The following is a 57671-nucleotide window of genomic DNA, read 5'->3' as shown; positions in this document are numbered from 1 at the left end:
CGGCTATGACCTGACGCAAGCGCTCGGCCAGGTGCTGGGCCTGATCCCTATTGGTGGCAGGTAGCAGGATTAGAAACTCATCACCACCCATACGGAAGGCATGATCGGTCAAACGGATATGTTGGCGCACCAGGGCCGCAATCTGCTTGAGCAGGGCATCGCCACAAGCATGGCCATGATTATCGTTGATCAGCTTGAAGTGGTTGATATCCAGCATGATGGCCGCTAATTCACCACCGTGGCGTTTGAGCCTCTGCTCCTCCTGCTGGCTGATCGCTTGATACGCCCGGCGGTTGTTAAGGCCGGTGAGGCTGTCAGTCTTCGAATCCAATTCGGCCCTGAGCCGCTCTTCTCGTACCTGCTTTATACGATCAGCCAACGCCAGCGACATCAGGATACCATCCAGCGTAAGGCCGAAGTCCAGAGCCTTGTAGGTGAGGTAGTGATAGGGGAGAAAAGCCATCACGGTCAGCGCCGTCACCATGGTGCCCACTAAGCCACTCATGGAGCCGAGCAAGAAGAAGCGAGCTGAACGATTGCCTGCGAGCCAGATGTAGAAACCAACGGCACACGAGTAGAAGCTGATGAGTGAAGAGAAGACGATGGAGAGCTCCACATGCACCCGATAGCCCAACCAGGGAGTGCACAGCGCCACCAGCAACAGCAGCCGCAACAACAGCGTGGTGATGCTATAGAGCTTAGGGTGATACAGCTGCAGATCCAGAAATGAACGGGTAAACATCAGTCCGCTGCAGAGAAATAGATAGATGGATCCCGACTGCATCCAATCCTGTCCCTGAGGCCAGTCGGCAAACAGCAGCGGGAAGGTATAGTTGTTATACGCGGCATTCATCAGCAAGAAGGTGCCGAGGTAAAACACATAGCAAAGTTGATAGGGCTCGCGGATCCCAAAATAGAGCAACAGGTTGTAGAGCAACATGGAGAGGATGGCACCATAGACTAGGCCAATCAGACCGGCATCGATCACCTGGGCCTGTAGAAAACTGGCTTCATCCATCAGGTTGATGGTCACCACAAAGGGATCTGGAGTCTGCACCCGCAGGTACACAATGGAACGCCCGGGCTCGAAGCTATGGCGAAAATTCAGCAGTGGATGGGCTATGGCCCGCTGAGCAAACGGTACACCATTGCCACCCACCATACTCTCTACCCGCCCCACCGGCGACACTATGGTCAGATTAGCACTATCCAACCAAGCCTGATTCAGCCAGAGGATGCGCTCTACCGCCTGATGCTGATGATTCTCCACCTCGAAACGGAACCAAAAGGCTGATTGGGTAAAGGTATGGCTGGCCGAGGGCTTGCCTAACGCCGTGAAGCGCTCAACAGGTAGGGTGATAATTTGGCGACTGGCTAACAGAGTCGAGGTGTCCTCAAACACCCCAACCCACTCCCCTATGGCTGAGTGAGGCTGCGCCAGATCGAGCACCCGCTCGACAGCGTTCAGGTTGGAGCCCCAGGTAATCAACAGCAACAGGAGAAGGTGGCGCATCCGATTTGATCCACTCTGAAAACGAATTCAGTGTAAGGGAAGGCATGTCTCACTGTCTGCACCCATACACGAAATTGTGTTCACTCATCAGTAGATAGCAAGAGGCCGGTCACATCGTCAGCACGACACCACTACGCCGTTAACCCAAAGTGGCGCTGATGGCAAAATAGATATCCAAAAGGCACCCTATCCTGGACTCCCGATTGCGTGGTTGTGTCAAAGCAACCTCATTCCCATAACGACGGGGAGCCCAGAGGCTCAGAAAGTGGTCAATTTTTATGTGAAAAAGCCCGCTTAATGAGCGGGCTTGCTTGCGCATATATCATGCTCCAGATTACTGGGCAGGTTTGCGGATAGTGGTGTAATAGATGCCCTTATCCAGAGTGGAAAAGAGGAAAGAGTTGTCGTTAGCTACCTTAGTGCGCCCCTCTATATACCCATGTCCTCCGGTCCAATCATATGTTCCAGGTACAGTGTAGCGCTTCAGCTCTTTCATGCTGTAAGCACTATACACGGCAATATAGTTTGTTTGGGCCATGGGGAAATAGACCTTGTTCTCCAGCGCCGAATAGGCCGCAGCAATCGGCAACCCCCCTGCAGACTCACCAACCGCAGGGAATACCTTGTTGGCATCGTCTATCATCGCTCCTTTGTAAGAGGGAATAGCCACCTGAGAGCCATCAGCAGAGATACCAATCTCGAAGTTAAATGAATTCAGGCTATTATCAGACTTATAACTGGTGTCTCCGGCATAATAGACCCCCCAGGCCCCACTGGAGATATTGGCTTCAGCAACAGCAATGCTCTTTTTATCTGCCGATGCGGCTAGTATCGAGTCCTGCCGGATCGAGCCCAGCTTTGTTACCGCCCCATCGCGCGCCGATAACTTGCGCAGCGGCACCCAACCTGAACCTTCATACTTACTGGACACCAGCAGATCATCATAAAGATCCCACGCTACGCTATAGGTCCCACCCTCACCATATTCCAGAGGAAAGCTGACACGTTTACTCTTCAGGGTTGCCAGATTGACCAGATCCACAAAATTGGCTTTGGCTCCACGATTGCCATTGGCAACGGCAAGGGTCCGTCCATCGGGAGAAATATCCAGCCCCAGAGAACTGCCACCCAGCTTTAATGGCGCCAGAAATTGCTTTTTCAACATGTCATAGCGACGAACAGAATCGCCACCACTGATATAAAGAATTTGACGGGCCGAGTCATAAGCCACATCTACCCGAGCCGAATCTTCGATAAATCCACTTGCAGCTTGCGCCGACATTGAACCCAGCGCGCACACTATAAGAATCAATTTGTTATTCATGGTATCCATTCCCGTGATTACTATTCAACAACCACTTGTCGATAGCGACAAATGAAGCCAAATCCTATCATGGGACTCGAACAAGTGAGTATGATTTCTCCGCACAGTGAAACAAAGAAGGCCAAGCAGTGCACGGCCTCGGGGATAGGGGGAGTGAAGGGGTTCTAGCGTCGATACCCCAAAGGACACCCATCCTGGACTCCCGCTGGCGCGTTTGTATCAAACGGAAGTCTAAGCAACCACATCCCGTAACGACGGGGGATCCCAGAGACTCAGAAAGTGGTCAATTTTTATGTGAAAAAGCCCGCTTAATGAGCGGGCTTGCCTGCGCATATATCATGCTCCAGATTACTGGGCAGGTTTGCGGATAGTGGTGTAATAGACTCCCTTATCCAGAGTGGAAAAGAGGAAAGAGTTGTCGTTAGCTACCTTAGTTCGCCCCTCTATGTACCCATTTCCTCCGGTCCAATCATATGTTCCAGGTACAGTGTAGCGCTTCAGCTCTTTCATGCTGTAAGCACTATACACGGCAATATAGTTTGTTTGGGCTATGGGGAAATAGACCTTGTTCTCCAGCGCCGAATAGGCCGCAGCAATCGGCAACCCCCCTGCAGACTCACCAACCGCAGGGAATACCTTGTTGGCATCGTCTATCATCGCTCCTTTGTAAGAGGGAATAGCCACCTGAGAGCCATCAGCAGAGATACCAATCTCGAAGTTAAATGAATTCAGGCTATTATCAGACTTATAACTGGTGTCTCCGGCATGATAGACCCCCCAGACCCCACTGGAGATATTGGCTTCGGCAACAGCAATGCTCTTTTTGTCTGCCGATGCCGCTAACATTGAGTCTTGATTGATCGAGCCCAGCTCTGTTACCGCCCCATCGCGCGCCGATATCTTGCGCAGCGGCACCCAACCTGAACCTTCATACTTACTGGACACCAGCAGATCACCATAAAGATCCCACGCTACGCTATAAGTCCCACCCTCACCATATTCCAGAAGAAAGCTGACACGTTTACTCTTCAGGGTTGCCAGATTGACCAGATCCACAAAATTGGCCTTGGCTCCACGATAGCCATTGGCAACGGCCAGGGTCCGTCCATCGGGAGAAATATCCAGCCCCAGAGAACTACCACCCAGCTTTAATGGCGCCAGAAATTGCTTTTTCAACATGTCATAGCGACGAACAGAATCGCCACCACTGATATAAAGAATTTGACGGGCCGAGTCATAAGCCACATCTGTCCGAGCCGAATCTTCGATAAATCCACTTGCAGCTTGCGCCGACATTGAACCCAGCGCGCACACTATAAGAATCAATTTGTTATTCATGGTGTCCATTCCCGTGATTACTATTCAACAACCACTTGTCGATAGCGACAAATGAAGCCAAATCCTATCATGGGACTCGAACAAGCAAGTATGATTTCTCCGCACAGCGTCGGCAATCTGAGCCCTACTCTGGACTCTTCTTACAGTGCAGCTCGGGGGCGCCATAACCCCAGACGATAGTCGCCTCGCCCTGGTGCTCCCAGTAGCTTTCGTTGCGGCCAGCATAACGAGTGCCACTGCCGCTTGGCTGCTGGGTCATCAGGGAGCTTTGATCGCCGCGCTCGGCGATAAGGGTGCCGGGGTTGGTCTTGAAGAAAGTGGTGATCACCTCGTTGTGCGGGTTGCCATCACACTGCCAGGTGACCGGGCCTATGCTCTCCACCAGGCGGTAGCGGGCCTGAAGTTCGACTATGCGCAGCTGGTAGCTCTCGGCGACACAGGCTCGCTTATCTTCGCTCTTCCAGCACTCATCCCGCCCCTTGATCCAGCCCCGCTGCTCGGCTTTGAGGGTGGGAGGCTGTTCATTCACCGCCCGCTTGCTGGCAGCGGCATAGACAGAGGCGAGCTGGCGGTCCAGGGCTGAGAGCCCGGCATCCTGACACACCAGCGCCGCTATGCTCCCCTTCTCCACCTTGTCACAGGCAAAGGCCGGGCCTTCGGCCGCCTGGGCCTGACTCGCGGCCCCCAGCAGCAGCAACCCCAAGCCGGATGAACTGATAGCCTTTGGCGTCATATCTTTCCCCTTAGTGAGACCTGAGACCCCGCATCTGTGATGCCATGTCCCCTGGCAACCAGATGACAACCGGATGAAAATAACGTCATTAAAACCTGGTTGTGCGGCTCTTGCTGCAAAGTAACAACACAAAACAACAGTGCCTTCAAGAAGAGTAATACCAGTCAATTAGTGAAGGCGAGATAGCCTTTTGAGCCAACCGTTGGCGGCAGGGATACCGACATCGAGCCCCCACGGAAGGGTTTACGGCGAGTTGGCGAGAGAGGCTCTCTCGCCCGAACCTCTTAACTGACAAGCATCAGCCCCTCAAGAGGGGCTGATGGTGAGTTAGAGTGCCGCGCAGATGCTCCACAGGTCGGCCTGGACGGCGCCGGCCGTTACCTCCCGCCCCGCACCCGGCCCCTGCAAGATCAAGGGGTTGGTGCGATACCAATCGGTCTCGATGGCGAAGATGTTGTCGCAGGGGCGCAGATTGAGGAAGCTGTGATGGGGATCCAGCTCCTCCAGACCGACGCTGGCCCGACCGTCCCGCTGCAGACGCGCCACATAGCGCAGCTGCTTGCCATGGGCTTGGGCCTCCTCGAAGGCCTCCAGTATGGGCTCATCCAGCTCGGCAAGCCGCTCCATGAAGGCTTCGCGGCTGAGCTTGCGCAAGCGGGAGGGCACCAGGCTCCGCAGGGTGATCTGCTCGGGCTCCAGGGCAAAACCCGCCTCGCGCGCCAGGATCAGCAGCTTGCGCCGCACATCCTGGCCCGAGAGATCCTCCCGAGGATCCGGTTCGGTCAGACCATGTTGCCACGCCTCCTCCACCAGCTCGGAGAAGGGGCGAGTGCCATCATATTGCTGGAACAACCAGCTCAAGGTGCCGGAGAAGATACCGCTCACCCCATGAATGCGATCCCCTGAGTGAGAGAGCATCTGCAGCGTGCTCTGAATGGGCAACCCCGCCCCGACCGTGGCGTTATAGCGCCACTGACGCTGATGATCGGCAAAGCTCTGTTTAACCCGATTGTAGAAGTCGATGGGGGCCGAGCCAGCATACTTGTTGGCGGTGATGAGGTGCGCCCCCAATTGCCCGAAGTCAGGATAGTAGTCGCTCAACTCCTCACTGGCGGTGAGGTCGATGAGGATCAGGGCATCGAAGCTATGCTGCTCCAGTTGGGCCAGCAATTCACCCCGCGTGTAGGGCTCGGGCAGGAAGTGGTCCAGCATCTGCCGCGCATCGAGGCCCGCCTCGGCCAACATGCCACCGCGAGAGTCAAACACCCCATAGAGAGTCAACTCCAGATGATGCTCTCGCTCCAGGCGACTCTTCTCCTGAGCGTAGAGATCGAGCCACTGGCTGCCAATATTGCCACGGCCAAAGAGCACAATGCCAGCACGGCGCGTGTGATGAAACAGGCTGGCGTGCAGAGCCAGCAGCAGCGGCTCCAGCGTCACCTCGCGCACGACGGCGATGAGGCTGAGCCCCTCTTTGCTGGTCTGGATAAACTCCAGGGGTTGATCGGCCAGCAGGCGATAGAAGCGGTGACACTGTTCGGCGTGGTCACACACGCCCGCCCCCACCAGGGCCAGCAAGCTGTAACCTTCACGCAGTATCAGGCCGCTGCATAACCCCTGTTGTTGCAACTGCTGCAACAGCGCCTCGGCGTTGGGGGCGGTTTCCGGGGTATAGGCCAGGCGCAACAGCTTGCGATCCGGCTGATGATGAGTCGCCAGCGCCGTCAGTTGTTGCTGGGCCAGCGCCGCCTCCAGCGTAGCGGTAGCTTCGGCGTAGGCCTGTTGCGGCGCGACTTTCAGCTCCAGCAGCACCACCTGATCTAAAGAGGTGACGATGCGAGCGCCCTTGACCTGGGACTTGCGGCGCACTATCTGGGTCGAACCTGATTCAGGGTCATAGCTGCAGCGCAACGCCAGGCGCTGCTGGCTATCGAGGAGCGGCTGCAGAGTCCGGCTGTGCAAGACAGGGGAACCGAGTCGCGCCAACTCATTGGCCTCAGCCAGGGAGAGACGCTCCAGCAGATGGGCCGACTTGACCCGGCGAGGATCGGCGCTATAGACCCCGGCCACATCACTCCAGATGGTGGTGGCATCGGCATCGGCTAAGGCACCCAGCAGGGTGGCGGAGTAGTCGGAGCCATTGCGCCCCAGCAACAGGGTATGGCCCGCCTCGTCAGCGGCGATGAAGCCGGTGACCACCACATGCTGTGGCCCCAACTCGGCCAGCAGGCTCTGCAGCCGCTCACGGGAGGGCGCTATGGCCACCCGGGCCAAGGCCGCCTCCTCGGCTTGCAGGAAACGACGGGCATCCAGCCAGGTGGCGGCACTGCCGCGAGAGTGCAGCAAAGCGGCCAGCAGCCGTGCCGACCACACCTCACCCAACGCGAGCAGGCGGTTACGCTCGAAGTGATCCACAGGCGAGGCCAGGCTCTGGCAGAGATCCTTCAGATCCGCGGCCAATGCGGCAGACAGTTCAGTCTGAGCCTCCCCTTCCAGCAGATCATCAATCAGGCTCTGCTGATAACTCTGCAGCGCGGTAATGACCACGCTCTGGGCATGATCCCCCGCCTCGGCCAGCTCCAGCAGTTGCAGCAGCCGGTTGGTGGTCTTGCCCGCCGCGGACACCACTATGAGCTCATGACCCGCCGCCTGCTGTTCAATCAGACCCGCCACCCGACGATAACAGCCGGGATCGGCCAGACTACTGCCACCAAACTTATGCACCTGACGACCGGACATTACCCCTCCTCCACTGCGCTGACGCGCCAATAAAAACCGCTACTATAAAGCCCGCGCCTTGGCAAAGGCCTGATCCAGATCGGCGATCAGGTCATCCGCATGCTCAATCCCCACCGACAAGCGCAACAGTTGATCGGTAATCCCCGCGACTCGTCGGGCTTCGGCATCCATGCCCGCATGGGTCATGCTGGCCGGATGGGCCACCAGACTCTCAACGCCCCCCAGCGACTCGGCCAGACAGAAGAGCTCCAGGGCTCCCAGGAAGCACTTCATCTGCTCCAGATCCAGTTTGGCCTCGAAGCTCAACATGGCACCAAATCCATGTTGCTGGCGTTTGGCAATTTCATGACCGGGGTGCGACGGCAGGCTCGGATGGTAGATCTTGCCCACCAGCGGCTGCTGCTGTAGGTAAGCTATGATGGCGGCGGCGTTCTCCTGATGCTGACGCAGGCGCGGCGCCAGAGTACGCAGGCCACGCAGAGTCAGGTAGGAGTCGAAAGCGCCGCCGGTATGACCCAGGCAGTTGCCCCACCAGGCTAATTGCTCGGCCAGGGCCGGATCCTTGGCAATGACGGCACCACCCACCACATCCGAGTGGCCGTTGATGTACTTGGTGGTGGAGTGCACCACCACATCGGCACCCAACTTCAGCGGTTGCTGCAACAGCGGCGAGAGGAAGGTGTTATCCACCGCCACCAGGGCCCCCACGCCATGGGCCGCGGCGCAGAGCGCGGCCACATCCACCACCCGCAACAGGGGGTTGGAGGGCGTCTCGACCCAGACCAGTTTCGGCTTCTGAGCCAGGGCGGCCGCCAACGCCGCCTCGTCGCCCTGATCCACAAACAGCAGCCGGTAGTGACCACGGGCCGCCATATGCTGGAACAGGCGATAGGTACCACCGTAACAGTCGTGGGGGGCGACCAGCAGCTCATCGCTCTTGAGCAGTGCCGTGGCGACCAGATTGATGGCGCCCATGCCGGTGCCTGTGATGACACCGGCGGCGCCCCCTTCCAGCTCAGCCAGCGCCTGACCCAGCAACTCCCGCGTCGGGTTACCGGAGCGGCTGTAATCAAATTGCCGCTTCTCGCCGAAGCCGGCAAAGGTATAGTTGGTAGAGAGATAGATGGGCGGCACCACGGCGCCATGTTGTTGATCGCTGGCTATGCCTGATTTGACTGCGTAGGTTTCGCGTTGATACTCCGCCATGTGCCTCTCCTGACTGGGGTGCTGAAATAGAGTAGAAGTTGAATGCAGCTTACACCTTACCTGCCGCCACAAAAGCCGTCAATACTTCTAGACGTCCAAATGGCTTTGCTGTTGGATTGCCATTACCTGGTATAAGGGTTAAAATCCGCCGGCATTGGCAGAATATGGGTTGAGCGATGAAGACAGAGTGGAGCGGCGACTACATCAGTCCCTACGCAGAGCACGGCAAGAAGAGTGAACAGGTGAAGAAGATCACCGTCTCCATTCCGCTCAAGGTATTGAAGATCCTCACCGACGAGCGGACCCGGCGCCAAGTGAACAACCTGCGCCATGCCACCAACAGCGAGCTGCTGTGCGAAGCCTTTCTGCACGCCTTCACCGGCCAGCCACTGCCTGGCGATGAGGATTTGCGCAAGGACAGGCCCGACGACATACCCGAGTCGAGCCGCGCCATCATGGAGCTGCTGGGCAAGCCCATAGAGAAGTATGACGAATAGCGATCCTCGCGTCCCCGCACTAAGGCAGCCCAGGCTGCCTTAGTCGTCTCTGGCTTCCCCCCCCAAAAAAAAGATAAAAAAAACGCGGCCAGGCCGCGTCGATAAAATAATCAGTTGGGAGACAAGGAGTACGTAGGCATCGACCCTTGCAGCAGTTACTCCGACTTAAGGAGATGTAACAGCTATGAAGCTACTCTACCTGACTGGCCGCTCATTGCCGTGATAGAAACCCTTTTCATGATCAGTTGCCTGCTCATTTGGGTTGATAGAGACCTTGTTGTTGCAGCCAGCGCAGGGCCAACAGCAGGGCCGCTATGCAGCGCGCCTCGTTGAAATCCGGGTTTTCCAGTAGCGCTTCGGCCTCGGCCAGGGGCCAGGTAACCAGCTCCAGGGGCTCAGGCTCGTCCCCCTCCCGCGAGTCAGGGTAGAGATCCCGGGCCAGCAACAGATCCATGCGGCTGGCAAAGAACCCCGGCGCCAGGGCCACCTGCTTCAGATGCACCAGCTCTCGAGCCCCATACCCGGCCTCCTCCATCAGCTCCCGATTGCCGGCGGTAAAACACTCTTCACCGGGGTCGATGACCCCTTTGGGAAATCCCAGCTCATAGCTGTGGGTGCCGGCCGCATACTCGCGCACCAGCAGCAGGGTCTGGTCATCCAGCAGCGGCACCACCATGGCGGCGCCCCTGTGCCCCCCCTGCATCCGCTCGTAGATCCGCTCCTCGCCATTGGCAAAGCGCAGGTGGAGTGACTCCACCTTGAAGAGGCGACTCTCGGCCACCACTTCCCGTTTGAGGATCTCCGGCTTGCTTTTTTCCTGTGTCATCGCTGTTCGGCTATAATCGCCGCCTCCGCCACATCAGATGGCCATTGTAAGCAAAGTCAGACAAGGAACACCATGCTCGCCTGGCAAGAGATAGAAACTGTGCTGTTGGATATGGATGGCACCCTGATCGATCTGCACTTCGATAACTACTTCTGGCAACAGTTGGTGCCGGAGCGCTGGGGCCAGGCCCGCGGCATCCCGCTGGATGAGGCTCGGGTGCGACTACAGCCCAAGTTTGCCGCCGTGGCCGGGACGCTGGAGTGGTACTGCCTGGAGTACTGGAGCGAGCAGTTGCAACTGGACATAGTGGCCATGAAACAGGAGATAGAGCACAAGGTGCGCTGGCGGCCAGATGTCCGCCCCTTTCTTGATGCCCTGCGCCACAGTGGCCGACGCCTCTATCTCTTTACCAATGCCCACCCGGCCAGTCTGGCATTGAAGCTCAAGCACACCCCCCTGGATCACTACGTAGATGGGCTCTACTCCACTCATGAGTTTGGCCTATCCAAGGAGCATCAAGGCTGCTGGCAAGCCCTACACCAGCGGCTGCAGTTCACCCCTGCACGCACCCTGTTTATCGACGACTCCCAGCGCATACTACAAGCCGCTCGGCAGTTTGGCATCGGCCACCTGCTGGGGATCCTCAACCCGGACAGCCAACAGCCCCATCAGCAGGTGACCGACTTTCCGGCCATCAGCGACTATGGCACCCTGCTGCCGAGCCTGCTGGCAACCCCCTGCCCACAAGCGTAAAAACAGATAAGGCTCCCAAAAGGAGCCTTATCACTATTTCGCTATCACCCGGCTAGAAGCGACCCGCATAATCCAGTCGCACCCGGCCTTGGCTGTCACGTTGGCCGATGAAATTCAGCCCCTGAGCCATGCTGTCCGGCAAACCCTGACCCGGGGTCAGGGTGCCCTGGAAGCTGTAGGTATTGGGCAGGCTCAACTCGCCGCGCCCCTCCACCTGCAACTGCTCCGAACCTTGCTTGAGCTTGACCACCAGCTTGCCCTTCGCGCAGCTCAGATCGGCCTTGGCACAACCCAGACGCAAGGAGCCAAACTGGGAATCCATACCCGCGCCACTCCACTGTAAAGTGCCCTGCAGCGCCTCACAACGAGTCGGGGTGATCTGGAGCTGATCTAGCTCCAACTGTATCTTACCGCTGACCGTAACCGGCAGGGGCAACTTGGCCTGAGCCATGATCCAGTCGGCCGGAGCCTGCAGACTCACGTCACTCAATTGGGGTTGGCGCAAGCCGCTCACCTCAGCCCGCCCCAACAGGGTGCCAGGATCCTTGAAGGTGAGCTGCAACGCCGGACTCACCAGCAGCAGGCTGCTGATGGGCAGCCGCCAACTTACCTTGCGCAGTGTGGTGCCACGCCAATCGATACGGGCCACCTCGCCCTGCCAGATGGAGCCGGAGACACCACTCAGTTTGAGCTCTGGCGGCAAAGGCAGCCAGGGCAAGACTCGCTCGGCCGGACATTGAGCCAGCAGGAAGAAGAGATAACAGCACAGGGTAAACAGTGCCCCCCGGATCATACGCTTCATTTATCGCGGCCCACCTGTAGACGACGGATCTTCACCGTCCCCTTGCGTTCACCCTCGGTGCCAATCTCTATCACTTTGACACCCACCCCATAATCTCGTTCCATCACCACCAACCAGTTCACCAGGCGCTCAAACTCGACCTGGTCAATCTCCACCAGCAGCTCCTTATCCATGGGCTGCAGCCGAGTCAGCGTCAACCCCAGTTGGTGTGAGGTGAGATTCACTACGGCTTCCAGCGTCATGGAGAGATCGACGCGATTACCACCAGAAGACTGCAACTGACGGATCTCCCCCCCCTTCTGCGCCATCCAGGCCAGGGTATTCCGTTGGGAAGCTAACTGGCGTTCCACCTCCTGCACATGCTGCTGGAAGGGGGTCCAGGCACCCCAGTAGATGATCGCCAGCAACAACAGCGGGCCACCAATACCGACCAGCCGCCGCTCACGTTCATTCAGTTGGCTCCACCAACTCATCATGATTTGCTCCTTAATAGCAGAGTGCCCTGCACCTTACCGCCCTCGCTCTTCATATCGCCCGGCTTGACCTCGAACTGCTGGGCCACCAGTTGGCGGAAGCGGTCGAAATCCTGATAGCCATCGGCGGTGGCCTGCAAACGGATCTCGCCGTGAGTGTCATCGTAGCGCAGCTGATCCGGTCGCAGCGTTGGCAATTGGGCAAACATGGGCACCAGCTTCATCAACTGGCGCAGGAAGCCATCATGGCTGCTGTGACCACTCAGGGCCTTGAGGTGTTGGTTCATCTGCTGTTTGGGGTTGATCACCCGCTTCTCGCCGGGGAACAACTGCTGATAGAGCTGAACCGTCTGCAACTTGAGCTGCTGACTCTCCTGCTGCATGCTGCGTAGCATGAGCAGCTGATCGCCCAGCAGCAGGGTGAGAAACAGCCCCGCCACCAGGGCCACTTTGCGCCAAGGCTGCAACAAACGCTGCCACTCGGGCTGCTTGCGGTAGGGGCCGGTCAACAAGTTACCCCGGGCGGTAAGCGCCCCCTGCGCCATCAGCTGCAGGGCGAGCTCGGCCGGTTGCGAGCGCCACTCACCAGGGCAATCACGAGGTGGCGTGCTGTAACTGATCACCACGGGAGGGGGATCAAAGGTGATGAACAGGGCGCTCAACCACTCCGGCTCGGCCTGTAAACCAGCCCACTCGCTCTGACGCACCAGCCAGTGGCCATTGAGCTCGACGGCACTCCACTCTCCCTCGACCGCCAGCGGTAAGGTCAACACATCTGGCACCAGCGTCTTCAGGGTCAAGCCTGCCTCGGCAAACCAGGTGAGCCATTGGCTCATGCGCTCCTTGTCCACCGCCACCAGCTTAACCTGCCGCTCCTGACTGCTCAGCACCACCAGATGCAAAGACTCCACGTCGCTGGCAATCTGCTCCTCCAGCAAGAAGGGCAGCGCCTTGATGGTCTGCCGATTCAGGCGACCAGGTAGGGTGACTTCCCGGAACAATAGCTCGGAGGCCGGCGCTAACCCTATGATAGGGCGCCCGCCTGCTCGCTCCTGGAGCTGGACCAATTCAGCGGCGCCCGCCAGGGTACCGCTGGCTATGATGCCCTGTTCGATCTGCGACCAGACCAGCCAATTGACTGGGTCTGTAGGCTCCACCCCCAGGCGGACTACCAAATATTCGTTCACTCCGAGCCTCCGTACTGTCGGCGGATCACGCTGATCTTGTTGTTATTACTCTTGAACAGGCTGATGACGTGAATCTTGGTTTCATCCAGGGTCACCTCCAGCTTGGCCTCGAAATAGTTACTGTTGACACCCAGGCTCTGCTTGAACACCGCAGCCGCCACCCCACTGCTCGCCACGGCATTAGCCACCAGAGGCTCATTCATGAAAAGATCGGTGCCGGTCCAACCGTCACGAGGTCTAACCTCCAACAACCGCTTGCTCTGCTCCGCGTCCAGCTGACCGATAAACAGGGCCGAGACCAACGGCAGTTGCTCAGGGCGCAGCGTGTTGACGTTGAGCGCCATCTCCTTGCTCGGCAGAGCACAGACCATGGGAGCCAAACGGCGGTAGATACTGGGTGTGATGCCACGCACCAATCTCAGTTCACTGATGTCGGTCAGCGGGCCATTGGCCGCGACATAGGGCACCTTGAGCCCCTGATACCAGGCGTCTTCCGCCCCCAGGCTGGAGACCAGCTCATCATTCGGATCGATCCAGTCGCGCAAGGCATCGGTGATCTGTGCCGCCTCGAACTCTTCGACCTTCAAATTGATCAACAGTTGGCGGAACACTTTGCCCGCATAACTGGGCTCCGCCGCATCGGCCCCCGTGGATCCGCTGTTGACCGAGTTGACGTTGAAACAGCCCTGGGCATCGTGGATCACCCCGTGTATGGTGCCCCCTTCTACCGGAAAGATCTGCCCCTGGCTAGCCCAATACTGGGCCAGGTGGACCCGGGTCGGGCTGTCCTTGATATCCTGGTGTAGTATCTTGCTCACCAGAGCCTCGGCGGCCATGGCGTACCACTTACCCTGGCTCAGGGTGACCAGATTACTCGTTCGCATCAACTGCAGCTGAAAGCGGCTACTGATGTTAGTCGCCACCACCATCATTATGGCCAGGATCAGCAACACCACCAGCAGGGCTACCCCGCGCTGGCGCTTCATGGCTGGCTCTCCAGGGCGACCAGAAACAGACGCCGCACCTTGCCATAATCTTCCAGCACCAGGGTCACCTCCACGGCCGTCGGCAGGATAGCGCTGTTACTCCACTCCTCCAGCCAGTTGCTGCCGTTCCAGAAACGCAACCCGAAGCTTTTCACCTGCTCCAGCACGGGTGTGACTGTGGGCTCGGTACCTATGGCCGGATCGACGTAGAGAAAACTCAACCGCTCCAGCTTGCCCTCGCGCAGGCGGTAACCCACCTTCTGGAGTTGTGAACGGGGCAGTACGGCGCCTGGATTGAGCCAACCGGCACGCACAAAGCTGGCGGACCAATCATCACTCTCCATCTGATAGCGAGCCGCCTGAAATACCACCTTGCTGACCTCGCCATTGATGCGCGAAGAACGTGGCACTATCTGGCTGAAATCCCGCTCCAGCGCGCCGAAGGCCCGCTGCACGCTGGCAAGCCGCTCTACCTTGACCCGGCTCTTCTCATCGCTCTTGAGCACCCCCTGCAGCACCTGATAGGCACTCAGGCTTAGGCTGGCAAAGACGACCAAGGCCAGCAGCACCTCAAGCAGAGTGAAGCCGGCGCCGAGGCGAACGGGAAGAGCGGGTTGGCGCTTAGCGATTGACATAGGTACGCAACGTCACTCTGGGATTCTTGGATTGGCTATCGGTGCGCACTTCCACATCGATGGCGCGAAATTGATCGTCTTCGGTTTCGACACCACGCCAGCGCCAGTACCATTTGCGCCCTGCCAGCTCCTCTGTGCCTTCGGTCCAGGAGAGTCCGGGCCAGCTCTTGGCCAGTTTCACCTCGGCCAGATGGTTATCCGCCACCCAGGTGGCCAGGGTCTTCTCTTCCAGGGCGGAGAGTCCCACTGTCTGTTGGCTCACGGTACGCACCAGGGCGAGCCCAGCCACGGCGAAGATGGCCAAAGCCACCATTACCTCCAGCAGGGTCATCCCTCTGGCGTTCACTGGTCATCCTCCGCCTTCACCTGGTCGGCGGTCAGCAAGCGGACCTGGCCCGCCTCATCGCCACGGATCTGGCGATAGAAGTGGCCCTCGCTGCCACTCTCATCCCCGGGCAGTACCTCGGTGATCGTCAGCTTAAAGGGCGTGATTTCGCCACCCGGCAACAGGAAAATCTGTGGCTCCGGATTGGCCTTGCCCTCTTCACCGTCGTTCTGGGCAAACCAGTCCGGCTTCTGTTGACCAATCTTGGCCTCTTCGCTCTCCAGCGCCAAGCCGCCCAGGTCCAGCTCTATCTTGGTGTTCTCGGGAAACTCATGACTGGAGGCAAACTTTTCCTTCTCATAGGGGACCCAGACCTGATCTTCCCAAGCCGTGGGGATCTCTTTGCTGGCGCTACTGTTCTCGCTTTGCGCCTCGTCATTGGGCTGGGCTGGCTTATCGCCATCCTGCGCCTGCGCGTCGTCGCGGGCTGGGGTTTTCGCCTCACGCACCAGGAACTGATAGCCCGAGTCATCCACTTGCAGGGCTATGGTACGCCCCTCCAGCACGGACTGATCGGCGGCCATGCGGACGGAGGCCGCCAGTTGCTCACTCAGGCTCTTGAGATCACGATCGCCAGAGCCGCCCGCACCGGGTATCGACAACACCACGATACCCACGGCACAACCGATGATCACGATAACCAACATGATCTCGATAAGGGTGAAGCCCCGGCAGCGACGCGGCATTTATTTGTCGCCCTTCTGATCCATGTTCCAGTTGCCGATGTCATCATCGGTACCCGCTTCACCATCCAGGCCATTGGAGAACACATCGATCTTGCCATGTTCACCCGGGCTGACCAGTTGATAGTCACCACCCCAGGGATCTTTGGGCAGACGCTTGATGTAACCATCTTCAGCATAGTTGCGCGGTTCAGGCTGGCTCTGGGGCTTAGTCACCAAGGCCTCCATACCCTGCTCTGTCGTGGGGTAGACGCTGTTATCCAACTTGTACATGCCGAGCGCATTTTCCAGGGCGACGATATCGCTCACCGCTTTTTGTCGATCCGCCTTCTCCTTGTTACCCATCAGGTTGGGCACCACCATGCTAGCCAAAACACCGAGGATCACGATAACCACCATGATTTCCAGCAGGGTAAAACCGCGTTGACGTTGCTTATTCATGCACTACTCCCATTGATAACTAAGTGACACCTTGCATCGAAAAAATGAGCCGCCCGCAGGCCGCATCGGAAGATAACCCAGGCAGGAGACCTACATACTCACCATGTTATTCAGTTGCAGCAGGGGCTGCAGGATCGCCATGACGATGAACAACACTATGGCGGCCATACTCACCACCAAGGCTGGCTCAAACACCCCGAGGGCGATATTGACCTGGCTCTCAAACTCACGGTCCTGGTTGTCGGCTGCCCGCTCCAGCATGCTATCCAGCTCACCGCTCCGCTCACCCGAGGCTATCATGTGCAGCATCATGGGGGGGAAGAGTTTGGTCTGCTCCAACGCAGAGCGCAGGCTGGTCCCCTCGCGCACCCGCTCGGAAGCCTCCACCAGGCGCTCCCGTGCCAGATCATTGGTCAGCACCTCGCCACTGATGCGCATCCCCTCCAGTAAGGGCACGGCGCTGGAGTTGAGAATGCTCAGGGTCCGGGCGAAACGGGCCGTGTTCAGGCTCCGGCTGACGCGGCCAATCACCGGCAGGCGCAACAGCAGAGCATGGTAACGCAGCCGCCGCTCCGGTTTTTGATTCCACCAGCGAAACACAAATAACGCCCCAATCACCAACGCCACTATCACCAGACCAAAATCACGGACAAAGTCGCTGGCGCCCATCAGGAAGCGGGTGGAAAAGGGCAGCTCCTGTTTCATATGAATAAACTGCTCCACCACCTTGGGCACCACGGAGGAGAGCAGGATCGAGATAACCCCGACGGCCACCAGGGTCAGCATCACGGGGTAGATCATCGCCTGCATCAGCTTGCTCTTCATCTTCTGCCGCTGCTCGGTGTAATCGGCAAGCCGGTTCAGCACCTTTTCCAGATGACCGGATTTTTCCCCCGCGGCCACCATGGCGCGATAGAGTTGATCAAAGATGGAGGGAAAACCCGCCAGGGAGTCCGCCAAACCATGGCCTTCGACCACTTTGCCCCGCACCGCCGCCATCAGGGTGCGCAGCTTGGGTTTCTCGCACTGCTGAGCCACGGCTCTGAGTGCCTCTTCAATGGGTAGCGATGCGGCCACCAGAGTGGAGAGTTGGCGGGTGATCAATGCCAATTCACTGGTGGTGATGGTCGGGCGGAACAGGCTGAAACCCTGAGCCTCGCGCCGCACCTTCTCCACCGCTTCGGTCACCTCCAGCGGCGTCAGCCCCTGTTCACGCAATTGCTGACGCACCTGGCGGCCGGAGTCTGCCTCCAGCACCCCCTGCTTGCGCCGCCCCTTGCCGTCCAGGGCTACATACTCAAACGCCGCCATAATTAATCCTCGCGGGTAACCCGCAATACCTCTTCAAGACTGGTCGCCCCCGTCAGCACCTTGTCCAGGCCATCACGGCGAATGCTCGGGGTATGATCGCGGATCAGACGTTCTATGGTCAGCTCACCCGCCTCAGCGTGGATCGCCTCACGCACCGCCTCATCGACGATCAGCAGTTCATGGATGCCGGTTCTCCCACGGTAGCCGCTGTGGTTGCACTCTTCACACCCCTTGGGACGATAGATAGTGACCGGCTCCTCTTCCCCCACGCCCAGCATCAAACGCTCCTGACTAGTCGGCTCATGGCGCTCACGACAGTGGGGGCAGAGGGTGCGCACCAGCCGCTGGGCCAGTACGGCCAGCAAGGAGGTGGAGAGCAAGAAAGGTTCGATACCCATATCCCGCAAGCGGGTGATGGAACCAATCGCCGTATTGGTGTGCAGCGTGGACATTACCAAGTGACCGGTCAAGGAGGCCTGAACCGCGATTTGAGCCGTTTCCAGATCTCGGATTTCCCCCACCATGACCACATCCGGATCTTGCCGCAAAATGGCGCGCAGCCCCCGGGCGAAGGTCATATCCACCTTGGAGTTGACCTGCGTCTGGCCTATGCCCTCCAGGTCATATTCGATGGGGTCTTCTACCGTCAGGATATTGCGATCCTTGGAGTTGATCTCCGAGAGGGCCGCATAGAGGGTGGTACTCTTACCCGAACCGGTCGGGCCTGTGACCAGTATGATGCCATGGGGCTTACGGATCAGTTCAGAGATGTGCTTGCGGCTCGGCGCCGTCATGCCCAGCTGCTTGAGCTCCAGGCGCACGTTGTTTTTGTCCAGCAGACGCATTACCACCCGTTCGCCGTAGCTGGAGGGCATGGTCGAAACCCGCACGTCCACAGCCCGACCACCGATGCGCAGGGTAATACGTCCATCCTGCGGCACCCGCTTCTCGGCGATATCCAGCTTGGCCATAACCTTGATCCGGGAGACCAGTAAGGAGGCCAGCTTGCGATGGGGACGCAAGATCTCGCGCAACACACCATCGATACGGAAGCGGATCACCAGGTTTCGTTCAAAGGTTTCAACGTGAATATCGGACGCTTCTTCCTTGATGGCCTCACTCAACATGGCATTGATGAGACGAATGATGGGGGCATCATCGTCGGCATCCAGCAGATCTTCGTTCTCCGGCAACTCTTCGGCCAGGGTGAAGAAGTCCACCTCGTTACCAATATCTTCCATCAACTGGCGCGCCTCGGAGGAGTCACGCTGATAGCTGATCATCAAGCGCTCATCAAAGGGCTCTGGCTCCAGAAACTCCACCCGGAAGCTGCCACCGGCCACCCGGCGCACCTCCAGCAGTGTCTCCGCTGTCACACCAGGGCGACAGAAGAGTACCCGCTGCCCCTCCAGCTCCTCGAGGATCACCCCCCGATCGCGGGCGAAGGCGAAGTGCAAACGCACCTCCTCACCCCACTCCTGGTGGTCAGCCTCTTTGGCCAGCAACTCTTGTGCAAACAGCGCGCTATCCATTACTTACCCGCCTGACCATTTTGTGGCAACGCTGGTAGATCGGCACCATTGTTGTACGCTGGCATGACCGGCTTGGAGAGTTCAGGCATCAGTGGCAGCCCCTTGCTGGCACGATCCAACTGTTCAGCGCGGAACATGGAATACTTGCTGCTGGAGATACCGGAGTAAGTCACCGGATCCCGCAAGATAATAGGACGAATGAACACCATCAGGTTGCGCTTGGATTTGCTGGTCGACGTGGACTTGAACAGCTCGCCCAAGTAAGGGATATCACCCAATAAGGGCACCTTGGATACCACCTCGTTAGTCTTCTCATCCAGCAGGCCACCCAGCACCACAGTTTCTCCGCTCTTGACCAACACTGAGTTCTTGATGGTTCGCACGTTAAAGGTGGGGCCCAGGTTGCTGGCGCTGACTGAGGCGCTTGAGCTATCGACGCTGGAGACCTCCTGCTCGATATCCAGCAGTACCGAATCCCCCTCGTTGATCTGGGGCTTGAACTTCAGCTTGGTCCCGACCGTCTTACGCTCTACCGTATTGAATACGGCACCATCCGTGCTGGAAGTCGAGGTCTGGGAGCCGGTGAGTACAGGCACATCTTGGCCCACGTTGAACGAGGCTTCCTGGTTGTCCATGGTCACCAGACTCGGAGTGGACAAGACGTCACTCTTGGTATCTGTCTTCAGTGCCGTTACCAGGGCAAACCAATCCCCGGAGTAGAAACCCACTGCCGCACCAGAAATACTGGCGAGGGCGGACTTACTGGCGGTCGAAGGGTCATCACTCATGAAATCCACGAACTTGCTAACGCCCATGGGTGACGAGCTATCGGCAAACTGCACCATGCCCGCATTGGTATTGCCCCACTGCACGCCAAATTGCGCCCCATTGCCATTGGCCACTTCGACGATAATGGCTTCAACCAGCACCTGGGCGCGACGGATATCCAGGCGGGCGATCACCTTCTCGATCTCCTGCATGGTATCGGGCTGGGCCGTGATGACGATGGCATTGGTCTGCTCATCGGCCTGTATGGTCAGCTTGCTCTCGCTGCCACCACCACCGGCCTGAGTTCCTTTCTGCTTCTCAGCCTGGATACTCTTGCTGACGCCAGTCAGCACCTCGACCAGATTCTTGGCCTTGGCATACTTCAGATAGAATACCTTGGTGTTGCCTTGACTCTCCTGATCCCGGTCCAGCTGACGGATCATCTGCATCACCCGCTGCCGCGCCTTGGGATCACCGGAGACCACCACAGAGTTGGTGCGCTCATCGGCCACCAGCTTGGGAGACAACAAGGAGCCCATATTGGCTCTGGCATCATCCTTGGTCAGGGCGGTAATCAGGCGCACGATTTCCGAGGCCGAGGCATATTTCAGGCGCACTATGTCCACGTCCTGGTCACCGGCCTTGTCCACCCGGCGCACTATCTCCACCAGGCGATTGACCACCATGGCTCGACCGGTAATGAGCAGCACGTTGGAAGGTTCATAATGCACCACGTTGCCGCCACCGGCGTTGTCATTCAGTTGGCGCAACAGCGGCGCCAACTCCCGAACCGAAACGTTACGTACCGGTACGACGCGGGTCACCATCTCATCCCCAACGCCGGGAGCGGAATCATCGACCACAGGCACGCCAGACGTCTTGGCGGTATTGGAACGCACCACCTTAAGGACGCCGTTATCCATGGGCACCACGGAGAAGCCATAGACATCCAGCACACTCAGGAAAAACTGGTAATACTGTTCATCATTGAGCAGGTCATAGCTACGCACGTTGATTTTGCCGCGTACCGAGGGTTCGACAATGATGGTCTTGTTGAGATTTTTGCCGACGGTGTTGATGAACTCCTGAATATCGGTGCCCTTGAAGCTGGCGGAGAACTCCGCCGCCTGTGCCAGGGGGCTACCGCACATGCTGGCAGCCAGCAGGTATGCCAACAGGCTTTTTCTTCCCTTAATAGTCATTAACTGATTGACTCCAGCTCTTGTTATTCCGTCAGCCTGATGTAGATATCCTGCTGCTGGCCATTACGCTCCACAGTCAGGTTCATCTCACTCATCGAAGACAACTGTTGCATGATTTGCATGGCTTGACCGTTATCGCGCAAGTCATACCCATTGATACTCACCGCCAAGTCGTTAGGCAGCAATCCGATACGATGAAAGAAGGCCACATCCTTGCCAGGGTTGATACGATAGCCTTTCAGCTTGCCATCGGCCATGACGGGCGAAATATTGATGTAATCCAGCAGCTTGCCTGGATCTTTCGCCAAGTTATCCCGCAGCTTGCTCAGGGGCGGTGTGGTCACCTCCTGCGGCTGAGGCGTGACCTGCCCGACGGGCTTAAACTCCTCACCATCCAGCATCAGCGTCTCGCTCTGGCCCTGGTTATCCAGGATCACCCGATCCGCCATAATACTGCTGATCATCGCCTGAGTACCGTTGACTATATCCCCCTCACCGTAGCCCTGTTCATCCCCACCATTGAGAATGATGGCGATGGAGCGATCCGGCGTGGTGCTAGCCAGCAAGCCAGTCAGAGTCAGATTAAGACGGGTGCGGGGCGCTTGTTGACTGGGGGCCGCCACCGGCTTGGCCACTTGCACCTCGGGTTTGCCAAACAGCGCCAGCTTCAACAGCTCTCGGGCATCCAGTTGACGAGGGGCCGCAGCGGAAGAGGAGGGCGCGACAGGATCCAGCATCACCCGACTGCTAGAGCCGGAAGTGGGCAACAACCGCCAAGTCAGGGTCGCCATTTGTTGGCAAGATAAAATAACCAAAATCCAAAATAGTACTAGACTGGATCTGGCGGCGGAAATCCTGCTCACAAGAGCAGAGAGCTGATTCAGCTGATCCATGCGAATTCCCTGAAATGCAAAATAGAGCGAGCGCGAGGGCCGCCATCTGTGCCTATGCGTAACAGCACGATATTCTCGCCCGCCAACCCCGTTGTGACAACCCATCGAAAGTAGTGCCAGTTCAAATTCCTGGGACCGCGTCACCAATCTGCTCTGGTATACTGGCGTTTTATTGCCAATCTGGGGGGCACCATGGTAACGACCCAAGATGACAACTCTGCCATCCGCCTGGATAAATGGCTGTGGGCCGCCCGCTTCTACAAGAGTAGAGCCTTGGCTCGAGCCATGATCGAGGGGGGTAAAGTCCACTATAATGGCCAAAGAAGCAAGCCCGGCAAGGTGGTCGAAGTCGGAGCCCACTTGAAACTGTGGCAAGGGGATGAAGAAAAAGAGGTAGAGATACTGCAGCTGACCGTGCAGCGCCGCAGCGCCGGGGAGGCACAGCAGCTCTACCATGAGACGGCACAGAGCGTGGCCAAACGCGCCAAGAATGCCGAGGCTCGACGGCTGAATGCCCTGTATGCTCCCCATCCCGATACACGCCCGGATAAAAAACAACGCCGGGATCTGCTGCGTCTGAAGCAGGGATAACCCAGGTCACGCACATCCAGGTCACGCACATCAAGCTCGCATGTATAAAGAGAGAGAAAATGAACAAGACGGATCAACTGTATCGCTACCTGTTCGAACACCATCAGGTTCGTGGCGAACTGGTACAACTGGCCACCACCTTCCAGCATATGGTCGAGGCGCAAGCGTATCCACCCGCGGTGCAGGCGCTGCTTGGCGAATTACTGGTGGCCACCAGCCTGCTGACCGCCACCCTGAAGTTTGAAGGCTCCATCACGGTTCAACTACAGGGTAATGGCCCGGTGCGCCTGGCGGTGATCAACGGCGACCACCTGCAGCAGCTACGCGGTGTCGCGCGCTGGGAGGGCGAATGCCCCGACAATGCCCAACTCAAGGAGCTGGTGGGGGAAGGCCATCTGGTGATCACCATTACCCCGGATGAAGGCGAACGCTATCAGGGCATAGTCGCCCTGGATGCCGCCAGCCTGGCCCAATCCCTGGAGAATTACTTCGCCCAATCGGAACAACTGGCCACTCGCATCTGGATCCGCACTGGCGGCACAGCCGAGCACCCTGTGGCGGCGGGCATGCTGTTGCAGTCGCTACCCGCTAGTGGTGAAACTCATGCCAACGAATTTGAGCACCTGAGCACACTCACCGCCACCATCAAGGAGGAAGAGCTGTTCAACCTGGAGGCCGAAGAGATACTCCATCGCCTCTACCACGAGGAAGAGGTGCTGCTCTTTGAGCCGCAAACCATCCGCTTCCGCTGCACCTGCTCCCGGGAGCGCAGTGAAAACGCCCTGCTGCAACTGGGGCAACAAGAAGTCGAAGAGCTGCTCCATGAACAGGGCAAGATTGATTTGCACTGCGACTACTGTGGTACACACTACCTGTTTGATGCCCTGGACACGGCGGCCCTGTTTGCCGGCGGCAGCAGCGCAGGGCAACAACCTCTGCACTGACAGCGGTGACACTGATAGCTGACTCACAAAAGCACAAAAGGGCACCTTAGGGTGCCCTAGTGGTTTTTTCGGCCAACGCCCCTATCAACCCCAAAAGCAACCCAGCCACTGAACAACAAAAAGTCATCTATAAACAAGCTGATAGGAGTAAATGTCTCTGCCGGCAGCATCACATGGCCCGCTATGGGCAGGGCTCAGGCGCCGGCTGGCCCTGACTGTTCTTTGACTAGAGTCCCGTTTATCTCGCCATCCGCTGACTAGACTCAGATCCAGAGAGCTTATCCCTACCGATACCAGGAGATTAGAATGGCGACTCCAACTACCCTGGCCGATGTTTTGCGCCTAGAGAGCTACGGCATCCATGATGTCACCGATATCATCCGCAACCCCAGCTATGCACAGCTATATGAAGAAGAACTCAGTCCAACCCTGACCGGTTACGAACGTGGCGTGGTCACCAGCCTGGGCGCCGTCAAGGTAGATACCGGCGTCTTTACCGGCCGCTCCCCCAAAGACAAGTATGTGGTGATGGACGACCTCAGCCGCGACACCATCTGGTGGAGCCAGGGTGGCAAGAATGACAACAAGCCCATCTCGCCAGAGGTGTGGAGTCATCTCAAGAGCCTGGTGCTGGAAGAGCTCTCCGGCAAGCGGCTGTTTGTCATTGATGGCTACTGTGGCGCCCATCCGGAAACCCGCCTCAAGGTGCGCATCATCACAGAGGTGGCCTGGCAGGCCCACTTTGCCAAGAATATGTTTATTCGCCCCACCGCAGAGGAGCTGGTCGACTTCGAGCCCGACTTTGTGGTGCTAAACGGCTCGAAATGCACCAATCCAGAGTGGCAAGCGCAGGGGCTCAACTCCGAGAACTTCGTCGCCTTCAACCTCAGCGAGAAGATGCAGGTGATCGGCGGCACCTGGTACGGCGGCGAGATGAAGAAGGGACTCTTCTCGGTGATGAACTATCTGCTGCCCCTGCGTGGCATCGCCTCCATGCACTGCTCAGCCAACGTGGGCGCGTCCGGGGATGTGGCCATCTTCTTCGGCCTCTCCGGCACCGGCAAGACCACCCTCTCCACCGATCCGAAACGGGCCTTGATCGGCGATGATGAGCATGGTTGGGATGACAGCGGCATCTTCAACTTCGAAGGGGGTTGCTACGCCAAAACCATCAAGCTCTGCCAAGAGGCGGAGCCCGATATCTATAACGCCATCCGCCGCGACGCCCTGCTGGAGAACGTCACAGTCGACGCCAACGGTGTGGTGGACTTCAACGATGGCAGCAAGACAGAGAATACCCGGGTCTCCTACCCGCTCTACCATATCGACAATATAGTCAAACCCGTCTCGGCCGCGGGCCATGCCACCAAGGTCATCTTCCTCACCGCCGATGCCTTCGGTGTACTGCCCCCAATCTCCAAGCTGACCAAGGCCCAGACCCAATACCACTTCCTCTCCGGCTTCACCGCCAAGCTGGCAGGGACAGAGCGAGGGATCACCGAGCCGCAGCCCACCTTCTCGGCCTGTTTTGGCAAGGCCTTCCTCACCCTTCACCCCACCAAATATGGGGAGGAGCTGGTGAAACGGATGGAGGCCGTCGGCGCCGAGGCCTACTTGGTCAACACCGGCTGGAACGGCAGCGGCAAGCGCATCTCCATCAAGGATACCCGCGCCATCATAGATGACATACTCAATGGCGCCATCGAAGAGGCGCAGATGCAGACCCTGCCCATCTTCAACCTGGCCATTCCTGTGGCCCTGCCCAATGTGGACCCGGCCATACTCGATCCGCGGGATACCTACCCCACTCCGGCCGACTGGCAGGTGAAGGCCGAGGATCTGGCGGCGCGCTTTATCAAGAACTTCGTCCAATACACAGACAACGAGGAGGGACAACAACTGGTCGCTGCCGGACCTCAGCTGCCTTGACCCAACACCGCGCCTCAGGGCGCGGCCTGTTGACCCACAATGCCAGTCAGCCGACTGGCATTGTTTTTTAGGGAAAAATGGGATGAGGAATCAAGAGTTCATCATCCTATTTACTCCTTATGATGGCTATAATCCCCCCCTGGTCACGACATGTTAGCCAGAGCAACGCCCTGCGCACGCAGCGTGACAAGCTGAACATCCCAGGTAACCACATAACAGCTGGATATCATCCAAAGAAAACATGGCGGAATCGAATCATGTTTAAGACCACCAAGAATCTCGCCTTTCTCATCAGCGGGGCGGCGCTGCTCGTTACCAGCCTCATCGATCTGGTGCTGATGGCCGTCTATATCACCTTCGATCTGGATTACAGCGCCTGGCTCAGCCTCTTCTGCGCCCTGAGTGGTTTTGTGCTGTTTCAGGGCTACCTCCCCGCCATCCGCTGGGTGCGTCGGCTGACACCGACCCTGCTTATCTGCGCTGTGGGCGATCTGCTGCTCACCCCGCTGGAGACGCCGGTCAGACTGGTGATGACCAGCGTCAAGCTCCACCCTCTGCTCACCCTGCTCCCTTTTTGCAGCAGCCTGCTACTGATCGCCGCGTTGAGCCTCACCCGCCAGTTGCTCGCCTCGTCGCTGGCACAGGAGGAGCTGGGGGCCGAGCCAAGCAAGCGCTGGCGCCTTGCCGCCATCGCGCTGGGTTTCCTGTTACTGGCCACCCAGGGGGCGTATCACTACTGGTTGCAGCACAATCCGGCCAGCCAATCCGCCCTCGCCACGGCCCGCGCCCAGTATGGTGAACACTTTCATTACCACATGGCATCTCTGCCCCTCATGGGGATAACCCCTTTCACCATAGTCACAGTCTATGATGAGAAGAGCATCAACCAGCTGCACCTGGGCACCCTTTAAGGTCATGCCGCTATGGAGGAAGCCCACCCGATGAAAGCCAATTTAATCACCCGCGATGGTTATGAAGCCCTGAAAAAAGAGCTGGATTACCTGTGGCGCGAACAGCGACCCGAAGTGACCCAAAAGGTCACCTGGGCGGCCAGCTTGGGCGATCGCAGCGAGAATGCCGATTACCACTACAACAAAAAGTTGTTGCGCCAGATCGACCGCCGCATCCGCTACCTGACCAAACGCTTCGATGAACTGAAAATAGTGGACTACTCGCCCCAGCAGGATGGCAAGGTCTTCTTTGGCGCCTGGGTCGAGATCGAAAACGAGTCAGGGGAGACGTTGCGCTTTCGCATCGTGGGACCGGATGAGATCTACGAGCGCAAGGACTTCATCTCCATCGATGCCCCCATGGCCCGGGCCCTGTTAAAGAAAGAGGTGGATGACGAGGTAACGGTGCAGACCCCTGGTGGCAAGAAGGAGTGGTTTATCAATCAAATCTGGTATATCACCAAAGAAGCCAACCAGGAGCCGGCCTAAGCTAGCCAAGCGCCTGGATCACAATACAAATATCGCACCGCTCTATTTCTTTCCGCAGCCGCTACCATAGTTAAGGTAGTCGGGGTATGGCCCATAGTCGTGAGGAGCCACATCAGATGATAAGATCTCCTCGTCACCGCTTCATCATGCTGACCGTGAGCGGTTACCTGCTGCTGGCGCTGGCTTGGATTTTTCTCTCCGATCGCCTACTGGTTGCCCTGACCGACAAGGAGTCCATGGTCGGGCTCTCCATGGTCAAGGGCATCTTCTTCGTCTTGGCCAGCAGCGCCTTTTTTGCCCTCGCACTGAGTGCGATACCCGCAACCGCCCCTCAGGAGCGCGACACCCTGTTGGGAAGCATGGCGAGTGGTGTCGCCCATGGCAAACAGCCCCGCTGGCTCATCTACGGCTTTGCCATCGCCATCTCACTCTCCGTATTGCTCCTGCGTCTCATGCTCCCGGTCGAGTTGAATGAGCACCCCATGCTGATCATCTTTATGTTACCCATCATTCTCAGCGCCCTGACCGGGGGGCTGGGACCGGGATTAACCTCGACGCTTATCACGGCCCTGTGTTTGGATTTTGCCACTCACCCTCATCTACACCATGCCTCAACCCCCAGTTATGTTCAGTTACAATGGGCCATGCTGGTGGTCAATGGCGCCGCCGTCAGCCTGCTCAGTGCCTTGTTACGCCACGCTTTGGCTCGCCAGGCCATCCATCGTCGCTTGCTCCACTCCGTGGTCTCTGGCAGCTCGGATGCCATTTTTGTCAAGGATCGGCAAGGACGCTACCTATTAGCCAATGCGGCGGCCGCCGGTTTTGCTGGCCGCACACCCGCCGAACTCATAGGTCTGAATGATGACGCGCTGTTTGCACCGCTCTCGGTGCAAGATTTACAGAAGCAGGATCAATGCATACTGGCGGCCGAACAGACCCAGACCCACCGAGATCACCTGACCTTGAGCAATGGCCAAGCCATGACCTTTCTGGTCACCAAGGGGCCAGTATTCAACGAGCTCGGCGCCGTGATGGGACTGTTTGGCATCTACCGGGACATCACCCAGGATCAGGCATTAGCCGAGCAGCTGAGAGCGAGTGAGGAGCGGCTGCAACTGCTGATCGATGCCACCAGCGATGCCTTTTGGGATTGGGATCTGGTGCGGGGACACGTCTACCGCTCACCACGCTACTATCAGGTGACGGGCTATGCTCCGGAGGAGGACACTCACGACTATGCATTCTTCGAGCGCATGGTCTATCCACTCGACCTGCCCCTGGTACAGCAATCCATTCAAGAACATAGGCAGAATAAGACCTCCAGCCTGGATATCGAGTTTCGCCTGATGACCCGCAGTGGTGAACTGAAGTGGATGCGCATCATGGGGCGCGCCGTGAGTCGCGATGTGGATGGCACGGCGTTGCGTCTGCTCGGCTCCCTTACCGATATCAGTGAACACAAACGAATGGATGCCGACTTGAGTTTTGTGCTCAACGAAGCCGCCGATGCCATCTGGGTCACCGATCCAAACGGCCATTTCCTGTTTGCCAACCCGGCAGCCTGTCGACTCACGGGACATAGCCGCACAGAACTGCAGCATATGGCCCTTGTCGATCTGCTGGCCCCCACCAGCCAAACCGAACTGGCTGAACACGTCGCCCAATTGGCCAGCCAACCCTCTCTACGCCGCGAGTGGCAGTTACGCAATCACAAGCAAGAGATCATTACGGTAGAGCTCTCAACCGCACGCATGCAGGATGGCCGCTACATGGCATTCGGTCGGGATAGAAGCGAACAGAAGCGGGCCGAACAAGCCTTACAGGATCGAGAGCGGAGGCTGGCCCGAGTCCTGGAGGGGTCAGAGCAGGGGTATTGGGATTGGGATTTACAGCACAATAGCTTCCAGGTTAGCCCGCGTTGGGAGGCCATGCTGGGCTTTGAAGCTGGTGAGATGGATGTCTCTCCGGAACACTGGAGCAAGATAGTACATGCCGATGACCTCGCCGTAGCGCAGGCCTCGATCCAGCGCCATCTCCAGGGGCTGACCCCCAGCCATGAGGTGGAGCTGCGCTGTCGCACCAAGAGCGGAAGCTGGCGCTGGATCCTCTCTCGCGGTCGAGTCGTCGAGTGGAGCGAAGAGGGCCAACCCTTGATCATGTCGGGGACACATACCGATATCACAGAGCGGAAGTTGCTGGAGCAGGCGCAAAAAGAGGCGGCCGTCGTCTTCGACAGCAGCTATGAAGGCATCATGGTGGTCACCCCTGATCAGCATATCAGCAAGGTTAATGCCGCGTTCACCCGCATCACGGGTTACCGTGCCGATGAGGTCATGGGGCTCTCCCCCAGCATACTGACCTCCGGCCGACAAGATGCCCACTTCTACCGGGAGATGTGGAGTCAGGTACACCTGCATGGTTTCTGGCGCGGTGAACTGTGGAACAAGCGCAAGTGTGGTGAACTCTATGCCGAGCTACTGTCCATTTCCGTGGTGCGAGATGCCCGGGATGAGATCCAGTACTATGTGGGGATCTTCTCCGACATCACCCCGTTAAAAGAGCACGAGGCCGAGCTAGATCGCGTCGCCTACTACGATGCGCTGACGGGCATACCGAATCGCCGTCTGCTCACCGATCGCCTCGAGCAGGCCATTCTCCACGCCAAACGTCATGAGCACTCCTGCGCAGTCTGCTTCCTGGATCTGGACAGCTTCAAGAGTGTTAACGATCTCTATGGCCACGCCACTGGCGACCAACTGCTTGTCGCCATCACCAATCGGCTCAGATCGGCATTGCGCGCCGAAGACACCCTGGCCCGCCTGGGGGGGGATGAGTTTGTCCTGCTGTTATCCGATCTCCATAGCCTGGAGGAGTGCACCCTGATACTGGAACGCGTGTTGGAAACCATCCAGCTCGACACCCAATGTGGTGAACACCGACTCCGGATCACCGCCAGCATAGGCGTCAGCCTCTATCCTGAGGATGATGCCGACCCGGATACCCTGCTGCGCCATGCGGATCAGGCCATGTATTTCGCAAAAAATGCCGGTAAGAACCGCTACCAACTGTTCGACCCCATCAGTGCTCAGCGGGCCCAGTCACATCGCAAACAGCTGGAAACCCTAGGCCAGGCGCTGCTCCAGGAGGAGTTTGTTCTCTACTACCAACCCAAGGTGGATCTCAATGATGGCACCCTTTGCGGCGTCGAAGCGCTGATCCGCTGGCAACATCCAGAGCGGGGGCTGCTGCCACCTGCCGAATTTCTCCCCTTCATCGAAGGCAGTCATCTGGAAACGAACTTTGGCGAGTGGGTATTGCATACCGCCTTGGCGCAAGCCGCGCTCTGGCTAAGGCAAGGACTCACCATTCCGATCAGTGTCAACATCAGTGCCAATCACCTGCTGACACCGGGTTTCGCCGCATTTTTGCAAACACTGCTGCTGGCCAACCCTGAGATCAATCCTGCCCTGCTGGAACTGGAGGTGCTGGAAAGTGCCGCCATTGCCGATATCGACCAAGCCATTGTCATCCTGCAGCGCTGTCGCCAGTTGGGCGTTCACTTCTCTTTGGACGATTTTGGCACCGGCTACTCCTCCCTGACCTACCTGCGCAAACTGCCGATTGATACCCTCAAGATCGATCAAAGCTTCGTGCGCAACATGCTGATCGATAGCGATGATCTGGGCATAGTGGAGAGCGTCATCCAACTGGCCAATGCATTCAATCGCCAAGTCATTGCCGAAGGCGTTGAGAGTCGTGAGCACGGTCTCAAGCTGCGGGAGTTGGGATGCCGCTTCGCCCAAGGCTATGGCATTGCCCGCCCCATGCCTGCAGAGCAGTTACCCGCTTGGTATCAGCACTGGCAAACCGAGTTGGCCAGTCGCTTCCTGGCGCCCTCCTCCTCGGCAACCGCCCCTACACCCTGATTCACTTGAGTCGAGAATGCGCACCTCACTGCCAGCGCCCTGGAATGCTATACTGCCCCCTGCTATCAGGCGCGACTATCATGGCGCCTTGAGCCACTCCTGTTGTTGAATGAAGAGAACGCTATGCCATCCATCAGCCATATCATCGCCGCCGAGCTCAATGCCCGCCCGGAACAAGTGGACTCCGCCGTTCGCCTGCTGGACGAAGGCTCCACAGTGCCGTTTATCGCCCGCTATCGTAAGGAGATCACCGGTGGTCTGGACGACACCCAGTTGCGTCATCTGGAGCAGCGCCTTAGTTACCTGCGTGAGCTGGAGGATCGCCGCCAGGTGATCCTCGCCTCCATAGCCGAGCAGGATAAACTCACTCCCGAGCTGCGTGCCGCCCTGCTGGCCGCCGATACCAAGACCCGCCTGGAAGATCTCTACCTGCCCTACAAGCCCAAGCGCCGCACCAAGGGGCAGATTGCCATCGAAGCCGGACTCGAACCGCTGGCCACCAAGCTGCTGGCTGACCCTACCCTCTCCCCGGAGCAGGAAGCCCTGGCCTTCCTCAATGCCGAACAGCAGATCAACGATGCCAAGGCGGCTCTCGATGGCGCCCGCTATATCCTGATGGAGCGCTTTGCCGAAGATGCCGGGCTGCTGGAGAAACTGCGCAGCTATCTGTGGCAACAGGGGCAGTTGCAGGCTCGGCTCATAGCAGGCAAGGCCGATGAGGGTGCCAAATTTAAAGATTACTTCGAGCATTCGGAGCCCATAGCCAAGACGCCCTCCCATCGCACTCTGGCCATGTTGCGCGGCCGCAATGAGGGGATCCTCAACCTGGCGCTGGTGGTAGAGAGCGAGAGCAACAGCTCTCCTTGTGAGGGGATGATCGCCAGCCATCTGGGGCTGCGCTTTAGCGGTCGCGCCGCCGATACCTGGCTGGCCAGCGTGGTGAGCTGGACCTGGAAGATCAAGCTCGCCCCCCAGATGGAGACCGAGCTGCTGGGCCGCCTGCGTGAACAGGCCGAAGAGGAGGCGATCCGCGTCTTCGCCAGCAACCTCAAGGATCTGCTGATGGCCGCCCCGGCGGGCATGAAATCCACCATGGGGCTGGATCCGGGCATCCGCACCGGCGTCAAGGTGGCGGTGGTCGATGCCACCGGCAAGCTGGTCGCCACCGATACCGTTTACCCCTTCGAGCCGAGACTGCAGGTGGAGCAGGCCATTGCGACCATTCACGCCCTCTGTGTGCGCCACAATGTCGGGCTCATCAGTATCGGTAACGGCACCGCCTCACGGGAGACCGAGCGCCTGGCCGGTGAGATGTTGAAACGCTTCCCCGAGTGCCAGGCCCAGAAGGTGGTGGTGAGCGAAGCCGGTGCCTCCGTCTACTCGGCCTCCGAGCTGGCGGCCCTCGAGTTCCCCAACCTGGATGTCTCGCTGCGCGGCGCCGTCTCCATTGCCCGCCGCCTGCAGGATCCGCTGGCCGAGCTGGTGAAGATAGACCCCAAGAGCATAGGGGTGGGCCAGTACCAGCACGATGTCAGCCAATCCCAACTGGCGCGCAACCTGGATGCCGTGGTGGAAGATTGCGTCAACGCCGTGGGCGTGGATGTGAATACCGCCTCCGTTCCCCTGCTGACCCGGGTCTCCGGTCTCTCCAAGACACTGGCGCAGAACATAGTCAGCCACCGGGATGACAACGGCGCCTTCCGCAGTCGGCAACAGCTGCTGAAGGTAAGCCGTCTCGGCCCCAAAGCCTTCGAGCAGTGTGCAGGCTTCTTGCGCATCGCCAACGGCGACAATCCGTTGGATGCCTCCTCCGTACACCCGGAAGCCTACCCGGTCGTGGAGCGCATCCTGGCCAAGAGCGGCAAGCCGGTGCGTGAACTGCTGGGCAACAGCCCGCTGCTCAAGGGGCTCAAGGCTGCCGACTTCACCGACGAGCGCTTCGGCATCCCGACCGTTACCGACATCATAGGCGAGCTGGACAAGCCGGGCCGGGACCCGCGCCCCGAGTTCAAGACCGCCACCTTCCGCGACGGGGTGGAGAGCCTCAAGGATCTGCAACCCGAGATGATACTGGAGGGGGTTATCACCAACGTCACCAACTTCGGTGCCTTCGTGGATATCGGGGTGCACCAGGATGGACTGGTCCATATCTCGGCCCTCACCGACCGCTTCATCAAGGATCCACGCGAAGTGGTCAAGGCCGGTGATATCGTCAAGGTGAAGGTGCTGGAGGTGGATGCCCCCCGTAAGCGCATCGCCCTGACCATGCGTCTGAACGATCAGGCCCCCAAGCCTGACAAGAGTGCCGCCCCGGCTTCCGCCGGACGTCAGGAGCGCAGCAACCGCATGCCCCGCCAGGAGCCAGTGGCCAACAACGCCTTCGCCGCCGCGTTTGCCAATGCCAATACCAAGCGCAAATAACCAAGGCGGGCGGTAATCCAGAGATGACAAAGGGAGCCTTGGCTCCCTTTGTCATCTCTGGAGAAACATCACTGTGCATCAGGCATAGCGGCTGACGCTGGCCCCATCGGCCGGACGCCAGGCTGTGTCGTAACGCTGAGAGATGACGGCGGCTCGGCGCTGCATGGTCGGCTCGAGCGTGGCATCGGCAGCCTGCAAAGAGGCTGAGCCCGCCGTGGTGGCTGGGGAGAGACGCTGCTCGCGACTGACTGAAGTGGCCTGGCCCACTGACGACAGGCTAGAAGCCACTTTTGACGCCTGCTCACTCCGAGCCTTAGCCTCCAACTGGCTGGCCTTGGCCGCCACACTGCGATCCTGACCGGAGGGTTCAGCCGGAGCCAGCGCGGCACTGCGCACCTGTTGCATCTTGCGCACCGTTGCCGCCGGATCGCCGGCAATCGGTGTAATATCGATCTGAACCTCACCGCCAGTTGCATACCCTTTACCATCCGGCCCCTTGCTCAGGGTGAAGCTGGGAGAGGAGGCATACTGGCCACCCGCCCCCTGATGGGCCTGCTCGTGAGTGCGAACCTCTTGATCTCGCGCCTTGAGCACCTCTATCTCTTTCTGCTGGGCCTGCTGTTGGCGATTTTGACTGTCACTGCCCTTCTCTTTATTACTATCCTGGTTGTGACCATCTTGGCCGCCCTGTTGCTGGCCTCGCCCCTGACGCTCGCTAACGGCAACATAGCCATCACTCTGCACACCCGGCCGGGAGCTGGACTCACCGGTTTGCGAACCGGCCTGACGACTCTCGCCGCTACGCGCCTTATCCTTCTCCGACCCAATCTGAGATTCACGGGCATAGGGCTCACCCTGAGTGGGCGCGGGTATGCGCTCACGCAAAGTGTTATCCCGCCGTGCCGACTCGATCGAGGGCTGCAGCGCAAGCGGGATAAAATTGGGGTAGCTGGGCGTAATGTTCATGATTAGACGCGAATATCGATCAGGGTACCCATCATCTCATCCGCGCTCTTGACCACCTTGGCGGACGCGGCACCACTCTGCTGGGCAACTTGGAGATTCACCAACTCCTTGGTGGCATCCACTTGCTCGGGTTTAGTGTTCAACTGGGCGATCTGGCTACTGCTGGCATCCACCTGCTGGGTTGCCCGTTGCAAGCCCAAGTAGCCTGAGTTGACTGCACTGTTAATTTCCATAGCTCACCTCGGCGGCGATTTACACCTTCGATTAATTATCAGCCAATCTGGTCATTTAGGAAAGGAAATTGCCAGCCTGCTCACCAACAAAATTGGTCAGGATCTGCACAAACTCAGCACTTTCTGTAATAAAGGGCGCATGGGAAGAGGCAGCAAACAGATGCTGCCGACTCATAGGGTGTAATCGCGCTATGGCCTCGGCGACCGCAACGGGTACTAGTGAGTCCAATCGGCCATAGAGGCGCAGGCAAGGCTGGGTCAGCTGCACCAGATCCGAACGCAGATCCAGCTGGGCCAACAGCTCGAGTCCCAAGGCCAAGGCGCCACCGTCAGGGAGCGGCCGCTCTAGCAAGCGGCTACGCAACAGACGGATATCCTCCCGCGCCGTGCCGCTACCCATGGCCTGGATCGCCAGGAAACGTTCTATGGTTTTACCCGCATCCTGCTGTAAGGCGTGGGCAAAGTGTTCCAGTACCGATGGCGCCATGCCAGGCCACCCCTCTGCGGCCACGAAGCGCGGCGAACTGGCGACGGTAATCAGGCTCTTGACCCGCTCAGGCCACCGTAATGCCAGCAGGGTGGCCAACTGCCCCCCCAAGGACCACCCCAGCAGATGAGACCTTGCCGGTAATGCGGCGACCAACTGCGCCAGCCAGTTATCCAAGGAGTGCGCCGCGGCAGCCGACTCCTGGCTGAGACCAAAACCAGGCAGATCTAGTAAGTGAACCCTGTGGTGTTGAGCCAGGGCATCTGCCAGCCCATTGAACACCTGGCTGTTCATTCCCCAGCCATGGAGCAGCACCAGGTCGGGGCCTTCACCCATCACCTCATGATAAATCGCCATCGTCGCTCCTTGGTTTACGGCGGCCAATGTTAAAGATTTGTATCATCATCGCGCAACGCACCAAGCGAATGCACCATAACTGAGCTTTACTGTATGTTATCGCATCACATCGGTGCGATAGTTGCGCTATTTTTGCTCAGTTATGCGTCGACAAGGGGGTTTTCCCCACCATTTTACCCGTTTTCAGATTGGCATGGTTCCTGCCATAGAAATAACAGGTTTGCGACATCCTGTCCGGCCATCCAGTTCAACAGACTCTGTCTGTGCGAATACTAGGACACGATACTTTCAGGGAGATACAACGATGAAACGCTTGTTTGCAATTCTGGCGCTGGTGGGGGCCTTCGGCTTCACCAGCCCAGCATGGAGCGATGAAACCACTCCGGCTACGGAAACAGCCACCACGGTGGCAGCGACTGATGCCGCAGCCACAACAACTGCCCCTGCCGCCACCCCAGTGGCTGCCCCAACCAGCACAGTCAACAAGGGCGACAACGCCTGGCTGATCGTAGCCACGGCCCTGGTGATCCTGATGTCTGTTCCCGGCATTGCCCTCTTCTACGGCGGCCTGGTCAGAAACAAGAATATGCTCTCGGTACTGGTGCAATCCTTCACCGTATTTGCCCTGGCCACCATACTCTGGGTCGTCTATGGCTACAGTCTGGCCTTCACCGAAGGGAATGCCTTATTCGGTGGCTTTGACAAGATATTCCTGAATAACATCACCCCTGACTCGATTGCAGCAACCTTCAGCAAGGGTGTCGGTATTTCCGAGCTGATCTATGTGGTGTTCCAGGGGGCCTTCGCCGCCATCACCTGCTGCCTGATCCTGGGTGCCTTTGCCGAACGCATCCGCTTCTCGGCTGTGCTCATCTTCATGGTGATCTGGTTTACCTTCTCCTATATCCCCATGGCGCACATGGTGTGGTACTGGACTGGTCCTGATGCCTATACCACGGCCGATGCCGCTGCGGCCGCCACCGCAACCGCGGGTTGGTTGTTCCAACACGGCGCCCTGGACTTCGCCGGTGGTACTGTCGTACATATCAACGCCGCCATTGCCGGCTTGGTAGGCGCCTACTTCGTTGGCAAGCGTGTTGGTTTCGGTCGCGAATCCATGGCTCCGCACAGCCTGACCATGTCCATGATCGGTGCCTGTCTGCTGTGGGTGGGTTGGTTCGGCTTCAACGCTGGCTCAGCACTCGAAGCTAACGGTTATGCGGCACTGGCTCTGGTCAACACCTGGGTTGCTACCGCCGTCGCTACCTTCGCCTGGTTGCTGGCCGAGTGGGGCCTGAAGGGTAAGCCCTCCCTGCTGGGCGCCATCTCAGGTGCCGTTGCGGGTCTAGTTGCCATCACGCCGGCTTGTGGTTTCGTCGGGGTCGGCGGTGCCATGGCCATTGGCGCCCTGGCAGGTGTGGTCTGCCTGTGGGGTGTCCACGGTCTGAAGCGTCTGCTGAACGTCGATGACTCTCTGGACGTGTTCGGTGTGCATGGTGTGGGCGGTATCCTGGGTGCCCTGCTGACTGGGGTGTTTGCTTCCCCGGATCTGGGCGGTACCGGTGTGTGGGACTACGTGGCGAATGCCGTGACCCCTGACTACTCCATCGCCGCTCAAGTCAAGATCCAAGCCATAGGCGTGATCACCACCATAGTCTGGTCTGGTGTGGTTTCGGCTGTCGCCTTCTTCATTGTCGACAAGCTGGTAGGCCTGCGTGTGCCAGTAGAAGCCGAGCGCGAAGGTCTGGATCTGACCTCCCACGGCGAACGTGCTTACAACTACTAAGCCATACTGTCAAAAATCAAAGGGCGCCTTATGGCGCCCTTTTTCTTGCCTAGACTCAAAGACCCACGACTCGAGACCCAGGCTCATGTTCACCCGTCACTCCCTGCTACCTTGGCTCAACGGCCTGCTGCACCACCCCACCCTGCTGGGCGACTGCCTGCTCTGTCGACAAGCGGTGCAACATCAGGCCCTGCTCTGCGACTATTGCCAGGCCGAACTCCCCCGTTTGCACCATCCCTGTCCACTCTGTGCCTATCCCATGCCCCAACCCGCGCCAGCCTGTGGCAGTTGCCTGAGCAAGCCCCCAGCGTGGGACAGGCTCAGGGTGCTGGCCGACTATGGTGACCCTTACCGCAACTTGCTTATAGGGCTGAAGTATCACCAACAGCGGGAGGCGGCGCATCTACTGGGCCGCCTCTTTGCCGCACAGCCCATCGCAGAGACGCTGCCTCAGGTGCTACTGCCTGTGCCCCTGCACTGGTGGCGTCAGTGGCGGCGGGGATACAATCAAGCGGAACTATTAGGCCGAGAGATAAGCCGCCAACTTGGCATACCTCTTGATAACCACATACTCAAGCGTCATAGAGCGACGCCCTCCCAAGCCCGCCTGGGGCGCGCCGCGAGACAGCGCAACTTACGCCATGCTTTCAGCCTGAGTGCCCATGGCTACCGTCATGTGGCGCTGGTGGATGATATAGTCACCACAGGGGCTACGGCGCGGGAGCTGACCCGGCGCCTGAAACGCTCTGGGGTAGAGGTGGTCGAAGTATGGGCCATCTGCCGCACCTTGCGACATGCAGTTTGACCCTAGGCGTAGCATGACAAGCAGGGTATGATAATTCCGAGCAGTTTAGTCAGGATTAAGGATTGCCATGATCACCATCTCCGAAACCGCCCAGACGCACTTCCGCAACTTGCTGGAAAAGCAGTCCGATGGCACCAATATTCGCGTGTTCGTCATGAATGCCGGCACACCCAATGCCGAGTGTGGCGTCTCTTACTGCCCTGCCGATGCGGTGGAGCCTGAAGACCTGCACCTGCCCTTCAGCGGCTTTGAGGCACTCATAGACCCACAGAGTGCCCCCTTCCTGGAAGAGGCGGTCATCGACTTTGTCTCCGACCAGATGGGCTCCCAACTGACCCTGAAGGCTCCCAATGCCAAGATGCGCAAGGTAGACGATGGCGCACCGCTCATCGAACGTATCGAATATGTGCTGCACTCCCAGGTGAATCCCTCCCTGGCCGGGCATGGCGGCAAGGTTACCTTGCTGGAGATCACCGAAGATGGCTATGTGATACTACAATTCGGCGGTGGCTGTAACGGCTGCTCCATGGTGGATGTGACCCTGAAGGAAGGGATAGAGAAGCAGTTTCTGGAACTCTTCGCCGGCGAGATCAAGGGGGTAAAAGATGCCACCGAGCATCAGCGCGGTGAACACTCCTTCTACTGATCGCTTTACGCCCCGGCTCACAGCCAGAAAAAAGCCCCATTCCGGGGCTTTTTTGTTATTCGTCTTTTTTATCGCGCCCCAACAGGGCCAAGGCCGCCTCTTTGGGCGGTTTGCCCTGATAGAGGATGGCGAAGATCTGCTCACAGATGGGCATCTCCACGCCCTGGCGCGCCGCCAGCAGGTGCACTTCGCGGGTATTGCGATACCCCTCCACCACCTGACCAATCTCACTCATGGCCTGATCCACCGTCTTGCCCGCCCCCAGAGCCAAACCAAAACGGCGGTTGCGCGACTGGTTATCGGTACAGGTGAGTACCAGATCGCCTAAGCCTGCCATCCCCATGAAGGTCTTGGCATCAGCGCCCATGGCAACCCCCAGGCGCTGTAACTCCACCAGCCCCCGGGTGATGAGCGCAGTGCGGGCATTGGCGCCAAAGCCCAGGCCATCGGAGAGGCCCGCACCTATGGCGATGACATTTTTCACCGCGCCACCCAGTTGCAGGCCGATAAAGTCCGGGTTGGTATAGACCCGAAACGACTTGCCACAATGCATCAGATCCGAAAGCTCATCGGCAAAGGCATCATGGGTGGCGGCGACCGAGATAGCCGTCGGCAAGCCTGCCGCCAACTCGCGGGCAAACGTCGGCCCTGAGATGACAGCCAGGGGAATATGCTCGCCCAAGGCTTCACGAGCCACATCGCCCAGCAGACGGCCGCTGTCCGGCTCCAGGCCCTTAGTGGCCCAGGCAATACGCGTATCGGCACTCAAATAGGGCTTGGCAGAACGCAGCACATCGCCAAACACATGGCTCGGCACCACCACCAGCAGCGTCTTGCTCGCCTGAACCGCATAGGCCAGATCGGCGGTCAGTTCCAGGCTGTCGGGAAAGGGCACCCCAGGCAGGAAGGCTTCATTGCAACGAGCCTGCTCGAGCTCGGCCACATGAGCGGCCTCATGACCCCATAGCAGGATCCGTAATCCTTTACGGGCCAAAGAAATGGCAAGGGCGGTGCCATAAGACCCCGCCCCCAGGACAGAAACGACTACATCCTGCGCCATATGCTTAGTGGCTCACCGCTTCTTGCTCGGCTTCCAGCTTGGCCATGTGAGCAGAGAACAGGGCATCGAAGTTCACCGGAGCCAGGTTCAGCTGCGGGAAGGAGCCCTTGCTGACCAGACCGGCGACAGCTTCACGAGCATAAGGGAAGAGAATGTTCGGGCAGTAGGAACCCAGGCAGTGAGCCAGTTGCTGCGCATCCAGATTGGCCGCGGTAAAGATACCCGCCTGCTTCACTTCACACAGGAAGGCAGTGTCGGCTTCCAGGGTGCAGGTGACGGTCAGGGTCAGCACCACTTCATAGATATCTTCGGCCAGGACGGCAGTCTTGGTATCCATATCCAGCTTTACTTCCGGCTTCCAATCTTTCTGGAAAATAGCCGGGGTGTTCGGGGCTTCGAAAGAAACATCCTTGATGTAAACACGTTGGATGTGGAATTCAGGTTGCTTGACTTCGTTATTTGCTGCGTCAGCCATTTACTTAATCCTTGTGAAAATGAGCCAGGGCTCAGAGCTATCAATAAATTAACGTTTTTTGGTTACCGGCAAGTTATCGCCACGCCAACTGGCCAAGCCACCGCGCAAGATAGATACCTGGGTAAAACCCGCCTTGTGCAAGGCACTGGCGGCGGCAGGGGCACGCATGCCACTCTCACACACCACAATAGTGGGGGCGTCTTTACGCTTTTCAATCAGGGAAAGGTTGTTTGCTTCGATCTGGCTCACCGGAATGTTAACTGAGTCAACAATGTGACCCTTAGCAAACTCCTCCTGAGTACGCACATCGACCACTAGTGCATTCTCGCGGTTGATGAGCAGTGTCACCTCATGACTGCCAAGCTGACGAATAGGTGAGAGTTTGGCGCGGATCGCGGTATAGATCAGTGCCACCAGCAGACCCAACCAGGCCGCAGCCAACATGGGATTACGAGAGATAAAATCGATATATTCTTGCATGAAGGTCAGATCCAGTCGCTAAAACGATTCCCGCCCAGTATACATGGGGGGCATTAGAATAGCAGCCTCGACACCGGCAAAGCGGGAGTCAGCTCCCAAGGCTGTCAAGCCGCCAGGCAAGATTGTGTGATCAGGTGACTAATTCGGCAGATGTTGTAAAATGAGCGCAAAGCTTTACCCCTTTCCCGTTACTTTCAAGAGGATGTACCCTCATGTCTATCGCCAAGAAGCCGCTGGCACTGATCATCATGGATGGTTGGGGCTATAGCACCAAAAAAGAATTCAACGCCGTTGCCGGTGCCAAGACGCCAAATCTGAATGCCTTGTGTGCCAACTATGCCAACACCCTGATCTCTGCCTCCGGCATGGATGTGGGCCTGCCTGATGGCCAGATGGGTAACTCCGAAGTGGGCCACGTCAATATCGGTGCCGGTCGTGTTGTGTATCAGGAACTGACTCGCGTCACCAAGGAAATTCGTGATGGCGACTTCTTCAACAACGCCGCCCTGTGCAAGGCTGTCGATGCGGCGGCCAGCCAAGGCAAGGCCGTTCACATCATGGGTCTGCTCTCCGATGGTGGTGTTCACAGCCACGAAGACCATATCGCCGCCATGGTAGAACTGGCCGCCCAACGCGGTGCCGAGCAGATCTACCTGCACGCCTTCCTGGATGGTCGCGATGTGGCTCCACGCTGCGCCCAACAATCCATCGAACGCTTCGATGCCCTGTTTGCCAAGCTGGGTAAGGGTCGCATCGCCTCCCTGGTCGGCCGTTACTACGCCATGGACCGTGACAACCGTTGGGAACGTGTGCAAGAAGCCTACGACCTGCTGACCGCAGGCAAGAGCGAGTACGCTAACTATGCCGACGCTACCGCTGCCTTGGCCGCCGCTTACGAGCGCGGTGAGAATGACGAATTCGTCAAGGCCAGCGTAGTCGGCGCCCAAGCCGCCGCCCTGAACGATGGCGATGCCCTGATTTTCATGAACTTCCGTGCCGACCGTGCCCGTGAAATCACCCGCACCTTTGTGGATGCCGACTTCACCGGTTTCGTGCGCAACACGCAGCCCAAGCTGGCTGACTTCGTGATGCTGACCGAGTACGCCGCCGACATCAAGACCTCCTGTGCCTATCCGCCAACAGCCCTGACCAACACCCTGGGTGAATGGCTGGCTAACCACGACAAGACTCAGCTGCGCATCTCTGAAACCGAGAAGTATGCTCACGTCACCTTCTTCTTCAACGGTGGCGAAGAGGCCAACTTCAAGGGCGAAGATCGTGAACTGATCCAGAGCCCCAAGGTGGCCACTTACGATCTGCAACCGGAGATGAGCTCAGGTGAACTGACCGACAAGCTGGTTGCCGCCATCAAGAGCGGTAAGTATGACGTCATCATCTGTAACTACCCCAACGGTGACATGGTCGGCCATACCGGCGTCTATGATGCTGCGGTCAAGGCCTGTGAAGCCGTCGATACCTCTATCGGCCGCGTCGTTGAAGCCCTGAAAGAAGTGGGTGGCGAATGCCTCATCACCGCTGACCACGGCAACGCCGAGCAGATGATGAACGAAGAGACAGGTCAGGTGCACACCGCCCACACCAGTCTGCCCGTTCCGCTCATCTACTTTGGTCGCCCGGCGACCGCAGTAGAAGGTGGCAAACTCTCCGATCTGGCGCCGACCATGCTGACCCTGATGGGCATGGAAATCCCCGCCGAGATGACAGGCAAGCCTCTGATGACACTGAAGTAATCGGCCCCATGCGGGGAATGAATCACTTCATTAAAACCTGGATACGCGTCAGCCTGCTGGCTGGCGCGTTCTTTGGGTGTCTGGCGGCCCAGGCCGCCGATACCAAGGATCTGAGCAAGGTCCGCGAACAGATCCAGCAGAAACAGCAAGAGATCACCAGTCAGAAGAAGACCCTGGATCAACTGCACCAACAACTGCGCCAGGATGAAGCGGCCGTCACCACCCTCGCCACTCGCCTGACCCGTTCACAAGCCAAACTGAGTGTTACCCGCAAGCAGCTCGCCAAACTGGAGCGCCAGCGACAACAGCTGAGCGAACAGCTCAAGCGTCAGGAGCGTCTGCTCGCTCAACAGTTAGACCACGCCTATCGCATGGGGCAGCACGACTATCTGAAGTTGCTGCTCAATCAACAAGACCCGGTCGCCATTGGCCGCGCCCTCGAATATTACGGTTACGTCAACCAGGCCCGCCTGCAAGCCATCCGCGAGCTGAAACAGACCCAACAAGAGCTGAGCTATAACCGCCAGCAAACCGCCAAGACCAGCACAGAGCTGAGTGCCATAGTCCAGACCCAGAAGCAGGACAAACAAGAGCTGCAACAGAAACAGCACTCCCGCGAGAGCACAGTGGATGAGATCAAGAAGTCACTCTCAGCCGATCAGCAGCAATTAGTGAAGCTGCAAGAGGCGGAGAAGCAGATGCAGCGCAAGATTGAAGAGGCGCGCAAAAAGCTGGAAGCGGAGCGCAAGCGCAAGAAGGCCGAAGCCTTGGCCCGCGCCCGCGCCAAAGCCCGGGAACAGGGCCGCTCCGAAGCCGCAGCCGAAGCGCAAGCCGCCGCGACCCTAGCCCTGGGTGATCACAAGGGGCTGGGCAAACTGCGGGGCCAACTCCCCTGGCCGCTGCGCGGCCAGCTGGTGCGTCGCTTCGGTGAGCACAGAGGCGGTGAAGTCACGTGGAAGGGAATATTGATCGGGGCCGGACAAGGGGCCCCCGTCAAGGCCATCGCCGATGGCGATGTGGTCTTTGCCGACCGCCTGGACGGCTTTGGCAACGTGCTGGTGGTCGATCACGGCTCCGGCTACCTGAGCCTCTATGGCAACAACGCCACCCTGCTCAAACACAGTGGTCAGAGCGTCAACCGCGGTGAGACCCTAGCCCAAGCCGGTAACAGCGGCGGCCAACCGCAACCGGGCCTCTATTTTGAGATCCGCTGGCAAGGCAAGCCGGTCAATCCGGTCGCCTGGCTCAGTCGCTAGACCAGGGTCAGCCGCTCCCACTCCCCCAACAGCCAGAGCGCCTCGTGGTCGCTCTGGCCACAGCTGTCACTCATGGCCTGAAACGTGGAACAGACCCCAGGCCGCTCGGGTAAACCGAACAGCAGACAGAGGTTATCACCGCTGAGTTGAATGCAGCGCACGCCTGCGGGTTTACCCTCTGGCATGCCAGGAATAGCGGAGGAGATACTAGGGGCGATACAGCAAGCCCCGCAACCGAGACGACACTGCATACACCAGCCCACCTAACAGAGATGAGCCATTCTAGGGCCACCCCCCCGCCGTCACAACCTGACCTTGCCGATTCCGTGTTAAACTTGAAAAAAACCACCCTTGCCGACCCTAGCCAAGCAGCACGGCCTTATGCAGGCGACCACGGCAATAAGGAGTCACTATGCGTCTTACCGTTCACCACAGCGCGGACATCCTGCCCCATTGGCTGGATAGTCTGAATAAGCTGCTCGCCGCCGACCATCTTAACCGCGACAAATTACTCCATGCCGGCCAGTGGCATATTGCCACCTTTAACGATCGTATCGTCGGCTTGGCTATCACCTCGGATGAGGAGATCCTCTATCTGGCGGTGCGCGATGTAACCCGCCGTCGCGGCGTCGGCAAGTATCTGCTGAGCGAGACGCTGGCATGGATGCAGGGCAAGGGGTGTAGCCAGGCTATGATCTCGACCCATGCCGCTCGCCCCGAAGAGCAGGCCGCCCTATCCGCATTCTTGCTGCACCATGCCTTCACTCGCAATGGTGAGCGCTTCCTGCACACCCTCAATCGTTGAGTCGAGCACCAAGCAAAAGAGCGCCATCAGGCGCTCTTTTGTTGAGGATACAACGGTTACAGTATGATACTGCGCAGTTGTTCGTCCTTGCGATCCAGATAGTGGGTGGAGTGAATACGGCGGATGGTTCGTGACTTGCCACGAATGAGCAGCGTCTCTGTCGTCGCCAGCACCCCATCACTGAAGATCCCCTCCAGCAGGTCACCCTTGGTGATGCCGGTAACCGAGATGATGACGTTATCTGTCTTGGCCATCTCTTCCAGCTTGAATACCTTCTCCACCTCAACCCCCATCTTCTGGCAACGGGCTATCTCTTCGGCACCGAGCTTACGGTTCTCTTCCGTGTCACCCTTCACCTTGTGACGAGGCCAGAGCCGCCCCTGCATGTCGCCATCCAGAGCCCGAACCACGGCGGCGGAGACTATGCCCTCAGGCGCGCCGCCGATGCAGTAGAGCATATCCATCTCGTTGTCTGGCAAACAGGTCAGCACAGAGGCGGCCACATCCCCATCAGGAATGGCGAACACCCGAACCCCCATCTGCTGCATCTGACGGATAGCCTCTTCGTGGCGGGGCTTGGCCAGCGTGATCACCGACAACCGATTAATGGGCTTATCCAAGGCCTTGGCCACGGCGGTGATATTCTCTTCTAGGGACTTGTTGAGGTCGATAACCCCTTTGGCCTTGTAACCGACGATGAGCTTTTCCATATACATGTCGGGGGACTGCATGAAGCAGCCCTTATCGCCGGCCGCCAGCACGGCCACGGCATTGGCCTGGCCCATGGCGGTCATGCGGGTACCGTCGATGGGATCCACGGCGATATCCACGCCATCACCACCACAACCGACCTTCTCGCCGATGTAGAGCATGGGAGCCTCATCGATCTCACCCTCGCCGATGACGATCTCCCCATCGATCTCGATCTGGTTGAGTACAAAGCGCATAGCCTCGACTGCCGCGCCGTCGGCCACGTTCTTGTCGCCCCGCCCAAGCCATTTGTAACCGGCCAATGCGGCCGCTTCAGTTACTCGGGAAAATTCAATCGCCAGTTCACGTCTCATAGCTGTAATACCTGTGGAATGTCAGGAGAGTTCGTCAAAACCGGCGCATTTTACCATACCAAAACCGCTTTGCCCGATTGATTACGCCAGCGTGATAGAACATTCAGGAGCAAGCTGCTGTGCGGAAGTTCCCGATACATAAAAACTTCATATTCAAGTAACCATTCTGTCACATGCGCTGCCTAGCATGGCTCTCGAAGTTAACCCTCACCGATTATAAAGTTTGTAAAGACAAGGAATGACGATGAAAAAGCTGACTGCTGTTGCCGTAGCCCTGCTGGCCACCACTTCTGCTGCCCAAGCCGCCGAAGTTTACAAGAACGAGCGCATGGCGCTGGACATGTACGGCCGTATCTATGCTGGTCAATTTATGGGCACCAAGAAGGGCGCCGGTACCAGCGCGACTCAAGACTACAGCGAAAAAGTGGGTGCTAACCAGTTTATCCGTTTCGGCGTCAAGGCTGATAGCGCCATCACTGGCACCATGAAGGCCGTGGCTCAGTACGAAATCCAGAGCTATATCGGTAACAGCGAAAAGGTCAACAACGTTTCCTGCACCACCACCGAAGCCACAGATGGTAAGCACACCACTACCTGTAAAGATGATGCCCTGCGCACTCGTCTGGCCTTCGCCGGTGTAAAGTCTGACAACTGGGGCCAAGTGACCTTCGGTCGCCAGAAGGGTGCCATCGCCCAAGTTTCTGACTGGACCGACGTGAGCCTCTCCGACAGTTACGGTTATCAAGCCCTGGGGGTTGGAACCGACACGTTTGGTACCGTTCGTTCCTCTGACCTGCTGAAGTACTCTGCCAAGTTTGGCGACCTGAAGTCCGGTAAGAGCACCAACGGCGCGCAAGTCGATGTCAGCTACAAGTTTGATGGCAACAACACCGAAGAGACCACCAGCACCTCTGCCGACCAGGCCTACGGTCTCTCTGCCAGCTACACCCTGATCGACAGCTTGAGCTTCGGTGCCGGCTACAACGTGGGTACCCGCGACAAGACCAATGAAGAAGATGCCAAGCTGTGGCTGCTGGGCGCCAAGTACGACAACAAAACTTGGTATGCGGCTCTGAACTATGCCGATGGTAGCGACTGGCTGGCCACGGGTACGGACCACTCCGGTATCGAAGCGGCAGTTGGCTACACCTTTGCCAATGGTATTGGTCTGCTGGCCATGTATAACAGCCAAGAAGCCGAAAAACTGGGCAAGAAGTACGACACAGTTAACTACTACACCCTGGGTACCCAGTACCAGTTCAACAAGGCGTTGCGTGCCATCCTTGAATACCGCATCCAGAACCTGGATGGTCAGGACTATGCTGCAGCCGGTGGCAAGGCTCCGTATGCTGCCAAAGATGATTATCAACTGGCCGTGCGTTACGACTTCTAAGCAACTTAGAAGAAGCAAGGTAGAACATCCAGCAAAAAGGCGCCTTATGGCGCCTTTTCTCATGCGTCAACGCCGCGATGTCACGCCTTACCATGACTGTGGTACTGGGTCACAATCTCGCGAGAAGAGCGGTAGACATCCGGCACCTGATCCAAGCCGTTGACCGTGATGCCCAGATCCCGCAACAAACCATCCTTCAGCGCATAGAGCCAGCCATGCACCGCCAGATCCTGCCCACGCTTCCAGGCATTCTGCACTATGGTGGTGTAACAGACATTCGCCACCTGTTCGAGCACATTGAGCTCACATAGAAAGTCCTGGCGCTCCTCCAACGCTTCCAGGTTCTCGATCTGCTCGCGATACTTGAAGTAAACATCCTTGATGTTGCGCAGCCAGTTATCGATGAGACCATGCTCGGCGTTACTCATGGCTGCCATCACCCCACCACACTGATAATGACCGCAGATGATGATGTGCTTCACCTTGAGCACATCGATAGCGTACTGGATCACCGACAGACAGTTGAAGTCGGTATGGATCACCAGATTAGCCACGTTGCGATGCACAAACACGTCACCAGGCAACAGGCCCAGTAATTCGTTGGCCGGCACCCGGCTGTCCGAACAACCGATCCAGAGATATTCCGGCGCCTGCTGGGCAGAGAGCTTGGCAAAGAAGTGAGGGTCTTCGGCCTTAATCTTCTCGGCCCACTGCTTATTTTGCTCAAACAGGTGATTTAACAGTTTCATGGCACATCTCCCTCTCTATCGCGGGCAAAAAAAAGGCCTCCTTTAGAGACCTTGTTTGCTATCAGATTGGAGCCTTAGGCCTCCAAGGCATCCTTGAGCTTCTTCATGGCGCTTTTTTCCAATTGGCGCACCCGCTCGGCTGAAACCTGGTAGTGATCCGCCAGCTCCTGCAGCGTCACCTTGCTCTCATCCAACCAGCGCGCCTGGATGATGTGCTGGCTGCGTTCATCTAGAGCTGCCAGGGCATGAGCCAGCCTATGCTCGGCGTGATGCTCCCAGTTGTCGCTCTCGATCATGGCCGCCACGTCGGAAGATTTATCCTCCAGATAATGCACGGGGGCAAAGGCTGCAGTTTCGCCATCATCATCATCGTAGGCATCGAAAGCCTGATCGTGACCGCTCATCCGCGCTTCCATCTCCACCACCTCTTGGGGGGAGACGCCCAGGTCCGTTGCAACTGCCTGGACCTCCTCGCGATTGAACCAGCCCAGATGCTTCTTGGACTTACGCAGATTGAAGAACAACTTGCGCTGAGCCTTGGTGGTTGCCACCTTGACCATGCGCCAGTTGCGTAACACATATTCATGGATTTCAGACTTGATCCAGTGCACGGCAAAAGAAACCAGGCGCACACCAACACTGGGGTCGAAACGCTTCACCGCCTTCATCAGGCCGATATTGCCCTCCTGGATCAGGTCAGCCTGGGGCAGGCCATAACCGGCATAGCTGCGAGCAATATGCACCACAAAGCGCAGGTGTGACATGACCAGCTGACGAGCCGCTTCCAGATCACCCTGTTGCTGCAAGCGCTCAGCCAGTTCACGTTCCTCTTCGGCTGAGAGCACAGAGATAGTGTTCACCGCCTGAATATACCCATCCAGGCTACCCTGGGGGACAAGAATCATGGATTGCTGAATAGCAGTACTCATTACGGACCTCATAACCAGATACAGCACCAGTCTAACACGGCCGGCGCAACCCGAGGAAACGATCTCATCTCGGGTGTGGATCAATTTATATACATAAAAAAGGGGAGAACTTGCAAGTTCCCCCCTGAAAAAGCATGTTACGAATATATGACCAATGCCCATCCGCCATGCTGCCCGAGCCAAGGAGAACTCTCTCTCTTCGCGCTCAGATCTAACCCTCACAAGTCAGAGTGCCAGAGTGGCCAAAAAGTTCCGCAAAAAGAGTGTCAAATCGATCATTCCTCACACTTTGCTCGGCTTTCTCGTAAAAAAAGTCAGGTCGGCTCAATTTCCCGGATGTGGCGTTGCACTGAGAACCAGGCGGCCAGCACGCCCAGCAGGGTGCTGAGTAGCAACAAGCTCCCCCCCTCCGGCAGGGTGAGACTCGCCAGAGTGAAGTGACTGTCATACAGCACGGCCAGATCCCGCACCACCTTATCACTCCACAGCATCAGCACTTCGCTCAGCCACCAGGCCAGCAAGCCACCAATCAGCCCATACCAGAGCCCCAGGTAGAGATAGGGGCGATAGATGAAGGCCGAGGTCGCCCCCACCAACTTCATCACCTCGATCTCGGCACGCCGCCCCAGGATATTCAGGCGCAGGGTATTAGCCACCGTCAGCACCAGCCCCAGGATCAGCAGGGCGGCTATGCCCTGAATGGAGTGACGCAGCAACTTGATGATGCCCTGCAGTCGCTCCAGCCACTGTAGGTCCAACTTACCCTGCTCCACCTCAGCCTCTTGGGTCAAACGTCCCAGCAGCTCCTTGGCGCCAGCGGGCGTGCGATAGGCCAGCTGCGGCGTCACCTCCAGCACAGGCGGCAAGGGGTTACTACTCAGGTAATCCACGGCACCACTGAAACCGGAGAGCTGACTGAACTCCGCCATAGCCTGAGCCGGCGAGATATAACGGACCTGCTCCACCTCCGGCATGGCCTTGACCCGCTCACTCAGAGTGAGAGCGGATGCCTCGGCAGCCTCTTTACGCAAATAGAGGGTGATCTGGGTGCCACTCTGCCACTGGTCGCTCACCGCTTCGGCATTCTTCAGCACCAGATAGAAGGTGGCCGGCAGCGCCAGGCTGATGCCAATCACCCCTATGGTCATCAAGGAGGTGAGAGGCGAGAACCAGATACCCGCCATGGCACGTTTGGCTTCCTGCAGGTGGTGATAGAAGAAGAGAGCGAGCGCGCGCGATAGATTGGATTGATGACGCTTACGCTTCATGCTGAGCCCCCATTATACCATCACTGATGAGACGCCCCTCTTTGAGAGTCAGGGTGCGGCAGCCACTATCCCGGATCAACCCCTGGTCATGGGAGGCAATCAGCACTGTGGTACCCACATCGTTAAACTCGGTAAAGAGCTGCATGATATCGGCGGCCAGTTGCGCATCCAGATTCCCGGTCGGCTCATCCGCCAGTAGCAGAGCCGGCGTGTTGACTATGGCTCTGGCTATCCCCACCCGCTGTTGTTCACCGCCGGAGAGCATCAAGGGCAGATAGCGCGCCTTGTCATGGAGCCCCACCTTGTCCAGGGCGGCCGAGACCCGCTTCTGGGCTTCAGCCGGGGTGAAGCCATCTATGATGAGCGGCAAGGCCACATTGTCATAGATGGAGCGATCCATCAGCAGTCGGTGATCTTGGAAAATCATGCCGATCTGCCGGCGGATGTAGGGCACATCACGCCGGGCGATGCGACTGACATCATGGCCATGAAAGCTGACCCGCCCATCGCTGGGGCGCTCCATTACCGCGATCAACTTGAGCAGGGTACTCTTCCCCGCCCCCGAATGGCCGGTCAAAAAGGCCATCTCCCCTTTCTGCAGATGAAAGCTGACCCTCTGCAGGGCCTGATGGCCACCCGGATAGAGCTTGCTCACCTGTTCAAAACGGATCATGGTTTAGTTGACGTCCTTACTGATAAAGGCCTGATGGCCACCCAAATATAAATTACTCACCTGTTCAGAACGGATCATGGTTTAGAGGGCTTCCTTGCTAAAGAGTGCCTCAATGAAGTCCTGGGCCTGGAAGGGGCGCAGATCTTCAATCCCTTCGCCCACCCCTATGTAGCGGATGGGGATACCAAACTTATCAGCCACCGCGAAGATGACACCGCCCTTGGCGGTACCATCCAACTTGGTCAGGGCTATGCCGTTGATGCCCACCGCCTCACCAAACAGCTTGGCTTGGCTCAGGGCATTCTGACCTGTGCCGGCATCCAGGGTCAGCATCACCTCGTGGGGAGCGGCCTCGTCCAGCTTCTTCATCACCCGAACTATCTTCTTCAGCTCTTCCATCAGATGCCCCTTGTTCTGCAGGCGTCCAGCGGTATCGGCAATGAGCACATCCACATTCCGGGCCCGCGCCGCCTGTATGGCGTCGAATATCACCGAGGCGGAATCGGCCCCCGTATGCTGAGCTATCACCGGGATCTGGTTGCGCTGCCCCCAGACCTGTAACTGCTCCACTGCGGCGGCACGGAAGGTATCCCCGGCCGCCAGCATCACCGACTTGCCTTCCATCTGGAAGCGCTTGGCCAGCTTGCCAATCGTCGTGGTCTTACCGACGCCGTTGACCCCGACCATCAGGATCACGTAGGGCTTCTTAGTGGTATCAATGAGCAGGGGCTGATCGACCGGTAGCAGAATGTCCGTCATCTCCTGCTTGAGCAGATCATAGAGGGCCTCGGCGTCCTTGAGCTGGCGGAAGCTGGCCTGCTGGGTCAGATTCTTGATGATACGCGCCGTGGTCTCCACACCCAGATCGGCCGTCAGCAGCTGGGTCTCCAGCTCCTCGAACAGCTCCTCGTCCAGTTTTTTGCCACGGAACAGGGCCAGGAAGCCGGCACCTATGTTCTCGCGAGTTCGCATCAAGCCCTGGACCAGGCGGCCAAAGAAACCGCTACGCTTGGGTCTGTCCTGGGTCTCAGGCTGTAGAGCCGGTAGCGGCTCTTCGCCGTCGGCTTCAGCGACTGCTTCGGCTTCGACAGCCGCTTCAACTTCGGCTTCGACAGCCGCTTCAACTTCGGCCTCGACCGCCGCTTCAACTTCGGCCTCGACAGCCGCTTCAACTTTGGCCTCGACCGCCGCTTCAACTTCGGCCTCGACCGCCGCTTCAACTTCGGCCTCGACCGCCGCTTCAACTTCGGCCTCGACTGCCGCTTCAACTTCGGCCTCGACCGCCGCTTCGACTTCGGCCTCGACAGCCGCTTCGACTTCGGCCTCAGCGACCGCTTCGGCTTCTAGGGCCGCCTGGGCAAACTCCTGCGCCGATGCAAGCTCGAGATGATCGGGCTGACTCTCCGCAGCTTGGGGGGCGACCGGCGCGACAATCTCAGAGGTGATTGGCTCTTCAATAAGCGTGGCGGCAGTTGGCTCGGCTACTGTTTCGGATACCGGCTCTACCTCGGGAACCTGCTGTTCCTCGGCGACGGGAGATTCAGTAGACTCGGGCTGCTGACGACCAAAACCCAGCCAGGATAGGAAACCTTTCTTTGCCATTAAAACTTACTCACTCACAATGGGGCTGCTAGAATAGCCACCCCTGGTCGGTATAGGACGAAAAATTGCCTCCTATACTATCACTATATTCCGGTGAAGAAACGCGATGCCCCGAAGCAAACCTGGCCGTTCCGGCCCGACTCAGCGCCCCAGCGCTCCCGCCCGCGGCCCCAGCGGTTTTATTCGCCTCATCAGTGGCCAGTGGAAGGGCCGCAAACTCCCGGTTCGGGATGTGGTGGGTCTGCGCCCAACGACGGACAGGGTCAAGGAGACACTGTTCAACTGGCTGGCTGCCGATATTCGTGGCAGTCGCTGCCTCGATCTCTTCGCCGGCAGTGGCAGTCTGGGATTTGAGGCACTCTCCCGCTACGCCGCCTATGTCATGATGGTCGAGATGGACAAGGGGGCCGCGGCCCAACTGACCAGCAATCTGGCCTTGCTGCAGAGTTCGCAGGCACGCATCGTCAATCGCGATGCCATGGTCCTGCTGGCCGAGCCCGCCGACCCCTTCGATATTATATTTTTGGACCCGCCATTTCGCCGGGATCTGCTGGAAAGCGCCTGCGCCCGTCTGGAGCTAGGAGGTTGGTTGGCGCCCGAGGCTCTCATCTATCTGGAGCGAGAGAGCGAAGGCGATGCGCCGGCCCTGCCCGCAAACTGGCAGTTGCTCAAGGATAAGCAAGCGGGCCAAGTACGCTATCAGCTCTATCAACGGAGTATTGCCGAATGAAAATTATCCTCTGGCTGGCCAAGCTTATCGTGATGGGTTTCTGGGTGGGAGCCATCTACTTCACCTTTATCCACCCGCTACCCGGCAAGATCAGCAGCCTGATCCCGGCCTTTGCCGTGCTGATGCTCTTCGTGCACGGCATCCAGGCGGCCCTGCTCACCCTGATCGCTAAGGACCTCATTCCACTGACCGCTCGCCACTATATCTCGGTCCTGCTCTTTGGCTTCTTCACCATGCTGGAGCTCAGAGAGGAGCTGTTCAAGGCAGCCCAGGCAGCTAGCCAACCTAAGCAGCCCCCCAGGCAGTAAGCAAACGCGCCAACAAAAACGCCAGCAAATGCTGGCGTTTTTACATTGCTAATGTGTATCAGCGCGTCAGTTGCCACTGCTCAAAGAAGAGCGCCGCTTCGCGCTGGGCCTCCCGCAGCTGTCCGGTAGGCAACTGCTTGGCCAAGGTATCGCGCAAGGCTTCGGCCTCACTCAAGCGACAACCCGCGGCTACCGCCAAGGAACTCCAGACATAAGCCTGTTGGCTATCCTGGGGCACACCCAGCCCCTTGTGGTAGAGGGTGGCCAGTTGATATTGGGCCAAAGCATGCCCCAGCTCACCGGCACGGGAGAGGTAGGCGGCCGCCTGATGATAATTCTGTGGCGCACCACGCCCCTGCAAAAACATCAGCCCCAGTTGGTAGAGCGCGCGAGCATGGCCCTGCTCCGCCGCTTGTCGCAGCCAGTAAACCGCCTGTTGCAGATCGGGATCCACCACCCGGCCTGATTCGTAGAGTATACCCAGATGGTAACAACCATCCGGATGACCCCGATCCGCCGCCTGACGGAACAACTGCAGCGCCCGACACTCATCCGGTGCGCAACCCCACCCTTGTAACAGCAGCTCACCCAACTGGGTGCAGCCCTCGGCATCACCCTGATCTGCCGCCTTGGTGAACCAGGTCACCGCATGACGATAGTCCTGCGGCACACCCAATCCCTGACGATACATGCGTCCCAGGCGATTCTGGGCCTCAGCTAAACCAGACTCTGCCACATGACGGTAACAGCTGATGGCCTGATGGTAATCCACATAGACACCCACCCCCTGCTCATAGAGCTCCCCCAGAGCAAGCTGAGCCCGCAGGTGCCCTTGACTCGCCGCGCGACGCAGCCAGTTCGCGGCCTGCTGAGGCTGTTTTTCCACACCTCGCCCATGACGATAGAGCAGGGCCAGGGCAAACTGTCCCTCAGTAAATCCTTGCTCCGCCGCCTTCAGGTAACAGGCAACGGCCTCGCGGAAACTGCGGGGCACCCCTATGCCACGCTCATAGAGTTGCCCCAGCGCCAACTGAGCCGCAGCATCGCCCTGCTCGGCAGCCTTGCGATACCAGGCCACCGCTTCGACCGGGTCAACCTCTATACCTAGCCCCAACTCATAGCAGTGGCCGAGCATACGCTGACCACGAACATCATCGCGCTCAGCGACCAGACGGCACCAATGGGCGGCTTGGGAGGCCGGCGCATCCTCACCTAGCCGTTGTTGCTCATAGAGCGCGGCCAGTTGGTATTGCGCTTCCGCATGACCCTGCTGTGCCGCGGGCAAATAGGCTTGCTCCGCCGCTAGCCAGTTTTGCTCCGTGCCGCGCCCCAGCTCCCAGCAGAGACCCAGCTTGTAGTAGGCATCCAGGTGGCCTAGCGCCGCAGCACTTTGGTAATAGTTGAAGGCGACGGCCAGATCGGCGCGTGGGCCAGACTCAGACAAGCCACCCAAGGCAAAGAGCGCCAAAGCATCCTGCTGGGCTGCCGCCTTTTGATACCAAAGCAGAGCCTGAGCCTCATCCTTGGCCACCCCTTCGCCCCGTTCATAACAGAGTGCCAGACGATACTGGGCCGCCGCCAATCCCTGCTCGGCGGCACGCCGCATCCAGAGCAGAGCAAGATGAATACTCTCTTCGGCGCCACGCCCCTGCTCATAGAGCATAGAGAGGGCGAACTGGGCCTCCGCATGGCCCTGATCGGCCGCCTTCTTATACCAGAAGAAGATTTCGCGCAGCAGGTTGGGATTCAAGGTGTTGTTGGCGCGCCCTTTTAGCTTCCACGCCACGCTGCGACCCAAGGCCTGAGCCTCGTCGCCCTCCAAGGGCTCGGCACTCTTATCCAGCAAGAGGGCCAAGTTGTATTGAGCCTCCTTGTGACCCGCCTCGGCCGCCTTGCGGAACCACTGCTGGGCCAAATTCCAATCCTGGGGTACGCCCAATCCATGCAGGCACATGCTGGCGAGACGATACTGGGCATCGACGACCCCTTGCTCGGCCGCCTTCAGATAGAGGACACAAGCCTGCTGAGGAAATTGCGGCACGCCCCGACCATGTTCATACATCAAACCTAGGCCATACTGAGCCTTGGCATGGCCTTGATCGGCACTTAAGCGCAACCAATGCAGGGCTTGGGCATACTCTTTCTGCTCATCTAGACAGAGCCCCAGTTGATACTGGGCCTTGGGATGACCCAGTGCCGCCGCCTGCTGATAATAGAGCTGCGCCTGCTCCCCATCGGGGGCAACGCCATCCCCTTGCTGATAGCAGGAGGCCAGCAGACAGAGGGCATCCACATGTTGCTGAGTGGCGGCACTCTGCAGCCAACGTAAAGATTGAATGGGATCGAAAAAGGGCGATCCCTGTTCCCGACAAATCAGCGCCATGTGGTACTGAGCTTCAGCCTCACCCGCCTCGGCGGCACGCCGATACCAGGCCGCCGCCTGCACCTCATCCTTGGGCACACCCAACCCCTGGGCAAACAATTTGGCCAGATTGAGCTGAGCCTGAGCATGGCCCTGCTCGGCGGCGCGATGCAGCCAGAAGGCGCCTTGCACCACATCCTGTGGCACACCGCGACCATGGGTATGCACCATGCCGATGGCAGATTGAGCCTCGGCATCACCCGATTCGGCCTGATGACGTAACTGAGCCAATCCATCGTGAGGCACATCCGGACTGCGCATGCGCCAACTCACCTCCCGCTCGGAATGCGCACCGAGCGGCTCATCGCTTGGGGCGGGGGCCGGAACAGAAGCCGCAGAAGCGGAGAAGAGTTGAGCCACCTCCACCCCCATCAGGTTGCGCGTCGCACTCCAGCTCACCCGTTTACCGACACGCTCCGCAGGTGACGGCACCGAAGACACGGGGAATGCCACCACCTCAACCCCGGAGTGAGGGGATGCTGCCTGCTTGTCTGAGAAGGGCGAGGTGAACGTCGAGGTGGCGAAAGAATGGGACGGGGTAGCGCCGGATTGGATACCTGCCTCCTGTGGCAAGCCCCCCAAGCCTGACGCCAGCTCCAGAGATGAAGAAACACTCTTTGTCATAATAATCGCCACCTTGGATGGGAATGGAGGCTACACCTTGTCAGCTGCCGAGGCTCCTGGCTCGCCCCGAGAGAGTCTCGGCCGCGAAAACGGGAAATTTATCGACAATGCAACAGGGCAATAGCGGAGGTGTCTGGCAACGCAATCGGTAAAGATCCACGTCATCCGCTTACAAAGCACGCGATCATACTACTATGACCACAAGCCGAAACCTGTAGCCATTACCACAATTTTTGATCCGCGGCACAGATGCGGCCATACTAATTCATTAGAAAAATGGCCGCACCACCCCATCGCATACCTGGGAAATTGACTGAGCGCGCATCGCCCCCTCGAGAAGTTAGCCGCGGGCCTTGAATTGCAGCAGCAACTGCTCGCTGCGAGCAACCAGTTCTTGCTGCTGGCTGGTGAGCACAATCCAGTGGGCAACCGTACCCTCCTTGACCTGTAACAGTTGCTGTAATGCCGCCGTGCCGCTCTTCACCTGCTGGCTAGCGGCCAGAGCCGGGATCTCTAGCCCCAACACTCGCACATTGTCCAGAGCAGTGGGTGCCATGCCTTGCAGCCGAACATAGGCTGCCTGTTGCGCCACCACGTTCTTCTCGGCAAACAGGGCTTTCAACACCAGTTGCAGGGTCTCGCTGTAGCCTTTGTACTGCTTGAACAGGCCATCCAGGTAGGCATCATTGCCCGCCTGGGGGGCCACCAACATCTCAATGGCCAGATCGCCCTGCTGCAGTTGGCTCAGCAATTGCTCTTTTTGCTGCTTCAGTTGCTGCCACTGTTGCTGCTGTTGCACCCATTGCTGTTCAAAGGCCGCTATCTTTTTTGCCAGCTCAGCCGCCTGCTGCCCCTTAAGCACCGGAGCACTCGCCAACTCTCGCAACTTGGTCGCCGCCTGATGGATAACTGCCTCCTGCTGAGCAGCTAATAACTCACTCATCGCCATATTGGCCTGCTTTTCTACCTCGGAGGCTGAGAGGCGCGCCAGATCCTGGGAGACCACATCCGGGGCAGGAGCTTGAGTAGACGGTTTCTGGATAAACAGAACGGCAACGGCAATCAGAGCCAGTGCAGCCAGTAGTTTGAACTTGGAAAACATGAATTCACCCGATGGCAAGAAAAAAAGAAGCTCTCACTATAAGTGTGGAGCCTCGGAATGCAATAAGAATGACTGAGTCCCCACGCTATTCGTCAATTCAAGAGCAGCCCATGTTCTGGCTACTTTGCCGGATCCGGGCCAGCAGAGCCAACTGCTCGGGATTCTCTCGATCCCGCAGTCGTTGCGCCCCATAGAGGCGACGCCACAGCCCCGCGCCCAGGGT

The 57671-nt window shown here is 58.3% G+C and carries 53 protein-coding genes (2 of these 53 only partly in view); 18 read left to right on the top strand and 35 right to left on the bottom strand.

The annotated features are described in order from the left end of the window. The 6 genes from ACZYTD_RS04155 to metB form a co-directional block, all read right to left on the bottom strand. Positions 1-1513, bottom strand: partial view of a sensor domain-containing diguanylate cyclase gene (locus tag ACZYTD_RS04155; protein ID WP_463889580.1) — the 5' portion only. 167 nt of this gene lie to the left of the window's left edge; only the first 1513 of its 1680 coding nucleotides appear in the window; the start codon lies at positions 1511-1513; the stop codon falls past the left edge of the window. A 334-nt stretch (positions 1514-1847) separates the two neighbouring features. Next, on the bottom strand, positions 1848-2837 hold the full coding sequence (locus tag ACZYTD_RS04150; RefSeq protein WP_463889577.1) for a WD40 repeat domain-containing protein: 990 nt from the start codon (positions 2835-2837) through the stop codon (positions 1848-1850). A 348-nt stretch (positions 2838-3185) separates the two neighbouring features. Continuing rightward, positions 3186-4175 (bottom strand): YncE family protein, encoded by a 990-nt coding sequence (locus tag ACZYTD_RS04145; RefSeq protein WP_463889574.1) that lies wholly within the window; start codon positions 4173-4175, stop codon positions 3186-3188. Between the two features lie 124 nt (positions 4176-4299). Then, the gene (locus ACZYTD_RS04140) at positions 4300-4908 is read right to left on the bottom strand and encodes an MliC family protein (RefSeq protein ID WP_463889572.1); all 609 of its coding nucleotides are present in this window, start codon (positions 4906-4908) and stop codon (positions 4300-4302) included. Positions 4909-5235: 327 nt separating this feature from the next. Beyond that, the gene (locus tag ACZYTD_RS04135) at positions 5236-7647 is read right to left on the bottom strand and encodes a bifunctional aspartate kinase/homoserine dehydrogenase II (protein ID WP_463889569.1); all 2412 of its coding nucleotides are present in this window, start codon (positions 7645-7647) and stop codon (positions 5236-5238) included. A 42-nt stretch (positions 7648-7689) separates the two neighbouring features. Continuing rightward, positions 7690-8853, bottom strand: coding sequence for a cystathionine gamma-synthase (gene metB, locus ACZYTD_RS04130; protein WP_463889566.1), 1164 nt, complete (start codon positions 8851-8853; stop codon positions 7690-7692). Between the two features lie 176 nt (positions 8854-9029). Between metB and metJ the strand changes: the two genes are divergently transcribed. Continuing rightward, a complete protein-coding gene (gene metJ / locus ACZYTD_RS04125) occupies positions 9030-9350 on the top strand; it encodes a met regulon transcriptional regulator MetJ (protein WP_463889564.1) in 321 nt (106 codons plus the stop codon). Positions 9351-9603: 253 nt separating this feature from the next. On the opposite strand, the gene nudE is transcribed toward metJ, so the two are convergent. After that, entirely contained in the window at positions 9604-10176 is a 573-nt protein-coding gene (gene nudE / locus ACZYTD_RS04120) for an ADP compounds hydrolase NudE (protein WP_463889561.1), read from the bottom strand. A gap of 72 nt (positions 10177-10248) precedes the next feature. Between nudE and yrfG the strand changes: the two genes are divergently transcribed. Further along, positions 10249-10929 (top strand): GMP/IMP nucleotidase, encoded by a 681-nt coding sequence (gene yrfG, locus ACZYTD_RS04115; protein WP_463889558.1) that lies wholly within the window; start codon positions 10249-10251, stop codon positions 10927-10929. Positions 10930-10981: 52 nt separating this feature from the next. On the opposite strand, the gene ACZYTD_RS04110 is transcribed toward yrfG, so the two are convergent. The 12 genes from ACZYTD_RS04110 to gspC all read right to left on the bottom strand — a co-directional run bounded on the left by ACZYTD_RS04110 (position 10982) and on the right by gspC (position 22227). Continuing rightward, the gene (locus ACZYTD_RS04110) at positions 10982-11731 is read right to left on the bottom strand and encodes a type II secretion system protein N (RefSeq protein ID WP_463889555.1); all 750 of its coding nucleotides are present in this window, start codon (positions 11729-11731) and stop codon (positions 10982-10984) included. Then, complete coding sequence (gspM, locus tag ACZYTD_RS04105) at positions 11728-12207, bottom strand: type II secretion system protein GspM (RefSeq protein ID WP_463889554.1); 480 nt, start codon at positions 12205-12207, stop codon at positions 11728-11730. The genes ACZYTD_RS04110 and gspM overlap by 4 nt, the downstream gene beginning before the upstream one ends. Further along, positions 12204-13391 (bottom strand): type II secretion system protein GspL, encoded by a 1188-nt coding sequence (gene gspL, locus ACZYTD_RS04100; RefSeq protein ID WP_463889552.1) that lies wholly within the window; start codon positions 13389-13391, stop codon positions 12204-12206. The genes gspM and gspL overlap by 4 nt, the downstream gene beginning before the upstream one ends. Next, complete coding sequence (gene gspK, locus ACZYTD_RS04095; RefSeq protein WP_463889550.1) at positions 13388-14377, bottom strand: type II secretion system minor pseudopilin GspK; 990 nt, start codon at positions 14375-14377, stop codon at positions 13388-13390. Before gspK ends, gspL begins: the two co-directional genes overlap by 4 nt. Next, positions 14374-15012 carry a type II secretion system minor pseudopilin GspJ gene (gene gspJ, locus ACZYTD_RS04090; protein WP_463889548.1) on the bottom strand — a complete coding sequence of 213 codons (639 nt, stop codon included), beginning with the start codon at positions 15010-15012 and terminating at the stop codon, positions 14374-14376. Before gspJ ends, gspK begins: the two co-directional genes overlap by 4 nt. After that, the gene (gene gspI, locus ACZYTD_RS04085; RefSeq protein ID WP_463889545.1) at positions 14999-15358 is read right to left on the bottom strand and encodes a type II secretion system minor pseudopilin GspI; all 360 of its coding nucleotides are present in this window, start codon (positions 15356-15358) and stop codon (positions 14999-15001) included. Before gspI ends, gspJ begins: the two co-directional genes overlap by 14 nt. Next, positions 15355-16083 (bottom strand): type II secretion system minor pseudopilin GspH, encoded by a 729-nt coding sequence (gene gspH, locus ACZYTD_RS04080; protein WP_463889542.1) that lies wholly within the window; start codon positions 16081-16083, stop codon positions 15355-15357. Before gspH ends, gspI begins: the two co-directional genes overlap by 4 nt. Further along, the gene (gene gspG, locus ACZYTD_RS04075; RefSeq protein ID WP_463889538.1) at positions 16084-16521 is read right to left on the bottom strand and encodes a type II secretion system major pseudopilin GspG; all 438 of its coding nucleotides are present in this window, start codon (positions 16519-16521) and stop codon (positions 16084-16086) included. It lies immediately after the preceding gene. Between the two features lie 90 nt (positions 16522-16611). Further along, the gene (gene gspF / locus ACZYTD_RS04070; RefSeq protein WP_463889535.1) at positions 16612-17832 is read right to left on the bottom strand and encodes a type II secretion system inner membrane protein GspF; all 1221 of its coding nucleotides are present in this window, start codon (positions 17830-17832) and stop codon (positions 16612-16614) included. 2 nt (positions 17833-17834) lie between these two features. Further along, the gene (gene gspE, locus ACZYTD_RS04065) at positions 17835-19364 is read right to left on the bottom strand and encodes a type II secretion system ATPase GspE (protein ID WP_463889532.1); all 1530 of its coding nucleotides are present in this window, start codon (positions 19362-19364) and stop codon (positions 17835-17837) included. After that, positions 19364-21334 carry a type II secretion system secretin GspD gene (gspD, locus tag ACZYTD_RS04060; protein WP_463889529.1) on the bottom strand — a complete coding sequence of 657 codons (1971 nt, stop codon included), beginning with the start codon at positions 21332-21334 and terminating at the stop codon, positions 19364-19366. The genes gspE and gspD overlap by 1 nt, the downstream gene beginning before the upstream one ends. Positions 21335-21357: 23 nt before the next feature. Then, the gene (gene gspC / locus ACZYTD_RS04055; protein ID WP_463889526.1) at positions 21358-22227 is read right to left on the bottom strand and encodes a type II secretion system protein GspC; all 870 of its coding nucleotides are present in this window, start codon (positions 22225-22227) and stop codon (positions 21358-21360) included. Between the two features lie 192 nt (positions 22228-22419). Here gspC and hslR point away from each other — a divergent pair, with 192 nt between their 5' ends. The 7 genes from hslR (at position 22420) to ACZYTD_RS04020 (ending at position 33477) form a co-directional block, all read left to right on the top strand. After that, positions 22420-22818, top strand: a complete 399-nt coding sequence (gene hslR, locus ACZYTD_RS04050; protein WP_463889523.1) for a ribosome-associated heat shock protein Hsp15 — start codon at positions 22420-22422, stop codon at positions 22816-22818. Positions 22819-22877: 59 nt separating this feature from the next. Then, entirely contained in the window at positions 22878-23762 is an 885-nt protein-coding gene (hslO, locus tag ACZYTD_RS04045; RefSeq protein WP_463889521.1) for an Hsp33 family molecular chaperone HslO, read from the top strand. 306 nt (positions 23763-24068) lie between these two features. Further along, entirely contained in the window at positions 24069-25691 is a 1623-nt protein-coding gene (gene pckA, locus ACZYTD_RS04040) for a phosphoenolpyruvate carboxykinase (ATP) (protein ID WP_463889519.1), read from the top strand. A gap of 257 nt (positions 25692-25948) precedes the next feature. Beyond that, positions 25949-26602, top strand: coding sequence for a hypothetical protein (locus tag ACZYTD_RS04035; protein WP_463889516.1), 654 nt, complete (start codon positions 25949-25951; stop codon positions 26600-26602). 30 nt (positions 26603-26632) lie between these two features. After that, the gene (greB, locus tag ACZYTD_RS04030) at positions 26633-27130 is read left to right on the top strand and encodes a transcription elongation factor GreB (protein WP_463889514.1); all 498 of its coding nucleotides are present in this window, start codon (positions 26633-26635) and stop codon (positions 27128-27130) included. A 116-nt stretch (positions 27131-27246) separates the two neighbouring features. Continuing rightward, positions 27247-31056, top strand: coding sequence for a PAS domain S-box protein (locus ACZYTD_RS04025; protein ID WP_463889512.1), 3810 nt, complete (start codon positions 27247-27249; stop codon positions 31054-31056). Positions 31057-31179: 123 nt separating this feature from the next. Then, positions 31180-33477 (top strand): Tex family protein, encoded by a 2298-nt coding sequence (locus ACZYTD_RS04020; RefSeq protein WP_463889509.1) that lies wholly within the window; start codon positions 31180-31182, stop codon positions 33475-33477. A gap of 78 nt (positions 33478-33555) precedes the next feature. On the opposite strand, the gene ACZYTD_RS04015 is transcribed toward ACZYTD_RS04020, so the two are convergent. The 3 genes from ACZYTD_RS04015 to bioH are packed head-to-tail and all read right to left on the bottom strand — an operon-like array spanning position 33556 to position 35520. Then, the gene (locus ACZYTD_RS04015) at positions 33556-34443 is read right to left on the bottom strand and encodes a putative metalloprotease CJM1_0395 family protein (RefSeq protein WP_463889507.1); all 888 of its coding nucleotides are present in this window, start codon (positions 34441-34443) and stop codon (positions 33556-33558) included. 2 nt (positions 34444-34445) lie between these two features. Beyond that, positions 34446-34676 (bottom strand): flagellar basal body rod C-terminal domain-containing protein, encoded by a 231-nt coding sequence (locus ACZYTD_RS04010; RefSeq protein WP_463889505.1) that lies wholly within the window; start codon positions 34674-34676, stop codon positions 34446-34448. A 55-nt stretch (positions 34677-34731) separates the two neighbouring features. Continuing rightward, entirely contained in the window at positions 34732-35520 is a 789-nt protein-coding gene (gene bioH, locus ACZYTD_RS04005) for a pimeloyl-ACP methyl ester esterase BioH (RefSeq protein WP_463889502.1), read from the bottom strand. 304 nt (positions 35521-35824) lie between these two features. On the opposite strand from bioH, the gene amt reads away from it, so the two are divergent. From amt to nfuA, 3 genes are all read left to right on the top strand, one after another. Beyond that, the gene (amt, locus tag ACZYTD_RS04000; protein WP_463889499.1) at positions 35825-37306 is read left to right on the top strand and encodes an ammonium transporter; all 1482 of its coding nucleotides are present in this window, start codon (positions 35825-35827) and stop codon (positions 37304-37306) included. An 85-nt stretch (positions 37307-37391) separates the two neighbouring features. Further along, positions 37392-38111 carry a double zinc ribbon domain-containing protein gene (locus tag ACZYTD_RS03995; RefSeq protein ID WP_463889496.1) on the top strand — a complete coding sequence of 240 codons (720 nt, stop codon included), beginning with the start codon at positions 37392-37394 and terminating at the stop codon, positions 38109-38111. 67 nt (positions 38112-38178) lie between these two features. Then, positions 38179-38757 carry a Fe-S biogenesis protein NfuA gene (gene nfuA / locus ACZYTD_RS03990; RefSeq protein WP_463889493.1) on the top strand — a complete coding sequence of 193 codons (579 nt, stop codon included), beginning with the start codon at positions 38179-38181 and terminating at the stop codon, positions 38755-38757. 55 nt (positions 38758-38812) lie between these two features. Here the strand turns inward: nfuA and gpsA are convergent, their stop codons facing one another. Genes gpsA through ACZYTD_RS03975 form a run of 3 tightly spaced genes read right to left on the bottom strand, consistent with a single transcriptional unit; the run spans position 38813 to position 40772 of the window. Beyond that, positions 38813-39817, bottom strand: coding sequence for an NAD(P)H-dependent glycerol-3-phosphate dehydrogenase (gene gpsA, locus ACZYTD_RS03985; protein ID WP_463889491.1), 1005 nt, complete (start codon positions 39815-39817; stop codon positions 38813-38815). A 4-nt stretch (positions 39818-39821) separates the two neighbouring features. Further along, entirely contained in the window at positions 39822-40292 is a 471-nt protein-coding gene (secB, locus tag ACZYTD_RS03980) for a protein-export chaperone SecB (protein WP_463889489.1), read from the bottom strand. Between the two features lie 48 nt (positions 40293-40340). Further along, complete coding sequence (locus ACZYTD_RS03975; RefSeq protein ID WP_463889487.1) at positions 40341-40772, bottom strand: rhodanese-like domain-containing protein; 432 nt, start codon at positions 40770-40772, stop codon at positions 40341-40343. A 212-nt stretch (positions 40773-40984) separates the two neighbouring features. On the opposite strand from ACZYTD_RS03975, the gene gpmM reads away from it, so the two are divergent. Both gpmM and envC read left to right on the top strand, forming a co-directional pair. Continuing rightward, the gene (gene gpmM / locus ACZYTD_RS03970; protein ID WP_463889484.1) at positions 40985-42523 is read left to right on the top strand and encodes a 2,3-bisphosphoglycerate-independent phosphoglycerate mutase; all 1539 of its coding nucleotides are present in this window, start codon (positions 40985-40987) and stop codon (positions 42521-42523) included. A 17-nt stretch (positions 42524-42540) separates the two neighbouring features. Continuing rightward, the gene (envC, locus tag ACZYTD_RS03965; protein WP_463889481.1) at positions 42541-43779 is read left to right on the top strand and encodes a murein hydrolase activator EnvC; all 1239 of its coding nucleotides are present in this window, start codon (positions 42541-42543) and stop codon (positions 43777-43779) included. On the opposite strand, the gene ACZYTD_RS03960 is transcribed toward envC, so the two are convergent. Further along, the gene (locus ACZYTD_RS03960; protein WP_463889479.1) at positions 43776-44030 is read right to left on the bottom strand and encodes a YkgJ family cysteine cluster protein; all 255 of its coding nucleotides are present in this window, start codon (positions 44028-44030) and stop codon (positions 43776-43778) included. The two genes, envC and ACZYTD_RS03960, sit on opposite strands and share 4 nt — an antisense overlap. Before the next feature lie 161 nt (positions 44031-44191). On the opposite strand from ACZYTD_RS03960, the gene ACZYTD_RS03955 reads away from it, so the two are divergent. Beyond that, positions 44192-44584 carry an acetyl-CoA sensor PanZ family protein gene (locus ACZYTD_RS03955; RefSeq protein WP_463889476.1) on the top strand — a complete coding sequence of 131 codons (393 nt, stop codon included), beginning with the start codon at positions 44192-44194 and terminating at the stop codon, positions 44582-44584. 56 nt (positions 44585-44640) lie between these two features. Here the strand turns inward: ACZYTD_RS03955 and glpX are convergent, their stop codons facing one another. Further along, a complete protein-coding gene (gene glpX / locus ACZYTD_RS03950) occupies positions 44641-45648 on the bottom strand; it encodes a class II fructose-bisphosphatase (protein WP_463889474.1) in 1008 nt (335 codons plus the stop codon). Positions 45649-45892: 244 nt separating this feature from the next. On the opposite strand from glpX, the gene ACZYTD_RS03945 reads away from it, so the two are divergent. Beyond that, positions 45893-47041, top strand: a complete 1149-nt coding sequence (locus tag ACZYTD_RS03945; RefSeq protein ID WP_463889471.1) for a porin — start codon at positions 45893-45895, stop codon at positions 47039-47041. Positions 47042-47121: 80 nt separating this feature from the next. Here the strand turns inward: ACZYTD_RS03945 and can are convergent, their stop codons facing one another. From can to ftsY, 5 genes are all read right to left on the bottom strand, one after another. Beyond that, on the bottom strand, positions 47122-47790 hold the full coding sequence (can, locus tag ACZYTD_RS03940) for a carbonate dehydratase (RefSeq protein WP_463889468.1): 669 nt from the start codon (positions 47788-47790) through the stop codon (positions 47122-47124). Between the two features lie 74 nt (positions 47791-47864). Continuing rightward, on the bottom strand, positions 47865-48719 hold the full coding sequence (gene rpoH, locus ACZYTD_RS03935) for an RNA polymerase sigma factor RpoH (protein WP_463889465.1): 855 nt from the start codon (positions 48717-48719) through the stop codon (positions 47865-47867). Between the two features lie 314 nt (positions 48720-49033). Continuing rightward, positions 49034-49987: a permease-like cell division protein FtsX gene (gene ftsX / locus ACZYTD_RS03930; RefSeq protein ID WP_463889462.1), complete on the bottom strand. Its 954-nt coding sequence runs from the start codon at positions 49985-49987 to the stop codon at positions 49034-49036. Next, positions 49977-50660, bottom strand: coding sequence for a cell division ATP-binding protein FtsE (gene ftsE / locus ACZYTD_RS03925; protein WP_463889459.1), 684 nt, complete (start codon positions 50658-50660; stop codon positions 49977-49979). The genes ftsX and ftsE overlap by 11 nt, the downstream gene beginning before the upstream one ends. 81 nt (positions 50661-50741) lie before the next feature. Next, positions 50742-52262 carry a signal recognition particle-docking protein FtsY gene (gene ftsY / locus ACZYTD_RS03920; RefSeq protein WP_463889456.1) on the bottom strand — a complete coding sequence of 507 codons (1521 nt, stop codon included), beginning with the start codon at positions 52260-52262 and terminating at the stop codon, positions 50742-50744. Between the two features lie 106 nt (positions 52263-52368). Here ftsY and rsmD point away from each other — a divergent pair, with 106 nt between their 5' ends. Beyond that, a complete protein-coding gene (rsmD, locus tag ACZYTD_RS03915; protein WP_463889453.1) occupies positions 52369-52992 on the top strand; it encodes a 16S rRNA (guanine(966)-N(2))-methyltransferase RsmD in 624 nt (207 codons plus the stop codon). Further along, a complete protein-coding gene (locus tag ACZYTD_RS03910; RefSeq protein ID WP_463889450.1) occupies positions 52989-53300 on the top strand; it encodes a DUF1145 domain-containing protein in 312 nt (103 codons plus the stop codon). Before rsmD ends, ACZYTD_RS03910 begins: the two co-directional genes overlap by 4 nt. A 58-nt stretch (positions 53301-53358) precedes the next feature. Here ACZYTD_RS03910 and ACZYTD_RS03905 read toward each other — a convergent pair whose 3' ends face one another. From ACZYTD_RS03905 to ACZYTD_RS03895, 3 genes are all read right to left on the bottom strand, one after another. Beyond that, positions 53359-56346, bottom strand: coding sequence for an SEL1-like repeat protein (locus ACZYTD_RS03905; RefSeq protein WP_463889447.1), 2988 nt, complete (start codon positions 56344-56346; stop codon positions 53359-53361). Positions 56347-56686: 340 nt separating this feature from the next. Then, positions 56687-57448, bottom strand: a complete 762-nt coding sequence (locus tag ACZYTD_RS03900) for a hypothetical protein (protein ID WP_463889444.1) — start codon at positions 57446-57448, stop codon at positions 56687-56689. Between the two features lie 97 nt (positions 57449-57545). After that, positions 57546-57671, bottom strand: partial view of a LysR substrate-binding domain-containing protein gene (locus ACZYTD_RS03895; RefSeq protein WP_463889441.1) — the 3' portion only. 768 nt of this gene lie beyond the right edge of the window; only the last 126 of its 894 coding nucleotides appear in the window; its start codon lies beyond the right edge, outside the window; its stop codon occupies positions 57546-57548.

It is taken from the genome of Pseudaeromonas sp. HNCC25DJ180 (assembly GCF_055413345.1).
This window is presented reverse-complemented; position numbering and strand designations above follow the sequence as displayed.

Bases quoted from the DNA above. Each gene is read 5' to 3' on its own strand.
- ACZYTD_RS04150 (WP_463889577.1), bottom strand. From the start codon at position 2,837: ATGAATAACAAATTGATTCTTATAGTGTGCGCGCTGGGTTCAATGTCG.
- ACZYTD_RS04145 (WP_463889574.1), bottom strand. From the start codon at position 4,175: ATGAATAACAAATTGATTCTTATAGTGTGCGCGCTGGGTTCAATGTCG.
- ACZYTD_RS04140 (WP_463889572.1), bottom strand. From the start codon at position 4,908: ATGACGCCAAAGGCTATCAGTTCATCCGGCTTGGGGTTGCTGCTGCTG.
- ACZYTD_RS04135 (WP_463889569.1), bottom strand. From the start codon at position 7,647: ATGTCCGGTCGTCAGGTGCATAAGTTTGGTGGCAGTAGTCTGGCCGAT.
- metB (WP_463889566.1), bottom strand. From the start codon at position 8,853: ATGGCGGAGTATCAACGCGAAACCTACGCAGTCAAATCAGGCATAGCC.
- metJ (WP_463889564.1), top strand. From the start codon at position 9,030: ATGAAGACAGAGTGGAGCGGCGACTACATCAGTCCCTACGCAGAGCAC.
- nudE (WP_463889561.1), bottom strand. From the start codon at position 10,176: ATGACACAGGAAAAAAGCAAGCCGGAGATCCTCAAACGGGAAGTGGTG.
- yrfG (WP_463889558.1), top strand. From the start codon at position 10,249: ATGCTCGCCTGGCAAGAGATAGAAACTGTGCTGTTGGATATGGATGGC.
- ACZYTD_RS04110 (WP_463889555.1), bottom strand. From the start codon at position 11,731: ATGAAGCGTATGATCCGGGGGGCACTGTTTACCCTGTGCTGTTATCTC.
- gspM (WP_463889554.1), bottom strand. From the start codon at position 12,207: ATGATGAGTTGGTGGAGCCAACTGAATGAACGTGAGCGGCGGCTGGTC.
- gspK (WP_463889550.1), bottom strand. From the start codon at position 14,377: ATGAAGCGCCAGCGCGGGGTAGCCCTGCTGGTGGTGTTGCTGATCCTG.
- gspJ (WP_463889548.1), bottom strand. From the start codon at position 15,012: ATGTCAATCGCTAAGCGCCAACCCGCTCTTCCCGTTCGCCTCGGCGCC.
- gspH (WP_463889542.1), bottom strand. From the start codon at position 16,083: ATGCCGCGTCGCTGCCGGGGCTTCACCCTTATCGAGATCATGTTGGTT.
- gspG (WP_463889538.1), bottom strand. From the start codon at position 16,521: ATGAATAAGCAACGTCAACGCGGTTTTACCCTGCTGGAAATCATGGTG.
- gspF (WP_463889535.1), bottom strand. From the start codon at position 17,832: ATGGCGGCGTTTGAGTATGTAGCCCTGGACGGCAAGGGGCGGCGCAAG.
- gspE (WP_463889532.1), bottom strand. From the start codon at position 19,364: ATGGATAGCGCGCTGTTTGCACAAGAGTTGCTGGCCAAAGAGGCTGAC.
- gspD (WP_463889529.1), bottom strand. From the start codon at position 21,334: ATGACTATTAAGGGAAGAAAAAGCCTGTTGGCATACCTGCTGGCTGCC.
- gspC (WP_463889526.1), bottom strand. From the start codon at position 22,227: ATGGATCAGCTGAATCAGCTCTCTGCTCTTGTGAGCAGGATTTCCGCC.
- hslR (WP_463889523.1), top strand. From the start codon at position 22,420: ATGGTAACGACCCAAGATGACAACTCTGCCATCCGCCTGGATAAATGG.
- hslO (WP_463889521.1), top strand. From the start codon at position 22,878: ATGAACAAGACGGATCAACTGTATCGCTACCTGTTCGAACACCATCAG.
- pckA (WP_463889519.1), top strand. From the start codon at position 24,069: ATGGCGACTCCAACTACCCTGGCCGATGTTTTGCGCCTAGAGAGCTAC.
- ACZYTD_RS04035 (WP_463889516.1), top strand. From the start codon at position 25,949: ATGTTTAAGACCACCAAGAATCTCGCCTTTCTCATCAGCGGGGCGGCG.
- greB (WP_463889514.1), top strand. From the start codon at position 26,633: ATGAAAGCCAATTTAATCACCCGCGATGGTTATGAAGCCCTGAAAAAA.
- ACZYTD_RS04025 (WP_463889512.1), top strand. From the start codon at position 27,247: ATGATAAGATCTCCTCGTCACCGCTTCATCATGCTGACCGTGAGCGGT.
- ACZYTD_RS04020 (WP_463889509.1), top strand. From the start codon at position 31,180: ATGCCATCCATCAGCCATATCATCGCCGCCGAGCTCAATGCCCGCCCG.
- ACZYTD_RS04015 (WP_463889507.1), bottom strand. From the start codon at position 34,443: ATGAACATTACGCCCAGCTACCCCAATTTTATCCCGCTTGCGCTGCAG.
- ACZYTD_RS04010 (WP_463889505.1), bottom strand. From the start codon at position 34,676: ATGGAAATTAACAGTGCAGTCAACTCAGGCTACTTGGGCTTGCAACGG.
- bioH (WP_463889502.1), bottom strand. From the start codon at position 35,520: ATGGCGATTTATCATGAGGTGATGGGTGAAGGCCCCGACCTGGTGCTG.
- amt (WP_463889499.1), top strand. From the start codon at position 35,825: ATGAAACGCTTGTTTGCAATTCTGGCGCTGGTGGGGGCCTTCGGCTTC.
- ACZYTD_RS03995 (WP_463889496.1), top strand. From the start codon at position 37,392: ATGTTCACCCGTCACTCCCTGCTACCTTGGCTCAACGGCCTGCTGCAC.
- nfuA (WP_463889493.1), top strand. From the start codon at position 38,179: ATGATCACCATCTCCGAAACCGCCCAGACGCACTTCCGCAACTTGCTG.
- gpsA (WP_463889491.1), bottom strand. From the start codon at position 39,817: ATGGCGCAGGATGTAGTCGTTTCTGTCCTGGGGGCGGGGTCTTATGGC.
- secB (WP_463889489.1), bottom strand. From the start codon at position 40,292: ATGGCTGACGCAGCAAATAACGAAGTCAAGCAACCTGAATTCCACATC.
- ACZYTD_RS03975 (WP_463889487.1), bottom strand. From the start codon at position 40,772: ATGCAAGAATATATCGATTTTATCTCTCGTAATCCCATGTTGGCTGCG.
- gpmM (WP_463889484.1), top strand. From the start codon at position 40,985: ATGTCTATCGCCAAGAAGCCGCTGGCACTGATCATCATGGATGGTTGG.
- envC (WP_463889481.1), top strand. From the start codon at position 42,541: ATGAATCACTTCATTAAAACCTGGATACGCGTCAGCCTGCTGGCTGGC.
- ACZYTD_RS03960 (WP_463889479.1), bottom strand. From the start codon at position 44,030: ATGCAGTGTCGTCTCGGTTGCGGGGCTTGCTGTATCGCCCCTAGTATC.
- ACZYTD_RS03955 (WP_463889476.1), top strand. From the start codon at position 44,192: ATGCGTCTTACCGTTCACCACAGCGCGGACATCCTGCCCCATTGGCTG.
- glpX (WP_463889474.1), bottom strand. From the start codon at position 45,648: ATGAGACGTGAACTGGCGATTGAATTTTCCCGAGTAACTGAAGCGGCC.
- ACZYTD_RS03945 (WP_463889471.1), top strand. From the start codon at position 45,893: ATGAAAAAGCTGACTGCTGTTGCCGTAGCCCTGCTGGCCACCACTTCT.
- can (WP_463889468.1), bottom strand. From the start codon at position 47,790: ATGAAACTGTTAAATCACCTGTTTGAGCAAAATAAGCAGTGGGCCGAG.
- rpoH (WP_463889465.1), bottom strand. From the start codon at position 48,719: ATGAGTACTGCTATTCAGCAATCCATGATTCTTGTCCCCCAGGGTAGC.
- ftsX (WP_463889462.1), bottom strand. From the start codon at position 49,987: ATGAAGCGTAAGCGTCATCAATCCAATCTATCGCGCGCGCTCGCTCTC.
- ftsE (WP_463889459.1), bottom strand. From the start codon at position 50,660: ATGATCCGTTTTGAACAGGTGAGCAAGCTCTATCCGGGTGGCCATCAG.
- ftsY (WP_463889456.1), bottom strand. From the start codon at position 52,262: ATGGCAAAGAAAGGTTTCCTATCCTGGCTGGGTTTTGGTCGTCAGCAG.
- rsmD (WP_463889453.1), top strand. From the start codon at position 52,369: ATGCCCCGAAGCAAACCTGGCCGTTCCGGCCCGACTCAGCGCCCCAGC.
- ACZYTD_RS03910 (WP_463889450.1), top strand. From the start codon at position 52,989: ATGAAAATTATCCTCTGGCTGGCCAAGCTTATCGTGATGGGTTTCTGG.
- ACZYTD_RS03905 (WP_463889447.1), bottom strand. From the start codon at position 56,346: ATGACAAAGAGTGTTTCTTCATCTCTGGAGCTGGCGTCAGGCTTGGGG.
- ACZYTD_RS03900 (WP_463889444.1), bottom strand. From the start codon at position 57,448: ATGTTTTCCAAGTTCAAACTACTGGCTGCACTGGCTCTGATTGCCGTT.